Source organism: Salinivibrio costicola subsp. alcaliphilus, from assembly GCF_001996185.1.
In the GTDB taxonomy this organism is placed as follows: domain Bacteria; phylum Pseudomonadota; class Gammaproteobacteria; order Enterobacterales; family Vibrionaceae; genus Salinivibrio; species Salinivibrio costicola.
In genome coordinates this window covers 1-57,671 of sequence record NZ_MUFR01000008.1, presented here as the reverse complement: position 1 = coordinate 57,671, position 57,671 = coordinate 1, and the positions used below count along the sequence as shown (strand labels likewise).

Annotated in this window: 50 protein-coding genes and 1 pseudogene (1 of these 51 running past the window's edge); 17 read left to right on the top strand and 34 right to left on the bottom strand. The window is 48.9% G+C overall.

Features of this window, described 5'->3' with window-relative positions; genetic code table 11:
• From BZJ21_RS04240 to BZJ21_RS04195, 10 genes are all read right to left on the bottom strand, one after another.
• Positions 1 to 667, bottom strand: partial view of an SAM-dependent methyltransferase gene (locus BZJ21_RS04240; protein WP_025744576.1) — the 5' portion only. 575 nt of this gene lie to the left of the window's left edge; the window shows 667 of its 1,242 coding nt (coding positions 1-667); its start codon is at positions 665 to 667; its stop codon lies beyond the left edge, outside the window.
• A gap of 2 nt (positions 668 to 669) precedes the next feature.
• The gene (locus BZJ21_RS04235; protein ID WP_198532308.1) at positions 670 to 1,416 is read right to left on the bottom strand and encodes a DUF1365 domain-containing protein; all 747 of its coding nucleotides are present in this window, start codon (positions 1,414 to 1,416) and stop codon (positions 670 to 672) included.
• On the bottom strand, positions 1,413 to 2,672 hold the full coding sequence (locus tag BZJ21_RS04230; protein ID WP_077669192.1) for an NAD(P)/FAD-dependent oxidoreductase: 1,260 nt from the start codon (positions 2,670 to 2,672) through the stop codon (positions 1,413 to 1,415). The genes BZJ21_RS04235 and BZJ21_RS04230 overlap by 4 nt, the downstream gene beginning before the upstream one ends.
• Before the next feature lie 3 nt (positions 2,673 to 2,675).
• Complete coding sequence (locus tag BZJ21_RS04225; RefSeq protein WP_077669191.1) at positions 2,676 to 3,401, bottom strand: SDR family NAD(P)-dependent oxidoreductase; 726 nt, start codon at positions 3,399 to 3,401, stop codon at positions 2,676 to 2,678.
• Positions 3,398 to 3,838, bottom strand: coding sequence for a nuclear transport factor 2 family protein (locus BZJ21_RS04220; protein ID WP_077661527.1), 441 nt, complete (start codon positions 3,836 to 3,838; stop codon positions 3,398 to 3,400). The genes BZJ21_RS04225 and BZJ21_RS04220 overlap by 4 nt, the downstream gene beginning before the upstream one ends.
• Positions 3,838 to 5,277 (bottom strand): deoxyribodipyrimidine photo-lyase, encoded by a 1,440-nt coding sequence (gene phrB / locus BZJ21_RS04215; protein ID WP_077669190.1) that lies wholly within the window; start codon positions 5,275 to 5,277, stop codon positions 3,838 to 3,840. Before phrB ends, BZJ21_RS04220 begins: the two co-directional genes overlap by 1 nt.
• Positions 5,268 to 6,098 carry a MerR family transcriptional regulator gene (locus tag BZJ21_RS04210; protein ID WP_077669189.1) on the bottom strand — a complete coding sequence of 277 codons (831 nt, stop codon included), beginning with the start codon at positions 6,096 to 6,098 and terminating at the stop codon, positions 5,268 to 5,270. The genes phrB and BZJ21_RS04210 overlap by 10 nt, the downstream gene beginning before the upstream one ends.
• The gene (locus tag BZJ21_RS04205) at positions 6,088 to 7,041 is read right to left on the bottom strand and encodes a YbgA family protein (RefSeq protein WP_025744572.1); all 954 of its coding nucleotides are present in this window, start codon (positions 7,039 to 7,041) and stop codon (positions 6,088 to 6,090) included. The genes BZJ21_RS04210 and BZJ21_RS04205 overlap by 11 nt, the downstream gene beginning before the upstream one ends.
• Before the next feature lie 137 nt (positions 7,042 to 7,178).
• The gene (locus BZJ21_RS04200; protein ID WP_077645893.1) at positions 7,179 to 7,430 is read right to left on the bottom strand and encodes a GIY-YIG nuclease family protein; all 252 of its coding nucleotides are present in this window, start codon (positions 7,428 to 7,430) and stop codon (positions 7,179 to 7,181) included.
• A 6-nt stretch (positions 7,431 to 7,436) separates the two neighbouring features.
• The gene (locus BZJ21_RS04195) at positions 7,437 to 8,081 is read right to left on the bottom strand and encodes a YceH family protein (RefSeq protein ID WP_025744571.1); all 645 of its coding nucleotides are present in this window, start codon (positions 8,079 to 8,081) and stop codon (positions 7,437 to 7,439) included.
• 234 nt (positions 8,082 to 8,315) lie between these two features.
• Between BZJ21_RS04195 and BZJ21_RS04190 the strand changes: the two genes are divergently transcribed.
• Together BZJ21_RS04190 and BZJ21_RS04185 are read left to right on the top strand one after the other, a co-directional pair.
• Complete coding sequence (locus BZJ21_RS04190) at positions 8,316 to 8,771, top strand: bactofilin family protein (protein WP_077661612.1); 456 nt, start codon at positions 8,316 to 8,318, stop codon at positions 8,769 to 8,771.
• A gap of 13 nt (positions 8,772 to 8,784) precedes the next feature.
• Positions 8,785 to 9,216: a DUF3069 domain-containing protein gene (locus tag BZJ21_RS04185; RefSeq protein WP_025744569.1), complete on the top strand. Its 432-nt coding sequence runs from the start codon at positions 8,785 to 8,787 to the stop codon at positions 9,214 to 9,216.
• A gap of 110 nt (positions 9,217 to 9,326) precedes the next feature.
• On the opposite strand, the gene aroG is transcribed toward BZJ21_RS04185, so the two are convergent.
• Positions 9,327 to 10,409 carry a 3-deoxy-7-phosphoheptulonate synthase AroG gene (aroG, locus tag BZJ21_RS04180; RefSeq protein ID WP_077460733.1) on the bottom strand — a complete coding sequence of 361 codons (1,083 nt, stop codon included), beginning with the start codon at positions 10,407 to 10,409 and terminating at the stop codon, positions 9,327 to 9,329.
• Positions 10,410 to 10,696: 287 nt separating this feature from the next.
• Between aroG and BZJ21_RS04175 the strand changes: the two genes are divergently transcribed.
• Both BZJ21_RS04175 and BZJ21_RS04170 read left to right on the top strand, forming a co-directional pair.
• Positions 10,697 to 11,236, top strand: coding sequence for a hypothetical protein (locus BZJ21_RS04175; protein ID WP_077669188.1), 540 nt, complete (start codon positions 10,697 to 10,699; stop codon positions 11,234 to 11,236).
• A gap of 207 nt (positions 11,237 to 11,443) precedes the next feature.
• Complete coding sequence (locus BZJ21_RS04170) at positions 11,444 to 11,641, top strand: hypothetical protein (RefSeq protein ID WP_128080777.1); 198 nt, start codon at positions 11,444 to 11,446, stop codon at positions 11,639 to 11,641.
• 587 nt (positions 11,642 to 12,228) lie between these two features.
• Here the strand turns inward: BZJ21_RS04170 and BZJ21_RS04165 are convergent.
• Positions 12,229 to 13,548 (bottom strand): DEAD/DEAH box helicase, encoded by a 1,320-nt coding sequence (locus tag BZJ21_RS04165; protein ID WP_028569685.1) that lies wholly within the window; start codon positions 13,546 to 13,548, stop codon positions 12,229 to 12,231.
• Positions 13,549 to 13,805: 257 nt separating this feature from the next.
• On the opposite strand from BZJ21_RS04165, the gene BZJ21_RS04160 reads away from it, so the two are divergent.
• Positions 13,806 to 14,288 carry a PaaI family thioesterase gene (locus BZJ21_RS04160; protein ID WP_021023545.1) on the top strand — a complete coding sequence of 161 codons (483 nt, stop codon included), beginning with the start codon at positions 13,806 to 13,808 and terminating at the stop codon, positions 14,286 to 14,288.
• A 321-nt stretch (positions 14,289 to 14,609) separates the two neighbouring features.
• Here BZJ21_RS04160 and BZJ21_RS04155 read toward each other — a convergent pair whose 3' ends face one another.
• The 5 genes from BZJ21_RS04155 to BZJ21_RS04135 all read right to left on the bottom strand — a co-directional run bounded on the left by BZJ21_RS04155 (position 14,610) and on the right by BZJ21_RS04135 (position 24,461).
• Positions 14,610 to 17,675 (bottom strand): efflux RND transporter permease subunit, encoded by a 3,066-nt coding sequence (locus BZJ21_RS04155; RefSeq protein ID WP_077669187.1) that lies wholly within the window; start codon positions 17,673 to 17,675, stop codon positions 14,610 to 14,612.
• On the bottom strand, positions 17,672 to 18,781 hold the full coding sequence (locus BZJ21_RS04150) for an efflux RND transporter periplasmic adaptor subunit (protein WP_021023547.1): 1,110 nt from the start codon (positions 18,779 to 18,781) through the stop codon (positions 17,672 to 17,674). Before BZJ21_RS04150 ends, BZJ21_RS04155 begins: the two co-directional genes overlap by 4 nt.
• Positions 18,778 to 19,815, bottom strand: coding sequence for an efflux RND transporter periplasmic adaptor subunit (locus tag BZJ21_RS04145; protein ID WP_077460729.1), 1,038 nt, complete (start codon positions 19,813 to 19,815; stop codon positions 18,778 to 18,780). Before BZJ21_RS04145 ends, BZJ21_RS04150 begins: the two co-directional genes overlap by 4 nt.
• A 125-nt stretch (positions 19,816 to 19,940) precedes the next feature.
• Positions 19,941 to 23,252 carry a response regulator gene (locus BZJ21_RS04140; protein ID WP_236719514.1) on the bottom strand — a complete coding sequence of 1,104 codons (3,312 nt, stop codon included), beginning with the start codon at positions 23,250 to 23,252 and terminating at the stop codon, positions 19,941 to 19,943.
• The gene (locus BZJ21_RS04135; RefSeq protein WP_077669186.1) at positions 23,253 to 24,461 is read right to left on the bottom strand and encodes an EAL and HDOD domain-containing protein; all 1,209 of its coding nucleotides are present in this window, start codon (positions 24,459 to 24,461) and stop codon (positions 23,253 to 23,255) included. It lies immediately after the preceding gene.
• A 179-nt stretch (positions 24,462 to 24,640) separates the two neighbouring features.
• Here BZJ21_RS04135 and BZJ21_RS04130 point away from each other — a divergent pair, with 179 nt between their 5' ends.
• Positions 24,641 to 24,829: a restriction endonuclease subunit S domain-containing protein gene (locus tag BZJ21_RS04130; RefSeq protein WP_077460727.1), complete on the top strand. Its 189-nt coding sequence runs from the start codon at positions 24,641 to 24,643 to the stop codon at positions 24,827 to 24,829.
• A gap of 169 nt (positions 24,830 to 24,998) precedes the next feature.
• Here BZJ21_RS04130 and BZJ21_RS04125 read toward each other — a convergent pair whose 3' ends face one another.
• Positions 24,999 to 25,340, bottom strand: a complete 342-nt coding sequence (locus BZJ21_RS04125; RefSeq protein WP_069586485.1) for a 4a-hydroxytetrahydrobiopterin dehydratase — start codon at positions 25,338 to 25,340, stop codon at positions 24,999 to 25,001.
• Positions 25,333 to 26,187 (bottom strand): annotated as a pseudogene (gene phhA / locus BZJ21_RS04120) (phenylalanine 4-monooxygenase); the annotation flags it as partial. The gene BZJ21_RS04125 and the pseudogene phhA, both read right to left, overlap by 8 nt.
• 239 nt (positions 26,188 to 26,426) lie before the next feature.
• Here phhA and BZJ21_RS04115 point away from each other — a divergent pair.
• On the top strand, positions 26,427 to 26,732 hold the full coding sequence (locus BZJ21_RS04115) for a DUF6482 family protein (protein WP_077669184.1): 306 nt from the start codon (positions 26,427 to 26,429) through the stop codon (positions 26,730 to 26,732).
• Positions 26,733 to 26,749: 17 nt separating this feature from the next.
• Here BZJ21_RS04115 and BZJ21_RS04110 read toward each other — a convergent pair whose 3' ends face one another.
• The 4 genes from BZJ21_RS04110 to BZJ21_RS04095 form a co-directional block, all read right to left on the bottom strand.
• Positions 26,750 to 27,484, bottom strand: coding sequence for an SDR family NAD(P)-dependent oxidoreductase (locus BZJ21_RS04110; RefSeq protein WP_077669183.1), 735 nt, complete (start codon positions 27,482 to 27,484; stop codon positions 26,750 to 26,752).
• An 87-nt stretch (positions 27,485 to 27,571) separates the two neighbouring features.
• On the bottom strand, positions 27,572 to 29,539 hold the full coding sequence (fhuB, locus tag BZJ21_RS04105; RefSeq protein WP_077669182.1) for a Fe(3+)-hydroxamate ABC transporter permease FhuB: 1,968 nt from the start codon (positions 29,537 to 29,539) through the stop codon (positions 27,572 to 27,574).
• The gene (locus tag BZJ21_RS04100; protein ID WP_077669181.1) at positions 29,536 to 30,405 is read right to left on the bottom strand and encodes an iron-siderophore ABC transporter substrate-binding protein; all 870 of its coding nucleotides are present in this window, start codon (positions 30,403 to 30,405) and stop codon (positions 29,536 to 29,538) included. The genes fhuB and BZJ21_RS04100 overlap by 4 nt, the downstream gene beginning before the upstream one ends.
• Positions 30,402 to 31,181, bottom strand: coding sequence for an ABC transporter ATP-binding protein (locus tag BZJ21_RS04095; RefSeq protein ID WP_077577159.1), 780 nt, complete (start codon positions 31,179 to 31,181; stop codon positions 30,402 to 30,404). Before BZJ21_RS04095 ends, BZJ21_RS04100 begins: the two co-directional genes overlap by 4 nt.
• A gap of 240 nt (positions 31,182 to 31,421) precedes the next feature.
• Here BZJ21_RS04095 and BZJ21_RS04090 point away from each other — a divergent pair, with 240 nt between their 5' ends.
• Both BZJ21_RS04090 and BZJ21_RS04085 read left to right on the top strand, forming a co-directional pair.
• The gene (locus BZJ21_RS04090; protein ID WP_077669180.1) at positions 31,422 to 33,014 is read left to right on the top strand and encodes an FAD-binding domain-containing protein; all 1,593 of its coding nucleotides are present in this window, start codon (positions 31,422 to 31,424) and stop codon (positions 33,012 to 33,014) included.
• A complete protein-coding gene (locus tag BZJ21_RS04085) occupies positions 33,004 to 33,165 on the top strand; it encodes a DUF2256 domain-containing protein (RefSeq protein ID WP_077458369.1) in 162 nt (53 codons plus the stop codon). Before BZJ21_RS04090 ends, BZJ21_RS04085 begins: the two co-directional genes overlap by 11 nt.
• On the opposite strand, the gene BZJ21_RS04080 is transcribed toward BZJ21_RS04085, so the two are convergent.
• Complete coding sequence (locus BZJ21_RS04080; protein ID WP_077577156.1) at positions 33,101 to 34,033, bottom strand: LysR family transcriptional regulator; 933 nt, start codon at positions 34,031 to 34,033, stop codon at positions 33,101 to 33,103. The two genes, BZJ21_RS04085 and BZJ21_RS04080, sit on opposite strands and share 65 nt — an antisense overlap.
• A 99-nt stretch (positions 34,034 to 34,132) precedes the next feature.
• Between BZJ21_RS04080 and BZJ21_RS04075 the strand changes: the two genes are divergently transcribed.
• Genes BZJ21_RS04075 through BZJ21_RS04065 form a run of 3 tightly spaced genes read left to right on the top strand, consistent with a single transcriptional unit; the run spans position 34,133 to position 38,927 of the window.
• On the top strand, positions 34,133 to 35,500 hold the full coding sequence (locus tag BZJ21_RS04075; RefSeq protein WP_077669179.1) for an NADH-quinone oxidoreductase subunit L: 1,368 nt from the start codon (positions 34,133 to 34,135) through the stop codon (positions 35,498 to 35,500).
• Positions 35,500 to 37,947 (top strand): DUF2309 domain-containing protein, encoded by a 2,448-nt coding sequence (locus BZJ21_RS04070; protein ID WP_077669178.1) that lies wholly within the window; start codon positions 35,500 to 35,502, stop codon positions 37,945 to 37,947. The genes BZJ21_RS04075 and BZJ21_RS04070 overlap by 1 nt, the downstream gene beginning before the upstream one ends.
• An 8-nt stretch (positions 37,948 to 37,955) precedes the next feature.
• Positions 37,956 to 38,927 (top strand): L-threonylcarbamoyladenylate synthase, encoded by a 972-nt coding sequence (locus BZJ21_RS04065; protein ID WP_101494547.1) that lies wholly within the window; start codon positions 37,956 to 37,958, stop codon positions 38,925 to 38,927.
• Positions 38,928 to 38,937: 10 nt separating this feature from the next.
• Here the strand turns inward: BZJ21_RS04065 and BZJ21_RS04060 are convergent, their stop codons facing one another.
• From BZJ21_RS04060 to BZJ21_RS04030, 7 genes are all read right to left on the bottom strand, one after another.
• Positions 38,938 to 39,348, bottom strand: a complete 411-nt coding sequence (locus BZJ21_RS04060; RefSeq protein WP_236719512.1) for a PaaI family thioesterase — start codon at positions 39,346 to 39,348, stop codon at positions 38,938 to 38,940.
• On the bottom strand, positions 39,341 to 39,862 hold the full coding sequence (locus BZJ21_RS04055; protein WP_077669176.1) for a NifB/NifX family molybdenum-iron cluster-binding protein: 522 nt from the start codon (positions 39,860 to 39,862) through the stop codon (positions 39,341 to 39,343). Before BZJ21_RS04055 ends, BZJ21_RS04060 begins: the two co-directional genes overlap by 8 nt.
• A 338-nt stretch (positions 39,863 to 40,200) precedes the next feature.
• On the bottom strand, positions 40,201 to 40,482 hold the full coding sequence (locus BZJ21_RS04050; RefSeq protein ID WP_021023566.1) for a DUF134 domain-containing protein: 282 nt from the start codon (positions 40,480 to 40,482) through the stop codon (positions 40,201 to 40,203).
• Positions 40,483 to 40,623: 141 nt separating this feature from the next.
• Complete coding sequence (gene gnd, locus BZJ21_RS04045; protein WP_077669175.1) at positions 40,624 to 42,072, bottom strand: decarboxylating NADP(+)-dependent phosphogluconate dehydrogenase; 1,449 nt, start codon at positions 42,070 to 42,072, stop codon at positions 40,624 to 40,626.
• 11 nt (positions 42,073 to 42,083) lie between these two features.
• Positions 42,084 to 42,809: a 6-phosphogluconolactonase gene (gene pgl / locus BZJ21_RS04040; RefSeq protein ID WP_021023568.1), complete on the bottom strand. Its 726-nt coding sequence runs from the start codon at positions 42,807 to 42,809 to the stop codon at positions 42,084 to 42,086.
• Complete coding sequence (zwf, locus tag BZJ21_RS04035; protein WP_077460712.1) at positions 42,806 to 44,308, bottom strand: glucose-6-phosphate dehydrogenase; 1,503 nt, start codon at positions 44,306 to 44,308, stop codon at positions 42,806 to 42,808. Before zwf ends, pgl begins: the two co-directional genes overlap by 4 nt.
• Positions 44,309 to 44,544: 236 nt before the next feature.
• Positions 44,545 to 45,471 carry a LysR family transcriptional regulator gene (locus BZJ21_RS04030; protein ID WP_077576735.1) on the bottom strand — a complete coding sequence of 309 codons (927 nt, stop codon included), beginning with the start codon at positions 45,469 to 45,471 and terminating at the stop codon, positions 44,545 to 44,547.
• Between the two features lie 218 nt (positions 45,472 to 45,689).
• Between BZJ21_RS04030 and BZJ21_RS04025 the strand changes: the two genes are divergently transcribed.
• A complete protein-coding gene (locus BZJ21_RS04025; RefSeq protein ID WP_077669209.1) occupies positions 45,690 to 47,321 on the top strand; it encodes a glycoside hydrolase family 13 protein in 1,632 nt (543 codons plus the stop codon).
• Positions 47,322 to 47,421: 100 nt separating this feature from the next.
• Here BZJ21_RS04025 and BZJ21_RS04020 read toward each other — a convergent pair whose 3' ends face one another.
• Together BZJ21_RS04020 and BZJ21_RS04015 are read right to left on the bottom strand one after the other, a co-directional pair.
• Positions 47,422 to 48,729: an ATP-grasp domain-containing protein gene (locus BZJ21_RS04020; protein WP_077460709.1), complete on the bottom strand. Its 1,308-nt coding sequence runs from the start codon at positions 48,727 to 48,729 to the stop codon at positions 47,422 to 47,424.
• A gap of 138 nt (positions 48,730 to 48,867) precedes the next feature.
• Positions 48,868 to 49,638, bottom strand: coding sequence for a putative zinc-binding metallopeptidase (locus BZJ21_RS04015; protein WP_199878876.1), 771 nt, complete (start codon positions 49,636 to 49,638; stop codon positions 48,868 to 48,870).
• Between the two features lie 474 nt (positions 49,639 to 50,112).
• Here BZJ21_RS04015 and BZJ21_RS04010 point away from each other — a divergent pair, with 474 nt between their 5' ends.
• From BZJ21_RS04010 to BZJ21_RS03995, 4 genes are all read left to right on the top strand, one after another.
• A complete protein-coding gene (locus tag BZJ21_RS04010) occupies positions 50,113 to 52,116 on the top strand; it encodes a hypothetical protein (RefSeq protein WP_077669174.1) in 2,004 nt (667 codons plus the stop codon).
• A 365-nt stretch (positions 52,117 to 52,481) separates the two neighbouring features.
• The gene (locus tag BZJ21_RS04005; protein ID WP_077669173.1) at positions 52,482 to 54,311 is read left to right on the top strand and encodes a M4 family metallopeptidase; all 1,830 of its coding nucleotides are present in this window, start codon (positions 52,482 to 52,484) and stop codon (positions 54,309 to 54,311) included.
• Between the two features lie 264 nt (positions 54,312 to 54,575).
• A complete protein-coding gene (locus BZJ21_RS04000; RefSeq protein ID WP_077669172.1) occupies positions 54,576 to 55,313 on the top strand; it encodes a substrate-binding periplasmic protein in 738 nt (245 codons plus the stop codon).
• A 65-nt stretch (positions 55,314 to 55,378) separates the two neighbouring features.
• A complete protein-coding gene (locus tag BZJ21_RS03995) occupies positions 55,379 to 56,932 on the top strand; it encodes a methyl-accepting chemotaxis protein (RefSeq protein ID WP_077669171.1) in 1,554 nt (517 codons plus the stop codon).
• A gap of 105 nt (positions 56,933 to 57,037) precedes the next feature.
• On the opposite strand, the gene BZJ21_RS03990 is transcribed toward BZJ21_RS03995, so the two are convergent.
• Positions 57,038 to 57,586 carry a substrate-binding periplasmic protein gene (locus BZJ21_RS03990; protein ID WP_269087432.1) on the bottom strand — a complete coding sequence of 183 codons (549 nt, stop codon included), beginning with the start codon at positions 57,584 to 57,586 and terminating at the stop codon, positions 57,038 to 57,040.
• Positions 57,587 to 57,671: the final 85 nt, after the last annotated feature.

Below are 57,671 nucleotides of genomic sequence, written 5' to 3'. Positions count from 1 at the left end.
AGATGGTGGTGGTAGTAACGCGACAGCCGTAATGCTTTGCGGCATAGATCGCCATGCCACCCCAACCTGTGCCAATTTCGATCAGGTGATCATCAGGCGTTAGCGACAGTTGTCGGCAGAGACGATCCATTTTTTCGATTTGCGCGGCTTCTAGTGAGGCTTCCTTTTCCGGATAAATCCCACTGGAATACAGCATTTGATCATCGAGAAAGTGACGATACAGATCGTTGCCAAGATCATAATGCGCGGCAATATTGCGGCGTGCTGTGTCTTTCTCGTTACGATTGCGCCAATGTGCCAGTTTATGACCGAGGCTCACCAACCAACCCGTGTGCTTTTCTATCCGATCAATCGCCGGCAAATTACGAGCAAAGACCCGAATCACGTCGGTTAGACTGGGCGATTCCCACCAGCCTTCAATATAAGCTTCGGCGGCTGCAATACTGCCACCGGTCAAAATCCGAGTATAAAAACGTGGATCATGGACTAAGACTGATGCATGTAATTGTGCCTGAGGATCTCCGCACTGCAAGGTCTGACCCTGCTCATCAACGAGCGAAATGGAAGCATCTTTGACGTGTGCCATTAACGTATAAACCAACTGCTTCGCGTAATGCTCTTTACGCGTCAATGTGCGTTGACTTTGAGGTACGTCCGTTACAGACATAATTACTCCTTCTTCGCACCCGGGTGCGGATAAAACGGTGCGCCCTTTATCCAAAGTTTGAGCGCTTGCCAATAAATACCAATGAGAACTTTTACTGTCTCTATCGGTGTCCGGATCAATAACTTACCCAATGTTTTTGAGGTAAAAGGCCGTCGTTGTAGGCCAAGTGTCGCGTCAAACTCCTTGGCTTCGCGGTGCGCTTCAAGATGCAAGTGCACGCGCTCGCGGGGCGGACGAAGACGCCAATGATAGCGTTGTTCTATTGGATTGAACGGCGACACATGAAACGCTTTATCATTTTCCCAACGCGTACCGGCCGGAACCGCGTAATAGTGGCGTTCGCCCCAAGGGGTGTTACTGACTTCTGCAAGCACGTAGCGCCAGTTATTGTCGTGATCATAGACGTAGTAAAAATTCGCCGGACTAAAATACACGCCGAGATAACGCAGCTGACACAGCGCATAAACTTTTCCTTCTATGCGCTCGCCCGTGAGTGTGTATACCTTGTCAAGACACGCCGCTTTGGTATCTTCTCGCCCATCTAAATAGTCTCGATAATCAAAGGCCGCCCAGCCCCATTTACCCAGCCGGAACCCCGTAACCTGTGACGACAGTAATGCCAGTTCGTCTAGGTCGATCAACGGCATAAAAACAGGATACGTGAACGTATGTTTGATCGGTGTATAGCGCCGATGCCGGACCTGGCCGACATACAAACCGCTATTCAAAGTTACAACCGACTCAGTCACGAATTGATGCCCTCCACCACGTCAAGTGCACTTTTAACGCCATCTTCATGAAAACCGTTATACCAATACGCGCCACAAAACCAGCTTTGCTGTTGGCCATTAATCTGATGACGCTTTTGCTGTGCTACGACGCTCTCGGTATTAAACACTGGGTGTGCATACACAAAACGACGTAAAATCTTACTGGGTTCTATTCTGTGTGTTTGATTGAGCGTGACACAAAACGTCTCAGGCGACTGAATTGATTGCAATATATTCATATTGTAGGTCAAAGCTGCCGGATCCGTGTCTATTTCTTCTGACAAGGGCAAATGATAATTCCAGCTCGCCCATGCACCTTGTCGCTTAGGTAACAGAGAGGTGTCCGTATGTAGCACCACTTCATTATCTTGATAAGGGATGGCGCCGAGAACGTCACGCTCTGCATCACTGGGATCGGCTAACATAGCAAGCGCTTGATCGCTATGACACGCGAATACCACCTGATCAAACACCTGCTCGCCCTTATCCGTGGTGACATAGACCGCGCCTTGATCACGTCGGACCTGTTTTACAGGCGTATTGAGATGAATTTTATCGGCAAAAGCCGGTGTCAGTTTTTTCACGTATTCGCGTGAGCCACCTGGTATCACATACCACTGCGGTCGATTCGTTACATCTAACAAACCATGATTTTGGAAAAACCGTAGGAAAAAGGCTAATGGAAATCCACGCATATCCGACAGCGTTGACGACCAAATGGCCGCCCCCATCGGTAAGATATAGTTTTGACAAAAATAATCACTGAACCCATGTTGGTTAAGGAAATCCCCTAAGGTATTCAATGATGAAGACGAGGCGCTATCTTTCGCTGCGTAAGCGTCACGTGCGAGACGATTAAAGCGCATGATTTCGGCCAGAAAGCGATAAAAACGTACATTAACGATATTGCGTTTTTGCGCAAACAACGACGACAAGCTGTGGCCGTTATATTCTAAGCCGTTTGCATCGTTGCGCACACTAAAACTCATTTGTGAAGGCTGACGTCCAACCCCGATGTCATTGAGCAAGCGCTCATAATTTGGATAAGTTCTGTCATTAAAGACGATAAAGCCGGTATCAATCGCGTATTGACCACTTTCGACCTCAATATCAACGGTCGCCGTGTGACCACCGAGGTAGTCATTCGCTTCAAATAACTGAATATCATGTTGTTTGTTAAGGTAATGGGCGCACGTTAACCCGGCAATGCCCGAACCAATAATGGCAATTTTCATGGTTTAGTTCCTTGTCATACGTCGAGCAAGGGCTATCTGCCAAGACATAGGCAGTAGCGCTAAAAATTTAAGAATAAATGTGAATTTTCGTGGGAAATGCACTTCTGTCTTGCCTTTGGCTAATCCAGACTGGATCGCCGCTGAGGCTTGTTTAACACTGACTCGCATCGGCATAGCAAAGTCATTTTTGTCCGTGAGCGGGGTTTCCACGAAACCAGGAGAAACAAGTGACACTGTCACTCCTTGCTGAGCAAGATCGGCGGATAACGTATTGGCGATATAGCTAATCGCCGCTTTGGAGGCGCCATAAGCTTCTGCTCGGGGTAGCGGCATGTAACTGGCAGAGGAACCCACGATCGCAAGATGGGTCGCATCACTAAAACCCGCTTGTAATGCTTCAATACAATTGAGCACTCCAAAGACATTGATATCAAACACGCGCTTAAACAACGGCACATCGATCCGACCTTGATCGATATATTCGCAGGTTCCCGCGTTTAAAATGATCAAATCTGGCACCACACTAAGGCGACCCAATGCTTGATATGTTTGTTCACTATCGGTCGCGTCAAACGCCAAGGGGGTGAGAGATGCATGATCATTTGCCATTGCAGACAGTTTGTCTTGATTGCGCCCACACGCGGTGACTTGCCAGCCTTGTCGCGCATAATCTCGAGCCAACTGTTCGCCAATGCCTGAGGTGGCGCCTGTGATCACTACGTGTTTCATTGTCCTAACCTCGTTTTAATCTGTTTCAGTAAGCGCCCGAGAACAGGCAATGCTTCATATAGCATTTCACCCATGTCAAAGTAGTCACGATGACGGATAATTTTGCCCTCGCTAAAGCGCAAGTGAGAGCAACCTTGAACCTGACGCGCTTTGCCTTTTTCTAACTTTGGATGCGAGAGTGTCATGGTCCAGGTGACAAATGCGTCATCGTCTTCGACCGTGGTGTGATGAATAACAAATTGACAGTCAGTAACATTCTCATAAAGCACAGTAAAATACTGAATGAAGGCTGCCAGTCCGACAATCTCATGTGCCGGGTCACGAAACACGATCTCTGGATGATAAAGAGTTTCTAATGACGTTAAGTTACGTTTGTTTAATGCCTTATAAATAGACACAAACTGCTTCACTCCGGCTTGTGTATCATTATGTGCCATTAAAACGACTCCTGAGGCTGGTTTTTAGCCGCTTCAAATAAGGCTAACGCTTTCTTTCTTTGTTTCGCGTGATCAACCACAGGTCGTGGATAATCTATTGATTGAGCGTACTTTTCTGCCCATTGCCAAGGTTGATGAACATGCTTGCCAGGCACCGATTTTAAAGCCGGAATCCAGCGGCGGATAAAACGGCCATCACTATCAAACCGCTCTCCTTGTGTTGTTGGGTTAAAAATCCGGAAGTAAGGCTGCGCATCGGTGCCGACAGATGCCGACCACTGCCAACCGCCATTGTTTGATGCAAAATCGCCATCAATCAGTTTGGACATAAAATAGTCTTCGCCCCAGCGCCAGTCGATCAGCAAATCTTTGGTTAAAAAGCTCGCCACGATCATTCGTAAGCGGTTATGCATCCAGCCGGTTTGATTCAGTTGCTGCATGGCGGCATCGACAATCGGATAACCCGTTTTTCCGTTTTTCCACGCCTCAAACAAGGTTGAGTCGTTTTCCCAAACCACCGACTCTCCCCAGCTTAAAAAACACTGCCGCTTGCTAATTGCAGGGTTCTGCGCGCTGACTTCTTGATAAAAATCTCGCCAAATAAGCTCAGACAACCAGGTAGCAGCGCCGGTATCAGGCTCACGCCAATCGCCGTTTTCCGCCTGAAGTCGGGCTAAGCATTGTCGTGGTGACAAGGCGCCGATGGCGAGATAAGGGGAAAGCTGACTGGTGCCATCCATCGCAGGAAAGTCACGGTGCTTTTTGTAATCTGCCGCTCGCTCGCGACAGTATTCGCGCAAACAATCAAGGATCCCTTTTTCGTCACTCACCCACGCAGAGACATCTACGGTTGGGTAGACAAACTCAATCGGGGCGAGTTGAGAAAAGATGTCTCTCACCACAGATGTTTCTTCTCGCACAGACGGCGCTCTACGGGGCGATAAGTCCAAGTTATCAAGCGCGCGCAAGCACGCTTTTTTAAACGGGGTAAACACTTTGTATGCTTCTCCCTTGCCTGACTTTATCGTTCCAGGGGCAAATAAATTGCGATCGGCATAGGTATGCCAAGCAATCCCTCGGGCGGCTAAATCAGCCTGCACGCGTTCATCTCGTTTGACTTCATTGAGCTCGTACTCATGATTGGCGAATACCGCTTGTGCATCTGTTTGTGTGGCATACTCTGCCACTGTACGCGCCGCCTCAGTAAAATCATTCGCCCGTTCAACCACTAATGGGATGTTGAGTGCTTTTAGCTCCTCACGCAGCGCTTCGAGCCGTGCTTGAATAAGTCCGGCTTGTGTGGGTGCAAGCTGGTGCTCAGCCCACTGCTGTGGTGTTTCGATAAAAATCCCGACAACAGGGCTAGATGACGCACTCGCGGCACTCAACGCCAAGTTGTCTAACACACGTAAATCGCGCCGAAACCAAACTAGATGCATAACGTCTTGTTCTCCCTCAAATCCTCGAGCTCGTCACCGTGTACGGAGTAAATGAATGCCTGGCTCACCACCTCAATCTCATTTTGCGACAGACAAAGACGTAGTTGGTTAAGCTGCGTACGATCAAGTCGATGGTTTGCCATCACCGCCAGTGTTTTAATTTGCTGCTCGCGCATGACCTCTAAAATCAAACTTAACTGGCTGTGTGCCTGTGAAAGTATAGTGACGTTGTAACCTTTTTCGTGAAGAGCTACCGCCATTAACAAACGTTGATACTCACTGGTTGGGTTGAGCGATACCAACCAACAAGTTGCTCGCGTGTTTCTCTTGGCATTCGCGGCGATCACCGACCGGCACTGTTCAATCACAGTGGTTTGCCAAAGATCACGCTGTAGCATACTGACCGCTCCATCGTGATGACTGAGCCATTGATCGACGGGTGTCATGACATGCTCGACCAACCAGTAAAAGGGATACTCTTTGAAGAGTTGGTCCAAACTTTGGCTAAGGCGCCTCACCGAGAACGTATGAATACAATCGATCAAATCTCGAGCGACACCGTTGTCTTGGATATCGATAGATGCGGACGTTTGCACCAACAAGGGTTTCACCTTGCTAATTGGCACACCTTTGTCTAACCACTGAAGAATGCTCGCAATCGTGCTGACGTCATCGTCACTGTATAAACGGTGGCCTTTTGCGGTTCTTGCTGGTGACAATAAGCCATAACGACGCTGCCAAGCGCGTAAGGTCACAGGATTAACGCCCGTTTGCTCTGCGACCTGACTTATAGTGAGTGTGTGGGATCCCTCACAAGCCATAACGTAACCTCAGTGCGTCGGGATATGGCTTGAGATAGACTTGATTGGCCAGATAATCGTCGGGATGATTATGTAAATGATGTGAAATTAAGGTCAAAGGCGCCAGTAATGGCATGGTGCCTTGACGATAGGCGTGGATAAGGTTCGCCAATTCTGCTTTTTGGCCTTTATCGAGATTATTTTTAAAATAACCTTGTAGGTGCATTAGCACATTGGTGTGCTTTTTACGGGTAGCGCGAATGGCAATCGCCTGCATAAAAGCGGTCCGATACTGTTCAAAGAATGTATCGATATCGTAATGCCCAATGTTCGCCATAAAGCGCCCTAACTCGCGATAACGTTCGGGCGAGTGTGCCATCAACACCAATTTATATCGGGAATGAAAATCAACTAGAGCTTTTTTAGTGACGCCACCTTCAACACTTTTATAGAGATCATCGAGCGCGAACAAACGGAACACGAAATTCTCTTTTAAGATAGGATCATTAAGGCGACCATCTTCTTCTATCGGTAGCCAAGGCATCTGCGCCATCAGTGCTTGCGTGTACAAGCCAACCCCTGAAATATCAGAGGCGTAGCCATTTTCGCGATACACTTTGACCCGCTCCATGCCACACGTTGGTGACTTTGCGCAGACAATGTATCCGCGGAGTGCTTTGTGTTCTAGCTCTTCCGCTTTACGCTCACTAAACGCGATCATTTTATCCGTGTAGTCTTTTTGTTGATCCTTGGTTTCAACAAGCTTTACAGAGAGATCGCCTTTATCGACCAGCCTAATCGCCGGACGGGGAACAGGAAGACCAATCCCCACTTCAGGGCACACGGGCACGAAATCCACATAAGGACCTAACTCTTTCGTGACGAATGTGCTGCGCTTATGGCCACTGTCAAAGCGGACTTTTTCACCGATCACACAGGCGCTTACACCAACTGGAAACGACATGCCTTACCTCTACACTCACTGTGCGACGGGTGCCGCACTTGTACATTTATATTATTTTGTACAAGTAAAGGTAGAGGAAAGATCAAAATTGTACAATTTTTTTTATTTGTACAATTTAAGAGAATCAAAGCGACGTGCTATTGCTGAAGGCATAACGCTTCTTTACGTTCCTTAGGCCACTGTTTAATTTCCCATTCGCGTTGCATCGCAGCCCGTTTTTCCATGGGCTCTGAATACCACGCCAATAATAGTGGACCTTTACCTCGCAATGCTCGGGCGCCTTTTCCGGCTGAATGCTGTGCGAAACGACGAGAAACGTTAGTGGTAACACCGCAATACAAGTGGCCTTGACGCGTTCGAATCAAATACACAAACCAAGGCGTGTCCATGCTCAATTACTGCCCCAACAGTGTACCTAGCAGTTGACGTAGCTCTGATACCTCTTGCTCGAGTGCCGTGACACGTTGAGAAAGGGAGACGTTATCAGACGCGCCAACCGCTTCTGATTCATCCTCTGAATGCATCAACGAATCAATCGACGCATCGGTAAACAAATGCCTGTACCGTGATTCTCGCTTACCCGCTTCACGGGGTAATTTTTGCACCCACTGTTGCTCAACCATGCTTGTCAGTGTTGCTTCGACGTCCGCCATGTCATCAAAGGCGCACAAACGTTGCGTTCGAGTTCTTAGTTCTCCGGGTGTTTGCGCGCCACGCAGTAACAGTACACAAATAATGGCTTTTTGCTGTTCACTAAACGTCAAGTCACCAAATGTCGTGTTACAAAACCGATGCTGGTATTTTGTCACACGACTTCCGCTCCCCTCTTGCGGGCTGACAAGCCTTGCTTCTTCCAACTGATGGATAACATCCAGCACGTCTGAGTCCGACATATCGTAAACAGGATCGCGATTGCTTTTCTGATTCACTGCGGTGGTCAGCGCATTTAAAGTCAGCGGATAGTGATCTGGCGTCGTGACTTCTTTTTCAAGCAAGCAGCCAATAACACGCTGTTGGTATGGGGAAAGCTGTATTGACATAGTAGAGATGGACATAGTTGATGTCTCTATTCGGCTAAATGATTGGCTTTATATCAATTGACGGTGATGCAAGCAATCGCTGTTCACTGCCTTAGGGAACACACGATCCACTCAGCAACCCCGAATACTGGTAGCGGGATCACACCTTTATCACGCGCTTATCCGCCGATCATCCTCCATCAAAGCGTGGCTAATGGTATACTTTGACGAAATGAAGTATGTGGAGAGCACGACATGGGCCTGTTTAGTTCAAAATCTCATCCAAATCATGGGTTATCTATCATTGCCAAAAACTGCAAAGTGGTGGGTGATATCGATCTTGAAGGTGACATTCAAATTGATGGGTTTGGAGAGGGAAATATTACTCAAGCCAATGCTGTTGTTATTTCTGCTTCTGGCCATTTTCGCGGTACCATTCACGCTAAACATATCACTATCAATGGGTTAATCGAAGGTCAGTGTGATGCCGATGCCATCGATATCCTTTCACAAGGAAAAATGAAAGGCGTACTTAACACCGAACAATTAACCATTGAAAAAGGCGGCCTACTCGCCGGCGAAAACCGAGCTACCTTGTTAACGGATACCGTTGTCCCACTGCCTGAACAGAATCGTGCTGAGACCAAACAGGATCCGGACGCGCACCACACCGATCATAAAACACGCTCTTCCTCATCTAAAAAATCATAAGGAGAATCGGTGTATGTCTGATACCGATGCAAACCCAACACAAGTCAGTTTTGAAAGCTTCTCCCCAGAGCTGCAGTGCGTGATTCGCTATGAGCAAGCGCCTGAGGCCATGTACGCAATGATCGCATCTGTCCATGATGCTTCTAGTTCAAGTGTCAAAGAAGCGTGGGAAATACTGCCTGCCAGCGCACAAAATATTCTCGATAACTATGACCAATTTCATGCGCTTGTTGCGATTAGCCAAAGTTATGCAGGTATCGATGCGCTGAGCGAACTCGAGAAAGTCGACTTAAGTGATATGTCTGACGAAGCGAAAGAAAACTACAAAGCCCAAGTACTCGACGATGTACTTAGCTCTTGTGTCAAAGATTTAGCTAAACAGCTTAAACAAGCACGCTTAAAGCCGGGCTTGAAACGCGAATTCCAAGCGATTTTTCAAAAATAAAGAGATAGAGACGGCTAGCGCTAGCCGCTAACCTTGGTCGTTAAGAGTAAGCCCCCAAACGCTGGGGGCTTTTTTTATCGACGAACATTTTTCCTCGGCGAACAAACCAATTAGGCAGACTCACTAAGACGAGCCGCTTTTTCTCGACGCGCTCGAACAGCTGCTGCCAACTGGTGTAGTGCCTTCTCGGTATCATCCCAACCAATGCAGCCGTCTGTGATGCTTTGACCATAGGTAAGCGACTGACCATCCGTTAAATCTTGTCGACCTTCGACCAGGTGGCTTTCAATCATCACACCGAAAATTGCCTGATTTCCAGCGGCGATTTGGCCCGCGATATCTTCACAGACGTCTTTTTGTTTTTGATACTGTTTGCTGCTGTTTGCATGACTTAAATCTATCATTACTTTTTGACGCAGTCCCGCGCCCGTCAACGCGCTGCAAATCTGATCCACGTCTCCGGCACTGTAATTTGGCACTTTGCCCCCGCGTAAAATCAAATGGCAGTCCTCATTACCGGCCGTCGCGACAATGGCTGAATGGCCATACTTGGTCACAGACAGAAATTGATGAGGGGCACTGGCAGAGCGAATCGCATCCGTGGCAATTTTTATATTGCCATCCGTTCCATTTTTAAACCCCACCGGACAAGACAGGCCTGACGCTAGCTCACGATGCACCTGAGATTCTGTCGTTCGCGCCCCGATTGCTCCCCAGCTAATCAAATCCGCCATATATTGTGGGGTAATCATATCGAGAAACTCACCCGCTGCAGGTAAGCCAGTATCGGCGATATCGAGGAGCAGTTTGCGCCCTAAGCGTAAGCCATCATTGATTTTAAAACTATTGTCCAAATAAGGGTCATTAATCAGACCTTTCCATCCAACGGTAGTGCGTGGTTTTTCAAAATAAACCCGCATGACAACTTCGAGATCCTCACTTAAGGTTTCACGTAATTGCTTAAGTTGACGTGCGTAGTCTCGCGCGGCATCTGGATCGTGAATCGAGCAAGGGCCAACCACAACCACCAAGCGATCATCATCGTCGTTTAACACTCGGTGAATCGCCTGACGGGCGTTTACGACGGTCTGCTCTGCCGCCTCTGTTGCGGGGAACTTTTCCAATACAGCAATCGGCGGAAGAAGTTCTTTTATTTGCTGGATTCTTACGTCATCCGTTGGGTGTACACTCATGGGCTTGTCCTGTGTTTGCTTTTATCGTTTACGCGCTAATGCGGCCACTAATGGGCTTACGTTCTTGTGGTTACACGTCTACGCTAACCTGACATCTCTGCGTGTGCAAATATTTTTTTACAGAGAAAATAGTCATCAGTGTTTTAAAAAAATTGACAGGGAGAAATAGGCAGTATTTACGTTGCGGTGCACGACAAGAGAATTCCCACTGCAAACACGACCTCGTTATTGCACTTGTCATACAGAAGCTATTACACTGATCATTAAATATAAAAGGAGTAAATGACGTGATCACACGCCTAACCACTAGCGCACTCTTGGGGATATGCCTTTGGGCTCCAACCGCCCAAGCGACCAATTTTGACTATAACCATATTCAAGTCAATGCATTAGGCAATCCTAGTGGGCTGGGTGGTTTAGCACGTTTTGCGTTTACCGAAGGGGCGCATTTTGTCGTCAAAGGGAATACGCAATTTGAAGGGGACTGGTATACCTCTGGCGGGGTTGGTTTTCATGCTCCTATTAACGAATTTGTTGATTTATACGGCGAACTTGAAGGTGCGTGGTTTAGACGCCCAGAGGATGACAGGCATGATGCCGGCGATTTGGCGACGGTCATCGGTGGTGGTATGCGAGCCTGGATCGCACCGCCCTTTGAGACGAATCTTTATGTCGGTTCGATTATTTTTGACCAAGACGATAGCACCAGCCTTGTCGAAATTGGTGGTCGTTTTCACTCAACAGAAGCGTTATCTCTCGGCGCAACCTGGCGTGCTAATGGTTTAGAGCAAAACCGCTTGATTTTCTCAGTCAGATACCTGTATTAATAGCCTGTGATTCATTGCTCTTCTTCTACAGCGTGATCATACCAGTGTGATCTTCTCTCGCTGGTGAAAATTTTAATCTAAGCTAAATTAAACGTAGAGACGTACCACTCTGGTAAAAAGTGGGCGTCTTTAGTGCGTGGTGTAACACTCACGTCTGACGCTTGTCGTCATTGTACGTGAGAACTGTCGGAGGGTATAACGATGGTGATGACTCAGCGTATTGGTGAATTTGAGAGAAAAATACAAGAGGCCTATCAAGAAGGTAACATTGAAACGGCTCACCGCTTAGAGGAGCAGGTCGCGTTATTGCGGCGGCGTAAGCTAAAACCTGCTGCTGATTTTAAAGCAGCCAGTCAGGTAGAAGACTTTCACGATGTTTCTGACGGGGATTACTACGATAGCTAACACATCACCATAGAAGCGTCCAGAAATCACATTCTCATAAAAATGTATTTTATGTAAAAAGCCTTCTCCAAAGGAGAAGGCTTTTTTATTTGCTGCCTAAAAACATGTGTTTAAAAAGGACGACTACAGCAAATTATTGTGCGGCACGCTCACGACGAACGATCCATGCCGCGGCAGTAATAAAGGCAACGACCAGTGCAGTTTCCACAGCAACACTCCAGTTTCATTGATGATTAAAAGACAAAAACCCAAGTTGCCAGCCACTCAAATCGTCTGAAGAATGAGCGACTACCAACAGATGCGCCTAGTTTACGACTCAATGAGCTAAAAATCAGCTATAGAATCGATCTAACGCAAAGAAAAGCGCTTTTTTTGGCAAAATCGACACTTCGATAGATAAAGTTTCATCAACTCACAAAGTTAAACGTGACAGTGCGCAGTTTTAGCTAGGTGTTTATTGTAAAAATCGCTGAGCTAACTGATTGAGAAAAGCAGAAATGGTAATAAAAGATTATTAGGCTCGTCGACTCCGCTGCACCAGGGGGATACAGCGGATAGTCACGACAAAAGATAGACGTATTGTGGCGTTAGGATTCAGGTTTTGTTTTCTTTTTTGCTAACGGCACATCGCCGACAGGCACATTGTTGTAAAAGCTCTTATCTCGTTTTTTCGGGGCTTTAGGCTGCTTTTTAACCGGTGTTTTCTGGCGTTTTGCCGGTCCAGGCGATTTTTTATTAGGGACTTTTTTCTCTTTAAAGCCTTTAAATTTACCCTCTAGGCCTTCTATTGCCGTAAATTCAAGCTTTTGTTGCAAGAAGCCTTCAATATTTTTAAAGCTTCGCCAGTCTTTCGGCCCAACCAGTGAGTAAGACAGGCCTTGGTGCCCTGCCCGACCAGTCCGTCCCACGCGATGCACATATTCCTCAGCGTGTTTTGGCATATCAAAATTAATGACCAAAGACACATTCAACAAATCTAAACCGCGTGACGCAACATCGGTAGTGACCAACACCTCATGAAAGCCGCGCTCAAACTCATTCATAATACGACTACGTGATGCTTGGTTTAGCTCACCACTCAACGCAATCGCTTTATACCCTGCCTGTGTAAATCGCTCAGCCAATCGTTCCGTGTCTGCGCGAGTGGCAGTAAAGATCATGACTTGCTTGTGCACGTTGGCTTTCATCAAGTGCTCAAGCAAAGCCTGCTTATGATCCAAGTGATCACACAGTACAAAATGCTGCTCAATATCACTGTGCAGTCTTTCCGCTTCACCAACCGCGACTCGCTTAGGAGACTTTAGCATACCGGCAGCAATTTCAGTCACTTGCTGATGATCTAACGTTGCAGAGAACATCAGTGTCTGGCGCAACCTATGCTCAGCATGCGCATTCACGCTATCCAATTGTTCTTTAAAGCCAAGATCGAGCATGCGATCCGCTTCGTCTAAGATCAGCATCTCTAAACCAGATAAAGACACGTTGCGCTGTTTCAAATGATCGGCGAGTCGACCAGGAGTGGCCACCACAAAAGTTGGCGACTGACGAAAAACCTTTGCTTGCTCATTGAAGTTTTCGCCACCCAGAACGAGGGCCGCTTTATGAGTCGTGCCACTGGTCAGCATCCGCAACTGGCCATAAACTTGTTTGGCCAATTCGCGAGTCGGTGCCAATATTAACACGCGTGGATCACGACGACTGAGAGGTTTAGAACGCAAAACACGCTGCATCGCAGGCAGCAAAAACGCCAGTGTTTTTCCCGAGCCCGTTTTCGATGACGCCAGCAAATCTTTCCCTGCCATCACAACAGGAATTGCCTGACGTTGAATATCAGTTGGCTGTTCAAATCCACGGTGGGCAATGAGCGACAGTAAGCGTCTATCGAGTCCCAAATCGTCAAATTGCAAGGTATCACTCCAAAGGTAAATCAAAAGCAAAAGGCGCACACGCGCCATTTAAGGCGGCGAATGCTATCATACTTTACGCAAAAACACCGCACCAAAAATTTCGACACTCCAATATCCAGACGCTGTGATTACATGTATGTCTGTCTACGTTATCTGCGAAAAAAAGGCATCAGCCCGCAAGTTTGTTAACAAAATGTTGACGCACAAATAAACATCAATGTAGCGTTACAGGTAAGACCAGATAACAAGGAGTGTCTATGTTCTCGTCTCCACTCGCCCGTGCGAATCAGCATCTATCACTATTCGGTTTCCTAAAAGTCCCAATGATTGGCTGGTGCCGACCCAAGATCCTTTCGATCGACGATAAACATGTCACGATGAAAATTCCGCTAGGTCGACGCACCAAAAACCATTTGAACAGTATGTATTTTGGTGCTTTAGCCGTAGGGGCTGATGTAGCGGGCGGCTTTCTAGCGATGGCGATGGCAGAGCAGCGCGGTGTGAAGATTAGCCTTGCGTTTAAATCGGTACAAGCCGATTTCCACAAACGTCCCGAAGGGGATGTCATTTTCACCTGCCAAGATGGCGAAAAAATCAGTGCCATGATTGGCAATGCCATAGAGACAGGTGAACGCATCAACCAGCCGGTGACTATTGTCGCAACGTGTCCAAGCTTACATGGTGATGAACCAATGGCAACCTTTGAGCTTACGTTATCAGTGAAACACATCACTGATTAGCGCGTCGGCTTAACCGTAACAGCCTCGGCAACGCAGAAAAAAACCAGATTATCGGTCAGCAGATAATCTGGCTTTTTATCAGTAATCGTTAGCGATAACGACAATACAAAAAGCTCAGCGCACTCATTCTGACATCCGTGATACGGGTGCAAGAATCACTGAAAAATCATTGACTTTATACAAGCACAATAAAGCTGCGGATTTCATCGGTAATACACCGAGTTATCAACCGTTTCTGTGGATGACTTTAAAGTTATACACAGCTGGCGTTTTTCTTACTTTGAAAAACACAGCACCGCGCTAAGCGATGCCGGTTGATCGTTATTCAGGGTGATAACGAATTTGATAGAAAATGCGATACAACACCGGCACCACAATCAAGGTCAGCACGGTAGCAAACCCAAGACCAAACATGATGGTCACTGCCATAGGCCGGAAAAATACATCAGGTAGTAGGGGTAGCATCCCCAAAATGGTTGTAATTGCCGTCATACAAACGGGTCTCACACGACTAACCGCAGCATCAACCACGGCCTGGTATCGCTGTTTTCCACTCTCAACCTCTATATTTATCTGGTCGATTAGCACAATTCCGTTTTTAATCAACATCCCACTTAAACTTAAAAATCCCAGTAAAGCCATAAAGCCAAACGGTGTATCAAGTAACAATAAGCCAGTGGTCACCCCGATGACGGCCAGCGGTACCGTTAGCCAAATAATGACCGACTCTTTCACTGAGTTAAATAGCAAAATAGTGACCAAGAACATGAACAAATAGCCAAGCGGCATAATACTAAACAGCCCTTCTTTCGCCTCCTTGGAAGACTCATGCTCACCGCCCCATTCAATGCTGTAACCATCCGGCATCGGTATCGATTCAATATCGGCACGTACACGGCTCAATACGGTCGCGGCAGTCGTTTCTCGCAATGGATCAGGGTCGGCCAAAACAGTTAGCATACGTTTACGATTCTTCCGCATAATGATCGGATCTTCCCAACGCATGTCATAATCCAGGATGACCTGCTGTAAGGGAATATAATCTTGCAATGCTGGACTCCAGATTTTCATTCCTTCAAGCGTATTGATATTGACGCGCTCTTCATCCGGCAGTCGCGCAACAATGGGCATTAAATTGGTACCATCACGATAAACACCAATCCGCTTGCCACTAAATGTCATCGCCAGTAGCTCGTCGACATCCTTTTTGGTGATCCCATAACGACGTGCTTGGCTTTCATTAAATTCAGGTTCCAGCACCTTGGTACGGTTGCGCCAATCGTGGCGAATATTGACGGCATCGGGATCATCATGCAGCCGCGCTTCCACTTTTTTCGCTATCGCACGAAGTTCAGTGGGGTCGGAGCCAATAATACGTGCCTCGATTTTAGATCCCGTCGATGGTCCCAAAGAAATCGGTTTCAGTTTTAACTGTGCATTGGGGTGTTGGCGACGTACATACTCGCGCACCAATCCCATCGTTGATTTCACATGCTCATATTGGTCTACTCTTACTATCAGCTCACCGTAGGCGGCATAGCTTTTCTCAGGTGAGTAGGTCAGCATAAAACGTTGCGATCCCTGCCCAGCACTGGTAGACACATAGTTCACCCCTTTTTGCTCGCTGAGCCAGCTTGACACTTCGTCAAGCGTATCTTGTGTGGCGCGAATATCAGTTCCTTCCGGTAACCACACATCAACCATGAACATAGGCGTGGTTGAGTCAGGGAAAAAGGACTGCTTAAGATGACCAAAACCATACACGCTCGCACCTAGCGCTAAGACCATCACCAGCAAAGTGAGGTAAGCATGGTGCATGCACGCAGTTAAAAAGCGCTTATACACCACAAAAAGAATACCATTATAGGGATCGCTTCCCTCGTCGCCCTCTTCTAAAGGCGTTTCTTTAAAAAAGAGGCTCGCAAAGAAAGGGGTCAATGTGATCGCGGTAAACCAGCTCAATAGCAAAGAAATTAGCAATACGGTAAATAGCGTTCCACAGTATTCCCCTGTCGCGTCTTCGGACAAACCAATCGGGGCAAACGCGGTGACCGCAATAACCGTCGCCCCCAACAACGGCCATTTCGTTTGTGTAACAATGTCATGCGCCGCTTGTAATCGTGTTCGCCCGCGTTTTAGTCCGACAAGGATCCCCTCCACCACCACAATGGCATTATCGACTAACATCCCAAGGGCTATCACTAAGGCACCAAGAGAGACGCGTTGCAGGTTGATCTCGAAATAGTACATGAACACAAAAGTGCCAAGCACAGTGAGCAAGAGCACTAGCCCAATCAATAGGCCCGAGCGCAAACCCATAAAGAACAACAGCACCACAATTACGATCGCCACCGCTTGTCCCAAGCTCGAGACAAAACCGGTGACTGAGTTATCTACTTCGTCAGGTTGGTTATAAACATGATGAACGTGAATACCTACCGGCTGATCGCTATTCAGCTTGGCTAATCGTTTATCTACTTTTTCACCCACTTCAACCACGTTGACGCCATCAGCAAACGAGATCCCAACCTGGAGTGCCTGCTTACCATTGTAAGCAATAATTTGACGCGGGACTTCTTGGTATCCACGTTTAATATCCGCCACATCACGTAGGTAAATTAATCCCTCGGAACCTGCTTCTGTTAAAATCAAACTGCCCAATTCTTCAACAGAAGAAAACTCGCCAGTTGGGTGAATACGGATATATTCATCACCGACCCGCAACGCCCCTGCGTTACTGACCAGATTTTGGGTCGCTAACAGGTTAAACAGAGTATCTGGCGAGATCCCCAGGCTACTCAATCGTTGAATTGAGACCTCGACAAAGACTTGTTCTTGCTGAGCCCCACTAACTTGTACCTTGCCCACGCCATCAACAAGCTCCAGCTCACGACGCAAAAAATCAACATAATCTTTTAGCTCGCTGTAACTGTAACCCTCTCCAGTTACTCCAAGTAAGATGCCGAATACATCGCCAAAATCGTCTTTGACTGAAGGTGGATTAACGCCAGGCGGTAACTCGCCTCGGGCATCATGGACCTTTCGTCGCAATTCATCCCAAATTTGCGGCAAATCATCTGAACGATATTTGGGTTTCATTTTAACTGTAATTTGCGAGAGGCCTCGGCTAGAAATCGATCTCACCTCGTCAACATAAGTCAGCTGTTGTACCGCTTTCTCCAGTGGATAGGTGACTTCTTCCTCCACTTGTTGCGGTGTCGCCCCCGGGTAACTGGTGACGATCATCGCATCTTTGATCGTAAAAGCAGGATCTTCGAGGCGCCCTAATCCTAGGAATGCAAGGGTGCCGCCGATAAGAAAAATCAGGGTGATCATCCAACTGATCACCTTGTTTTGAATAAAATAACCCGCCACACCTTGCTTCATGATGCTTGTTCCTCTTTTGACGCCAATTCTACTTTTTGTCCTTCAGACAGATGGTTGGCACCGCCGACGACGATACGCTCACCCATAGAAACTCCCGTTACGACTTCAATCTGTTTCCCATGAATGCGGCCCATTTCGACTTGTCGTTTGCTTACCGTTTGGGAGGCCTCATCGTAGACCCAAACATAACTATGATCGCGATCGAGTGGATCGCCATCTTGATTGAAAATCGCTTCGATAGGGACTGAAAGGCCTGTACGCGTCATTTTTAATCCATCACGAGCAATACTGACTTGTACCGGCATGCCATCCAATATGAATTGGTCATCAGGCATTGGCATTGTCAACGTCACCACGAATGCCCCACTGTTGGGATCTGGCTCTGCGGTGAATTCATCGACGGTGGCTTTGTATGACTGCCCTTGCTCAGTAACGACCTTAGGTTGCAAGCGTGTTTGCACAGATGCTGCATCCCCACCGGCATTGTGACTAAAAAGAACATCTGGGACCTGAACGCGAATATCAGCGCGTGACGCATCATGAATATTCATAATCCCTTGTCCCGGAGCAATCGTCTCGAAAGGTTCTGCGTTCACTTTCGATATCACTCCATCAGCGGGGGCTTTCAATGCGACATAAGATAAACGGAGATTAGCCAAGGCTAATTCTGCTTGTGCAATTTGTCGCTGCGCTTTTAGTTCATCAAACTGAGACTGGGCTAGCATTCCTTTTTCAACAAGCGGTGCCGAACGCTGATACTGTGAGTTAGCAACGTCGAATTTTGCGTTCGCATTTTCAACCGCTAAGCGATAGTCCGTCGGTTCGAGACGGGCGAGGACCTGTCCTTTTGACACACGATCCCCGGCTTGCACATTAATGGCTTGAATTTCGCCCGGCACCCTAAACGCTAACTTGGCTTTATCGGCGGCAGCGGCAACCGCGGGGAAAGCAATCCGCTCATCCAACTGTTGTTGTGCGACTGTATGAGTTGAAACAACAGGCAAAGGTGCTGAATGAGACGCCGGATCAGGTTGACAGCCACTGATAACGCTTAGCCCGAGTACCACGCTAAGCCAAAGCAGCACCTTGATTAATTTTATTCTCATAATCCTCGCTCCTTCACCCAAGCTCTCACTCGATCACCGGCTTCAAGTGCGCCCGCACCCGTCACGACAATGACATCGCCATTGTCAAGCCCAGAGGTAATCTTGCCGTTTTTGAGCACGACAGGAACCAAGGTGATCTCTCCGTCTTCATTCACCCGCCAAACCGCACTTCCTGAGTCTGATTGCACCACTGCCGTATCAGGGATTTGGGGCTGTGATTGCGCCGGTATGGTGACATGGACTTTCGCAGCCATCCCTGGTAATACATTGACCGCATCGGGTCGACTCAGACTGACCGTGACATGATAAGACGCGGTTTTTGGATCCGCTTCAGTATCGATCTCTTTAAACTGAGCCGAAAATTGGCGATGCTCATACGTGTCAAAAGAAACACTCGGCGTTAAGGTATCAAGATGCTGGGCGAAATAGTGAAAGTAGCGCTCCGGTAACTGGAAACTCACGTTAATAACATCTTTAGATTGAATATGCAGCACCGGAGATTGTGCTTGAGTAAACTCGTTGCGCTCTTTCATTCTTAATGACACGGTGCCTGCATACGGCGCTTTGAGCTCGGTGTAATTTAGGTTGGTTTGTGCCTGTTCAAGACCAGCCGCAGCTTCGCTTAGTGCCGAACGCGCTTCATCAAACCGCTGCTCCGAAATAACTTTATCATTGTGTAACCGATCAGCACGGTTAAATTGAACCTGAGCAAGCTGGTATTGTGCACGCGCTTTGTCTAACTGCAGTGAGTACTGTTGATTATCAAGCGCCGCGAGCATCTGCCCTTTCTTGACATCCATTCCTGCTTTTATCGGCATAGATTCAATAACGCCTGAGACTCGAAATGACAGTAACGCTTTGTTATCTGCTTCAACCTGAGCGGGGAACTCCCGGGTTAATCCTTCTTCATTCGTTACCACAGTCAATAACTTAGCAGGACGCGTTGGCGTCTCTGAGGGAGAAGATATCGCTGGCTCACCACACCCAAAAAGGATGAGAGCAGCGCAACTGGCTAATACAAAACGCTTTATCATCAGCTTATCCTTAACAATAAAACCTAGAGTCCGACAGCAACTGTCAGACCCTAGGTCTTTGATGGGTCTTTATTTTTCATTCTAACCGACACTGAGTGTTATGCTAACCAGCGCCAGAGCATGTATCAAGATGTTTCCGATAAACTGGCTGTTTGTTCGACAATTAATGCTGTTTGTTTCTCAATAGGAAGAATGTAGGGCTGCAACGATTCCAGATCTTCATGCGGTGACTTTTCCAACTCTAGACACGTTTTCGACAGTTCGTTCGCTCCGATCATGGCTGCTGCACCTTTCATTTTGTGTGCGAGTTTTTTAACTTTACCCACATCTTGCTGTTCAAATGCTTGCTTCAGCGCGGTTAAATCTTGGGTTTGATTATTAACATATTTATTAAGTAGCATGGTCACTAGCTCCATACTATCACCTACTTGATCTTTGACATGCTGAACGTCAATGGGGTATGAGTCACTCATGGCAGGTTCTCCATCATCTTGGGGCTGAGCTTCAACGCCGCTATCATCGCCATAACGGACCGAGTCTGGGTTAGCGTAAAGTAGTAACAATTCAATTAATTGATCTTTACTAAACGGTTTAGCTAAATGCCCATTCATTCCCGCGTCCACACATCGCTCAGCGTCCCCAGACAACGCATTGGCTGTTACCGCTAAAATTGGCGTGTGTTTATCGAATTCACGGATCTGCCGAGTCGCTTCAAAGCCATCCATTTCCGGCATTTGGCAATCCATCAAAATGATATCGAAAGGGGTCTTTTTGTGCAGTTCAAGCGCTTCTTTTCCGTTCACGGCTAGCGCTCGTTGGCAGCCGAGTTGTGCCAAAATAATATCAATAAGTTCTTGGTTAACAAGATGATCCTCTGCCACCAATACATTGAGATCAAAATTGATACTGTCGTATTGCCCCGCATCCGGACTTGGATCAACTAACGTATGTTCATCTTCGTTCAATACTCTATAAAGCTCAGCATGGTAAATGGGACAAGTCAGCGTGGCCATTCCTGTATCATGATGCCCATCATGACTGATTGCGATACACTTATGCACGCTGCCGACAAATGCCTGGCAGCCTTGCATTTTGTCTTGATCGACCATTAGGACCGTCTGTTCAGGTTCGCCCAGTTCAAGGTTTCGTCCATCAGAGCATGGCGTTAGCGCGAGATTAAAACCTTGTAAATAAGCAGTCAGCGTCTTAGTCAATATTCTATCGCCAGAGACTAAAAATATATGATAACCCTCAAGAGCGTTGCTCAAGTCGTAACTTGATAAGAGCGTACAATCAGGATTAGGGACACTAATCGACACTTCCGCGACAAAAGTAGTCCCTTGGTTTTCTTGACTGCGTATATAAATATCCCCATCCATTAAACGCAAAAGCTTGCGACAGACGGGCAAGCCCAGGCCGGTTCCTTGATAAGAGCGAGAATACGAATTATCAACTTGCGTAAAATTCTCGAAAATAGCATCATGACGATCTTCCGGAATACCAATTCCGGTATCCTCGACTTCCATGACAAGCTTGGTGATGCCACTGTCATCATGCGTTTGAAATAGATTAACACAGATATGACCGCGCTTAGTGAACTTCACTGCATTACCAACAAGGTTAATAATCACTTGTTTATAACGCATCGCATCTAATTCAATGTCACATGACATGTTGGGGTCGATATAGCAATGGAGACGTAATTGTTTTTCAGCCGCTTTCGCCGTAAATATACTTAGAGATTCATGTACGATCTCAGCCAAATCTACCGACTGCTTGCTAAGCGTCATTTTACCTGCTTCTATTTTGGTGAGATCGAGCACATCATTAATAATATTTAATAATGCCGTCGATGAATTCTGTAGGGTGTCAACAAAATAGCGTTGCTGTTGCGTAAGCGACGTTTCCATCAATAGATTAGACATCCCCACAATCCCATTCATGGGTGTGCGAATCTCGTGACTCATCATTGCTAAGAAGTTAGTTTTTGATTCATTTGCGCGCTCAGCTTGTTCCTTCGCTCGCGCCATTTCTCGTGAAATCATATCGTTCAGTGCTTTCTGTTGCACAAAGTGCACCATCGAACTCAAACTTGATAAAATCGGCTCTATCCAGCTTTGTAACTCTTCATTGTATGTCGTAGACTCATCAAAAAGGCAAACCACACCAACCATTTGATTTGACATGTAGAGCGGCGTGCCAAACACATTAACAATCATTTTCTGGTTATTACCGGCAACACCTGCCATCTGCAGACTACGCTTGCTCTGTTTCGTCTCAATAATATCTTCGATTAAGCCACGAACAAATTCCTCACCAATAAAGTTATTTTTAACCAGGCGCGTTTGTGCCAAAATACGGTAAGGGAGGTTGTAATCTATATCATCATCGTCATGATGGCCGACTTCAACAATAATACCATGATTGCTCTCACCAATACGCAGTAGAATGTCTAACACATCTTTAAAGCTCTTTTTAAAGTCCTCACGTATCAAAAATTTATCTTGTAAACTCTTCATCGCCGAGAAAAGCTCAGCACCTTTGGACACTTTTTGCTTGTCCAGATGTTGCTCAGTGATATCACGTATAATGGCGACATTAAGTGCGCGAGGATCTTCGTCTTTAATGGGGGTCGATTTCACTTGTACAACGCGAACGCCCCCGTCAGTCTCTATTTCATAGGAGCGTTCAACACGTCCATTCAAGCCGTAAAGAGCTTGAGAAAAATATCCACGAGAATTAGGCGTAACACGAGAAATTATCGTGGATAAACTGATTGCTTCGTCGGGAACCGACTCAAGTTCGAAAAGCTTTTTTGCCGACTCATTGATTGTAATAATGCGGTGTTTTTCGCCCAGCACTAACAAAGCATCCGTATAACTATGAATAACGGTATCCAAATATGCGCGACTTCTCTCTGCACGATTTATTTGCTTGGCATATTTCCAAATAAAAAAAACCACTAATAGATTCAAAAGTACGATTTGTGTCGCTGTACGGAGCACTTCTGTATTTAACTCTCTATTAATATAACGACTATCTTGATAAATGATTAGTTTACCCACCTGGACAGACTGGCTGGTTTCATTGTAAACCATTGGAACGATGACTTTATTTAACTCGTCACTGGAGCGCATACCTTTGGAGTCAGTCACATAACGAAACTGATCATTAGAGTCAGTTAACTCTAAACGGTGTACATAGCGTGATCCCATTTCACTATCTAGATCATTTTGTACATTATTAAAGTCATAGTTCCACATTAACGTTGGTAACCGCTGCTTTAAACGTTGGGTAATCGAATTAATGTCTTGATTCATGTCTGATTCAAGGCGTTCTTTCGCAACGTGATAATTATAGTATCCGAAAACGCCCAGTAATAAGGTCGCCAATACCATTAAAACGACGGCTAGCCGCATCCCTACTTGATTCATCATTTACACCTGCATCGTTGCAGCCAAGGTCTGAGTTTGAAAACGTGCTTTATCGAAAGCTTTGAGTACAGCACGTTCTTTTAACGTCATTTTCTCACATACTGAGCCGACCCACTCCCAATTGGCATGCTCAATGTGCTTACATAACATTAACAATTCACCATAACGTCCTGATTGAGACAAGAGTGCATTTTTCGCTTCTTGGTCGAGATCAAGTTTCCCAACTAAATCTTCCATTGGCGCTGCCAACATAGCATCAAGCAGTGAAAAGGCACCAACTAAAAAGGCCTCATCAGGATCCATACCTTTTATCATTGGCGCCGCCTGTTGCATAAAAATCGCACGGAGTATCGCGGATGTCTGCAAATGAGAGCATTCTTGATGATTCATATTCGACATAATGAGTAAGGATATTAACCGACGCAACGACTCGAGCCCTAGATAGACAACCGCTTGCTTCGGGTTTGTGATCGGCTTTTTTTTCGATTTAGCCAGGATGTTCGCACTGGTTACAACTTTATAGAGTAACGAGACATCACGAGAAATCACGTCAGTGATTTCATCAATATCATGAGGACTACGATTAATCACGATGCAAGCATCTAATAAGCTGATCACGGATGGCGCCACATCATTATGACTTTTTACTTGCGGTTGTTCAAAAAAATAGCCCTGAAACAGGCTAAACCCAAGTTGCTTGGCCAGCATAAACTCTTCTTTCTTTTCAACTTTCTTAGCAAGAAACCGGATGTCTGGATAATCCGACATTGTGCTAACCCAGTTCATCGGCTCCTCTTTTGCCATACTGACAGTAATGACATCAAACAGATGCAAATGCCGCTGCCAGCGGTTAGTAAACACAGTGCTGTCACCCTGTATCGTAAACCCTGCTTTTCGGTAGGCCTCTAGCTGTTTAATCAGTACAGGCGTTGCTTTGCACGTCTCCGTAATATAGAGAACCAAACGCGCGACAGGAATAGAAAAGGGTATCTCATCTAATAAGGCCGTTTCTGAGAAACTCACGACATAGCGCAAATCATCATCAAGCTCCTTCCCCGAGAGAAAGTTAGCACTTAGAATCCGTGATGTTGCAGTATCTTCATCAATCGAGGGAAATTTGTTTTGTAACCCTTCACGAAATAATAAATCGCTACCCCACTGATTTTGCTTGTCGTCAAAGATCGGCTGGCACGAAAAAAAAATCTCACTCACAATGTACTCCCCCCAAAACGATCCCTTAGTACAAACTTAGACCAAAGGAAGGACTTTTGATCGTTTTTTTGATTAAAGTGAGTATGTTAAGTCCATTTCCCTACCAAGATAGTGCCTTTTACTTGGGAGAAATCATGAATTTTGCTACGCTTCCCGCAAAGACACTAAGAGGATAAATCATGGATATCTTAAACCAACTCGCTGATGATGCCCCCGAGCACGAGCCGGATTCGTTACCGTCACTCGACGAACAAAAAGCGATTGTGGCAAAACTCAAAGCGCTTGAGGAAAAAGGCGAGCTCACCGACGACGTATTGGCGCAGTATTTTGCCGCCAAACAAAAAGACACAAGCGACGAAGAAGAGTAAGAACAACACGAAAAAGTGACCGCGTCACTTTTGAAGTTTATCTTGCTCTATTTAGAGTTATGCCAATGAAAAGCATTGGCGGCGCAGGATTGATACTTGCGTGACAGGGATAGATAGCAAGTGAGCGAAAAAGATACGCCCCGAGATCACTCTCGGGGCTTTTTTTGGTTTACTCAGGCGCAATGCCGTCGGTTTTCGCCGCACAAATAAAATCATTTTTGTGCAAGCCTTTAATCTTATGCGACCACCAAGTCACGGTCACTTTACCCCACTCCAGCAAGATAGCAGGATGGTGGCCTTCTTGCTCAGCCAACTCAGCCACTTGGTTGGCAAACGCCCACGCCAACTTGAAGTTGCGGAAGGTGAACTCACGTTCGAGCTGATCAATCCCATCTCGTGTTACTTTGCGCCATTGCGGAATGTCTTTGAGCAGCGCCGGCATTTCCTCAGCGCTGACCAAAGGGGCATCAATATTACAGGCTTCACATTTCAACTCAGTTAATTCAGACATGTTGCGTTTCCTTTTGCTGTTCTGTCTTTTTCGGTTTAGGCGGGAACAAAGGCGCATGAAGGCCCAGTTCCATGGCTTGATGCACATCAGCAATCAAATCACGTTGGCTGATGGCAAATAAATCGTCAATCGACTCAATGGTAAAGTAAATGGGTTGCATAATGTCAATCCTATATGGCGTGCGCATGACATCTATCACTTCTAAAGGCTTACGCACCGCTTTGTCGCTATTAAAGGCGTACTCGGTCTCCGCCGGTGAAGACAAAATCCCGCCGCCATAAATACTGCGATTGCCTTGCGAGTCACTGAGTAAACCAAATTCGACCGTAAACCAATACAAGCGTGCAAGATAGACGCGCTCTTTGGGCGTGGCCTTCTTGCCCAGTTGACCATACATATGGGTAAATTCAGCGAACGCTGGGTGGGTAAGCATCGCACAGTGACCGAAGATCTCATGAAAATAATCCGGCTCTTGCAAGTAATCAAAGTCTTCTTTGGTGCGCAAAAAGGTCGCCGCGGGGAATTTTTTATCCGCCAATAAGGCGAAGAAATGGTCGAAATCAATCAATGCAGGCACGGGGGCCACTTGCCAGCCCGTCTCTCGCATTAACACTGCATTGACATCTGGGATCTGTGGCACCGTGTCATGCGGCAAGTCGAGCAGTCGTAAACCGTCGAGATATTCCTGACACGCTTTGTCCTTGATACACGCAAGCTGCCGTGTGACTAACTGTAGCCATACATCGTTTTCTTGTGCCGACCAGGCTACACGACCTAGCTCATCAAGTGGTTTGGATTCGTATTTACTCTGTTTCACGTTCACCGCCTTGTGTCGTTGTCTGGCGTAAAAATCGCGCGTAAAAAGCGGCCCTTAGCCTTACGCAATGTTTCCGTTACTCACAGATTACGTCGACTTTGCAGAGAAAATCATCTCCTCACCTCGGTTTTAATTTTACTTTTGCGTAACATTTATTTTACATTGTGCGTTCAAAAGGCTGTCGCTACGGGTAATGCCTCACCCTCGAGGGATCCGCGTGCTTGCATGGCTCGTAGTGGTTGAGAAAGGCCTAACTGCAGGGACGAGTGATGAATTTACAACTGAGCGAACTGATAAATTACGACAACATTGACAAGATTCAGATCCGCGGCATTGATGGCATGTTATATCAAGCAATAGCCTTTTTGCGTCACGGCGATACGGTGGAGCAGAAGCTAATTTATCAAGGCGATAAACCTTATTTATCTCGCAGCTTGCTGGCGGTAAAAGATGATTTTGAATGGGTTATTGCCGCGCAATATGTATTGGTCACTGACACGGCATATGATGAAATGATAGGGCTTGGCACGGAAAAGCCTTTGTCGACTTTGGAGCAGCCATTGCATTGGAAATAACGCAACAATGCCCCAACCTATGGGGCAATTTCTTCCCCGTCCCACGCAAACAGACGCCCAGTATGACGACTGTCTAGGCCATCCAATACCGACAATAAGTAGCCAGCCGATTGAGCCGGGCTGAATAATTTACCGGGCTTAACATTGGCTTGGAATGGCGCGGATAAACGACTATCGACGGTCCCCGGATGCAGACCAACCACGGTCAATGATTTGTCCTGGCGGCCAAGTTCAATGCTCATGCATTTGATCAGCATGTTCACCGCCGCTTTACTTGCACGATAGGCGTACCAACCGCCCGCACGGTTGTCACTAATACTGCCCACGCGCGCCGACAAGATAGCGAGCTTCGCCTCAGCGTTACGTTTCAGTTTGGCCGCTAGATGTTTGCTCAACAGCAGCGGCGCAACGGCATTCACATCAAACAGCTGGTGCATGGCCTCACTGCTGCACGCCGCGAGGCGTTTTTCTGGGCTGACCGCATCATCATGAAGCATCCCCGAGGCAATGATCACCGCGTCTAGACTGTTGTCGTCGATGTGCTCGGCCGCCGCTTGTATCGATGCGTCATCGCGAATGTTCACTGTCACCGGGGTGACCTTTTCACTTATTTCGGCAAGTAGCGCGGGGTGACGCCCCAAGGCAAAGACTTGCTGAATGGATGGCTTGTCGAGCAATGCGCGGCAAAAAGCTTCACCAATCGCGCCACCTGCGCCGACAACCGCCACACGCTGCATGGAATCACTGTTCATTCTCTTGGCTCCTCAAACAAAAAGAGATGCAAACTGCATCTCTTTAGTTAGGGATGAGGCGATCTTGTCGATCACCGTACGTTAAAACTATAGCTTACGTAACACAACCATGAGGTAAAGCCCGCCTATCAAGGAAGCAATGATCCCAGCTGGCATTTCTTGCGGATACAGCCATTGTCGTCCTAGCCAATCGGCAAACAGCATCAATCCCATGCCAATCAATCCGGCGGTGATCATGTGCGCGCGGGCATTTTTCGCACCCCAACTGCGCGCAATATGCGGAGCCATCAAGCCGACAAAACTAAGCGGCCCTACCACCAAGGTGGCACTGACGGTCATGACCGCGACGAGGGCCAGCAACAGCATGCGGGCACGCCCTACCTTTACCCCTAGCGATTGAGCAGTTTCGCCACCGAGCGGCAAAATATCGAGCCACCGCTGACACATCAATCCCAGTGCCACCAGCACCGCCGCAACCAAGGCCAATGTAGTCACTGTGCTGTCGGTCACATAATAGGTTGAGCCTGAAATCCAAGCGAGGACTTGATACGCGCGAGGATCACCGCCCGCCATCAAGAAGCTTTGTACCGCTTGCATCAGTGCGGCAATGGCTACGCCAGTGAGCAACACCTTTTCTGGCTGGAAGCCGGTTTTGTGATTGAGTAGCACAATCAACGCCAAGGTCGCGCCCGCACCGATTAATCCGCCGACATACAAACTCAGCATAGACGCGCCCATGCCCGCAAAAATAGTGACAATCAGCCCCAGCGCCGTGCCGGCACTGATCCCCATCACCTCAGGGCTCGCCATCGGGTTGGCACTTAAACGCTGAAGCACGGCACCCGCAACAGCAAGCACACCGCCCGCCAATGCCGCCGCCAGTAAGCGTGGCAAGCGCCATTCCAACAAAGACCAATCGCCGCTGAGCGCCAGCCACTGCCAGCCCTCACTTTGACGCGATACGGTGGCAAAAATCACCACACCTAACACCAGTAACATCAACGTTCGGCCTAACGGCCAATCCTGACGCGGTGCGGGCGATCCCGATTGCATCTGTTGGCGTTGACGATTCCCCAGTGACACCCGTGGCAACAACCACAAAAGAAGAGGCGCCCCTAACGCTGCCGTCGCCGCCCCAGTGGGCACCATCATGGCCCGGCGGCCAGGTAACAGTTGGACAGCCAAATCGGTGGCTGCCAACATCAATGCGCCTAAAATCATCGCCAGGCTCAATCGGGTGATGAGCTTACGTGCGCCACATAAGCGCGCAATCGCGGGCGCGGCGAGACCGACAAAGCCAATCACGCCAATCAAGCTAACCACCCACGCGGTCAGAAGCACCGATAGCCCCAGAGCAATTACGCGGATTTTCGCCAGTGATACGCCCAAGCTTTTCGCTCCTTCATCCGAAAGACTCAAGACGTTGAGCGGTTTTAATAAAGCAAGTATCAACAATACCGCCAATCCAACACGTGGCAGTAAGGCTTGCACACTGTGCCAGTCGGTTTGCACCATCGAGCCCGCGCCCCACACCATCATGCCGTGTAGCGCTTCTTGATTCATCAACAGCAGTACAGTGCTGAGCGCACCGCAGTATAGGTTTAGAATCAAACCCGCGATCACCACCACGGTGGGCGATAGGCCGCGTCGCCATGCCAGCGCAAACACCACCAGCATAGTCAGCACCCCGCCAGACATCGCCACCATCGCGCTCGACCAAGTCAATAGCCAAGGGGCATAAAGCGTCGCAAGCATCAGCGCCAAACTGGCCCCGTTTGCAACCCCAAGTGTCGACGGTGAGGCCAGTGGGTTACGCAACACCTGTTGCATTAAAGTACCGGCCAGCCCCAAACACGCCCCAGCCAGTAACGCAGTGACCAAGCGCGGCCACCAGGTTAAATGCATCACCACCCCAATCGACGCACTGTCATCCAGCGACCACAACGACTGCCAAAGCATGGAAACATTCACATCCCACTGCCCCAATTGAGTGGAGGCGAGGCTTAACAGTGCCGTCAGTAACGCCAAGGGTACCCATAATAGTTTCAGTTTCATGACTGCTCCCCTTGTTCAGGGTCGGTCAATGCCACGGTCACAAGGCGCGCAAAGCGTAACGCCGATGGAATCGCACCAAAACTCCATACGGGGTCAATCATCAATGGCGTACGTCCCGTACGTTTAACCAAATATTGCCAAAACATATTGGTCTTAAGGGTTTGCTCCACACCCGCGGGGAGCGGGCGCACAATCACCAGCTGCGCATCAAGGTCTAGCAGCTCGCGGGTGGAAACCATGCTAAACCCCCAACTGTTGGTGGTGTTTTGCCACGCATTGCTGAGCCCCAATTCACTGATGGCGGCGTGATACAAGCTGTTGGTCCCAAACACCCGCACATGGTTGGGGTCTAGGAACTGGATCATCAGCAGCGGGGGCTGTTCACCGGGGATCGTATCGCGCAAGCTCGCCAATTGCTGTTTCGCATTGGCAATCAGGGTTTCACCGACCTCCGGACGGTTGGCCTCATGTGCAATTTGCCGCGTCACGGTTTTGAGCGATGCCCAGCTTAGCCCACTTTCATAGAGAGGAATTGAGCTCACCGGGGCAATAGTGCTCAGCTTGGGCTTCATCGCCTTAAAAATGGGTGAAATTAGAATTTTATCGGGATGAAGCTCGGCCAAACGCTCCATGTTCGGCTGGGTGCGAAGCCCAATATCAACGGTTTTTTCTGGAATGGGCGGGGCTTTCACCCACGAATTGTAATCCGCCTTTTGCGCGACCGCGACGGGCGTCACCCCCAAGGCCAATAAGGTTTCAGTTTGGGTCCAATCCAGCGAGAGAATACGAGGCGACGCGCTGACGCTCGCTGACATTATGGCCGCGGTCAGCCAAACCACAAGCGTCAGAAAAGAGGACTTGATCATACCGGCGATAACTCCCCCGGCATAGCGACCGCATAGCCGGCGGCATGATCGGCAATCGGCATTTCAATACCATAAATCGATTTGAGGGCCGACTCTTGAAACACATCACTAACCGCACCTTGAGTCAGGACTTGCCCGCTGTGCAAGGCGACAATCTCATCACAAAAACGCGCCGCCATATTAATGTCGTGCACCACGATAATGATGGATTTATCCAGCTCTCGGCTGAGTTTACGCACTAAGGTCATCACTTCTACTTGGTGGGCCACATCCAGCGCAGACAGCGGCTCATCGAGTAACAAGTAACGCGTTTGCTGTGCCAGCAGCATCGCAATCCATAGCCGTTGGCGCTCACCGCCCGATAACGTATCAACCAAGCGCTCGGTATAATCTTGGGTGCCAGTCAGCGCCATTGCCTCGTTGATCGCTTGGTGATCGGCTTTGGTCAACCGCCCCAGCAAGCCATGCCAAGGATAGCGACCAAAACTGACCAACTCATACCCAGTTAAGTTATCTGTTGCCGGTAAATGCTGTGGCAAATACGCCACCTCGCGCGCAAACGCTTTTTCTGACCATTTCGACAAGGGCTTTTGGTCTAATGCGATCTGTCCGCTGCTGGTTGCCTGTTGCTGCGCTAACAGCTTTATCAACGTCGATTTGCCCGAACCATTGTGGCCGACCAACGCACAGATTTTTCCTGGCGTAAACGACAAGCTCACCTTATCAAGCAACACTTTTCCGTTGACGGCAAACGCAACGTCCTTTGCCTCTAACATATCCCGATCCTACTGCTTAAGTACAAGCGCGGGATGCGCCTGTCAGTTAATTCTACAGTTGGTAATTTTCCGATGCCTAAAAAGCAAATGCAAACTATTTTGATTTCGCTTTGTGCGCTTAGCGCTTGTTAATCAGAGAAATTAGACCTCAACCACGTCACCATCAGGGATCCAAACACCATTCAGCCTCGTATCACCAAAGGTGAATAGAAGATTGTTGTTACTACTGTCGAGAGCCCTATGTCCCCGCCCATCAGCCTTGTGTGGTTAAAACGCGATTTACGCCTGCGGGATCATGCCCCTTTACAAGCTGCCATTGCCGCTGGGCGTCCCTTGGTGATCCTGTACCTGTTTGAGCCACTGCTGCTCAACGATCCGCACCACTGCGAGCGCCATTGGCGATTTGTCTGGCAATCCCTGTGCGATCTTAATCAACAGCTGGCACCGCTTGGCGGTCATGTCACCATAAGCCAAGGCGGCGCGGTGTCGGTGCTTCAGGCCATCCACCAGCAACAAGCGATTGGCGCGGTGTATAGCCATCAAGAAATTGGCGTCGACGCGACGTTTTCTCGCGATAAAGCGGTGGCGAAATGGCTGGCAAGCCATCAGATCCCATGGCATGAATATCCTACCGGGTCGGTGATCCGCGGCGCTAAAAGCCGAGTCGATTGGGATGCAGAATGGCAAAAGGTGATGCGTGCCCCTCTTGCTGATCCCGATTGGCAACAAGCGCACTGGCTAGATACATCACTCACGCTACCCGCGCTCGAACACCACAAGTGGGATTCTCCCGCGCCACGCTTTCAACCCGGCGGCCCGAGTTGGGCGTATAAAACCTTGCAGTCTTTTTTCCGCGAGCGCGGGCAACGCTATCAACGCCACATCTCTAAACCGCTCGCCAGCCGCAAAAGCTGTACGCGACTGTCACCCTATCTTGCTTGGGGTAACATCAGCGTGCGCGAGATGTATCAAATCACCCTCCTCCATTGGCAGAAAAAGGGTTGGCGGCGTGCGCTGGTAGCCATGGTGTCGCGTTTGCATTGGCACTGTCATTTTATGCAGAAATTTGAAAGCGAGCATCACATGGAGCATCGGCCCGTCAATCGAGGTTACTTACATTTTGAGTACGCAAACGGTCCGCAGAGCGATGCGCATCTGCTCGCATGGCAACAAGGTCATACCGGTTATCCGCTCGTCGATGCCTGTATGCGTTGCCTACACGCCACCGGCTATATCAACTTTCGTATGCGGGCGATGCTGGTCAGTTTTTTAACCCACCACCTACTGATTGACTGGCGGCGTGGTGTGCATCATTTGGCGCAGCTATTTCTCGATTTTGAGCCCGGCATTCACTACCCCCAGTTTCAAATGCAGGCTGGCGTGACAGGCGCCAATACCCTGCGCATTTATAACCCAGTGAAACAATCGCAGGAGCAAGATCCGGAAGGGGCATTTATTCGTGAATGGTTACCCGAGCTTTCTCCCTTGCCCGACAGTTTGATCCACACCCCGTGGCAAATGACCGACATGGAAGCGATGATGTACGGAGTGGTAATTGGCGAAGATTACCCGAAAGCCATTGTCGATATAGAACAAACCGGCAAACGTGCGCGTGATATTTTATGGTCGTTTCGTCAACAAGACGCGGTTCGTATCGAAAAAGCACGGATCCTTGCCACCCATGTGCGTCCAAACAGCCCTGAGCCAACAAATGGCCCTGAGCAACGAATAAGCGATAAGCGGATCAAAAGCCTTGATCACGCGGATAAGCACACAATGAAACAACGGTCACGTGCCACGCAGTCTCCTGGAGGTAACCACGATGGCGCATAAAAAGCCGCATCTGCCCAGTAAGGTATGCCTAACCTGCGAACGCCCGTTTACGTGGCGTAAAAAGTGGGCACGCTGTTGGGACGAAGTTAGGTATTGCTCTGACCGTTGCCGCCGGGAAGGTCGTCGCCATGCGCGAGCGGCGACGCACTGAACGCATCTAAAAGCGAATTCAATTTCGGATGTACCCATTGACGTTTAATCGATACCGCATAGAACGGCTCATACACACTCGGCAGTAAAGCGTAGCGGGTAAGCATACCACTATCTAGCTCATCGCGGACCACCACTTCGGGCATCACCGCTAACGCATCATTGTCTCGGGTTAAAAGGCGCAGCATCGCCATATCATTGGCTTCTGCCATGATGTAAGGCTTGAGTTGATATTGCGCAGAGATGGCATCAAACCCCGAGCGAATTGGGTTATCGCCATAAGGCAACACCCACGCTTGGTGTTGATAGCTGGCGTCTAAGGTGGGCGACAAAGCTTTACCCGGCCAACCTATCACCGCCACTGGCTGGCGCGCTAGTTGCTGATACTGCCAAATCTGTTTATTGGTGCCACGCACCGCAATATTGGTCAGTGCTAAATCCAGCTGGTGATCAGACAGCGCATGAAGCAAGCCGGTTTGATCCATCGACTGCAACACATAGCGGCACTCTCGTTGATTGACCAATGGCTGAATAAACTGCTCGATAAAGTTCCGCGACATGGTGGATAAGGTGCCAATGCGAATCGTGGCACTGGACAGCGCCCCGCCACTGGATAGCAACTGCTCTAACTCTTCCCCTTGGCGAAAAATCTCTTCGGCATAGTTCATCGCTTGATAGCCACTTTCGGTCAACGTCAATGTACGACCTTGCCGCTCAAACAATTGCACCTGCATCGCCTGCTCAAGCTGCTTGATTTGTGACGACAGCGCCGACTGCGAAATATGCAGGTTACGGGCGGTCTGGGTCAGGTTGCCATGGCGTGCCACCTGCCAAAAATAATACAAATGATGGTAGTTAAGTCGGCTCATCGTTCTCTAAAAAAGAATGAAAAGTAATTTATTATGTATTTTACTTAACTGTAGTAAGTTTTCACAATGGTTCGCATAACTATTGCTGTGAGGTAAGTCATGTTATCCCTATTTCTCGTCACTCCGCTCAAACTGGTGCTGCTCGCACTGGTTGCTCTTCTTGGCGGTGTTATATGGCGATACAGTGCCACTGCGTTTGCGGGCGAAGCCGACAAACACCGTTTTCTTTTATCCTTACTGCTCACCTTGTCGGCAGTCTTGTTGGTTTTAGTCAGCAATCACCTGTTGCTGTTTTGGCTCGCTTGGGTGGCAGTTAGCCTCTCATTGGGTCGCTTAATTCTTTTCTATCCGCATCGGCCTCGCGCCCAACTCGCGGCACACAAAAAAATGCTGCTCGCCCGCTTGAGCGAATTGCTACTCGGTAGCGCATTTTTACTGTTGTTTTTCCACTACCAAACCGCACAGATTGACCAATTGATGTTTCAAGTCAGCCAGCAGCCTCACACGCTGTCTGTAAGCATCGCCGCCTTTATGTTGGTGGGCGTGGCGATTATCAAGTGCGCTCAACTGCCCTTGCACGGTTGGCTCATTCAAGTGGTGGAAGCACCAACGCCTGTCTCTGCCTTATTGCATGCAGGCATTGTGAATCTTGGCGGGATCTTATTGATGCTATTCGCGCCAGTGCTCGCGGCAAGCCCCAGTGCCAGCCTTGCCCTGCTGGTTATCGCAGGCATCAGTACGCTGGTGGCGGGACTGGTGAGCCTGACACGCGTGAGCATTAAGGTAAAACTGGCGTGGTCGACCGTCGCACAAATGGGTCTGATGTTAGTCGAAATCGCCCTAGGTCTTTACGAGTTGGCATTGCTTCACTTGCTGGCGCACTCTTTCTACAAAGCGTTTTCTTTCCTCAACAGCGGCAATGGCGTGAATCATTGGCTCGCCACCCAACTGGCTGACGCCTCAGTTCCGCGTCGCTGCCATTGGCTTGCCGCGATGGCCACCGCCGCCGGTTTGATTGTCGCCGTGCATCTAAGTGTTGGTATTTTAAATAGTTTGGCAGCCGGTTGGTTGCTGTGGATGGCGATGACCATGCTGCTATTACCGGCCTTTACCCGCCCAGGCGCTGCTCGCCCGACACGCGTGCTGCTCAGTAGCATGTTTGCCCTTGGCCTGCTTGGGCTCTACGCCGCCGTTAAACATAGCTTGATTGTGTTTGTCGCGGGCGGAAATGCCACCTATTTATTTGCCGATGCCTTTGCGCTAGCGCTGTTTATCGCGCTGTTTGCTCTATCACTGGCGGTCCAGTACTGGCCTCACAAAGCGTGGGTCAACCGCCTGTTTATTTGGCTGAACGCCGGGGCTTACCTTGATGAGTGGGCGACGCGCCTAACACTCAAATGGTGGCCGAGTGCTTCTTTAATCCAACTACAAACGACCCAATGGCAACCGCATAAGGAGACGCGTTAATGATTGCGAAAACGCCCAACGTATCTGCACACCCTGAGTCCCTCGATGTGAGCGATTTTCGCGATGCCACCCAGCAAGCGGTCGTAGCGATTGCGCCAAGCTGGCCGTTGGATCAAATGATTGCGGTGAACCCATGGTGGCCGCAACGCTTTACCCCCATTGAGCAAGTCTTTGCTGAGCAAGCGGTGTTAAGTGGCCACTGTCCGCTAATGCCGTCGGCGTACTATCTGTCGCATTGGCAATCGCCCATTAGTGAGGCACACCTTGCCGAGGCCATTTCAACCTCTGGCAGCGCATTAACAGTGAGTGATTGTCTGCGTGCACTGCGCATTCATAGCAGTAACCTCCCGCGTTGGAAGCCATTGGCTGAGTTGTGTGACCGCACTCGGGAAACACAAGAAGGCTTATCGTGGCAGCAAGAAATCCAGCAGCAAGTGAGCCAGTTTCTCGCGCTTTATCACCAATACCCACAGCGCTTTGATGCCCAAGGCCAAGGCGGTGAACACCTTTATCAATGCTGGTTGAGTGTGGTGAGCCAAGATAAAGGCATTAAAACCCTCACTGGCGTGGATTTGCTCGCCGATTTCGCCGCTCTACCCACCCAAATGGATGCACTGATCGCTGAAGCGGCCGCCTTTTGGCAACCGATTCTTCATGACCCAAACGGTAACTTGGCCTATTGCCACGCGCTGATGCATGGTTTATCAGGTTGGGCAAGCTGGCAGGCTTGGTTAGATTGGCAGCAACAGCTCAGTGACAGTGAACAACAAGATCATGGCATGGGCCTATTCGCGATTTTACTCGCTTGGGATACAGTGCTGGCACGCTGGCTTGCTAAACACCGTGAAGCGGCGTGGGCAAGCATTCGTCAGTCCATGCACCACCAAGCGGTGAATGTGCGCCATTGGTATCACCAAGCACAACAACAGCTCGCGCCACTGTGGATTTGGCAGCAAGCGCTGGAAATCAGTCAGCAGCGCCCTTGGGCACACGCCTTGTCCGCGCAGGCCAGTGTCGACACTCTCGCCACCTCGCCTACGCTGCAAGCTGTGTTTTGTATCGATGTGCGCTCTGAACCGATGCGTCGCGCGTTAGAAGCACAATCTGATCGGATTCAAACCCTTGGCTTTGCTGGCTTTTTTGGCTTGCCGATCGCCTATCAACCCACTGATAGCCAGATTCAACGCCCGCAACTGCCCGGCTTATTGGCACCGGCGATCACCGCCTCACAAACCCATGCTACCCCCGAGCGCTGGTTACGAATGACCAAGCTCGGCTGGCAACGTAGCCTTGATGCGCCCGCCGCCAATTTAGGGATGGTCGAAGCCGGTGGCATGCTGAAGCTCGTAAGCCTATTAAAACGCGCATTACGCATTTCTGGCACCGAAAACCCGCTAAATCGGCTCAGCCATACTGACAGTGATTGGGCGCTCACCCGTGACAATACGCCGTTAACCCCAGCAGAAAAAGCAGAGCTAGGCACTGGTATCTTGCGCGCCATGGGCATTGCTGACCATTTAGCCGATGCCGTCTTGTTGGTGGGTCATGGCAGTGAAACCTGTAACAACCCTCATGCAGCAGGGCTTGACTGTGGTGCTTGCGGTGGACAAACCGGTGAGGTGAATGTCCGCGTACTCGCACAGCTTCTTAACGATGCCGACGTGCGTGATGCCATGGCACAGCAAGGCGTAACGATTCCCGCCAGCACCCGTTTTTATGCCGCCATGCACAACACCACCACCGACGCACTGGATGTCTTTCACGCTCCAGAGCATGCCCAATGGCAAACTTGGCTGGCCGCTGCGAGCGAGCAAGCACGTGCAACCCGCGCCAACCAGTTTGATCAAACGCCTACCCAGCCATCCAAGCTCAAACGCTTCTTTGCTACACGGGCCAAAGATTGGGCACAAATGCGCCCTGAATGGGGACTGTGTGACAACGCCGCGTTAATCGTGGGCCCGCGCACCCTGTCTCGACAGATTAATTTGCAAGGTCGCAGCTTTTTACACGACTACGACTGGCATAGAGACAGTGACTTTAGCCAGCTTACGGCAATCCTCACCGCGCCCATGGTGGTGACCAATTGGATCAACTTGCAGTACTTTGCTTCTGTTACCGCACCGGAAAAATTTGGCAGCGGAAACAAATTGCTGCACAACATCGTGGGTGGGCACATTGGGGTGTTTGAAGGGAATGGTGGTGACTTGCGAATTGGCTTATCGCATCAATCCGTGCACGATGGCCGTCGATATCGCCACCAGCCAGTGCGATTAAGCGTATTTATCGCTGCCCCTCGGGAGGCAATTGATAGTATACTTGCACGCCATAACGATATAGCCGCGCTGGCGAATCACGGCTGGCTGTACTTGATGCAAATTGATGCGCAAGGTGCAGTATGGCAACGCGATCGCTCGGGTCAGTGGTATCACCTGAACGTAGCAACATAAAACGGAGCATGTCGTTGAAAACGCAACTTCTCTCAGCGCAGTGTTCAACGGACCTAACACAAGCCGCCGAGCTGCTAAAAGCCGGCGAACAAGTCGCGGTGCCTACAGAAACCGTGTACGGTCTGGCAGCGGATGCCAGCAATCCAGACGCCGTCGCGGGCATTTTTACCGCCAAAGGGCGACCCGCCAATCATCCTTTGATTGTTCATCTCGGTGACGTCGCATCGATCACCGAGTGGGCAACGCCGATCCCGGATGAAGCATATAAGCTGGCGAATGCCTTCTGGCCAGGGCCGATGACGCTGCTGCTGCCACGTGCCGAGCATGTTTCACCGGTCGTCACGGGTGGATTAGATACCATTGGACTTCGCGTTCCCGCGCAACCTGTGTTATTGGACCTGCTCGCCACCCATCAGCTTGCCGTTGCCGCCCCGTCAGCGAACCCGTATAAAAAGCTCAGCCCCACCACGGCAGAGCAAGTGATGCATGGTTTAGGCGGAAAAATCGCCGCGGTGATTGATGGCGGCCCTTGCCAGCATGGGCTGGAATCGACCATTGTCGATCTTACCAAGCGTCCATTCCGTGTACTTCGCGCCGGTCCCATCACCGTCAGCGAGTTGAGCGCCGTGCTGGGTGAAACAGTCGACGCCCCCGAGCAGCACGATAGCGTAGTACCCGGCAATGTCGGTAGCCATTACCAACCCAACACCCGGTTGCAGATGGTGGCTGCGGACTTGTCTGATCTCCCTGCGCCCCATCCGGAAAAACGCGCGGCCTTGCTTCACTTTGGCGAAGCCCCGACACGGGATGATCTGGTCTGCATTGCCATGCCGGATGACGCCGCGCGCTACGGGCAAGCGTTATATCACCAACTCGCCCAAGCCGACCAACTGGGCGTCGATGAAATCTGGCTCGCCCAGCCCCCTCATGGCGAAGCGTGGCTTGCCGTGCATGATCGCCTACGCCGCGCCGTCAGCTAGTTTTTGACGCTTACGACGCGCGTGTTTGCATAAAGCTTGCCGTTGCACTGGCACACACAGTGTCTGCAACGGTCAGCGTTGCCTCTAACCGACTCATACCGTGTTTCGCTTTCACACACCAGGCACGCACCTCACCATAAACAGCGATAGGCACCGGATGGTGATAGCGAATATTAAGTGACGCTGTCACACTTTGCGGGGCAAACAAGAAAGTACAATAGGTCAACCCCGCATCCAAAAGCGTGGCAATGACCCCACCGTGCAGCTGATCTTGATACCCCTGCCAAGTGCTTTCTAACCATACGCTTGCGGTCACGGCGTTGTTATCGTCTTGATAAAATTTAAGATTAAACAGCCCGTTGTCACTGCAAGCCACACACTGATGATGGGAATCCGGCGGGATAACAGGTTGCTTATTCATGGCAACCGCAACCGTGGCCACTGTTTCGACCTCGTTGACCTTGTCCATGTCCACACCCCCGATGTTGACCACCTATACCACTATCTTGCGCGCCACACCCTCGCCCACGTCCTGAATGACACGCTGCTTTCCGTTGTTGTGGTTGCTGTTGTTGCTGTTGCTTCATTCGCTGCAACGCCGGCCGCCCTTGACTCGCATCCGTAAGCGGTTGCCAGTACGCAGGCGACAACCACTGGGTAGGATTTAAACGACCATTGGTTAACTGATACACGTGTAAGCCAGCATCAAATAATCCCGCTAACGCATGCTCGCCAATATGACGGGTCACCACACGTGTTACTTGGTTAGCTTTCAGCATCGCTATCAAGGCGTTTTTGGCACCGCAACCTTCTGTTACACGTGGGTTGGCGAACTGAGCGAGTGCTTGGCCATCGTCGTCAAACAGCGCAAAGTGCTCGGCCTTCATAAAATGTCCCGCAGGACGGTCTTGGTTCATCGCAATAGCAATTGTCATCTTCCGTTCTCTCTTTATATAAATGGCATATGCTAAAAATACGCCTGATTTATGGCATATGCAAACTATTCTGTGAGAGAAAAATGAAGAAAGTCACGTCAAGACGTGGAGAGTGTTCGAATCAAGCTGCAACGTCGTGCGACAAAATACTTTTTCGAACACGCGCTCATCCTTGCTAAGTCGCATGATGAATGACAATAACTAAGTGGAAGCATTAGTTTAAAAATACCTATTTTCACGGCAATCATTGACGTGAAAATACAGTTTAGTAAACCATAAAAGCACCTTGGTTAGTCACATACAGCACAGACCTTTTTTTGTAAATGATTAACCCAACACTACTCTTCTGACTCAAACACCAGTGCTTTGCCTTCTACGAGGCAGGCGGTGGTTTTGGCGCGGGCGCGTTTAACCAGGTTGGCTAACGTTTGACGAGATACGCCCATGACTTCCGCGGCTTGCAGTTGCTGCATCCCTTGATGGTCAACAAGGCGCATGGCTTCGAACTCATCCAAACCTATGGTCACCGTCTCTAGCTCACTGAGTGGAATGGCGTTGGGTTTAAAACAGTTGGTATGCGGTTTCCCGCAGATACGGCGGGGCATTTTAGGACGCGGCATAGGTTCTCCTTTTTCGCCTATGCTAAGCGAGTTTATTGCTTATGCCAACAAAAAGGGATGCCAATGCATCCCTTTTCTATTTATTGCTACGAGCAGTGACTTAGTCTGCCACGTTACACGTCGTACGTTACACGTCGTACGTTACACGTCGTACGTCGTCGAGGCAGTGTTACCACCGGTGCCCGTCCAGTTGGTGTGGAAGAACTCACCACGTGGCTTATCGAGACGCTCATAAGTGTGCGCGCCAAAGTAGTCACGCTGGGCTTGCAGCAGGTTGGCTGGCAAACGAGCGGTGGTGTAGCCATCCAAGAAGGTCAGCGCCGATGTAGTACACGGCATTGGGATACCGGTTTCCATCGATTTCGCCGCTACTTTACGCCATGCCGCTAAACAGTTATCCAAGATCCCTTTAAAGTACGCATCTGAGCCCAAGAAGGCCAAGTCAGGATCCTTAGCAAAGGCATCACGGATGTTACCCAAGAAGGCCGAACGGATAATACAGCCGCCACGCCACATCAGCGCGACGTTGCCGTAGTTGAGATCCCAGCCGTTCTCGTTTGACGCTTCACGCATCAGCATAAAGCCTTGCGCGTAAGAGATAATTTTTGACGCCAGCAGCGCTTGACGCAGCGCATCAACCCACTCGGCTTTGTCACCATCAACCGGCTGGATGTGTTTTTCAAATAGCTTCTCTGCCGCAACACGCTGATCTTTCAATGCTGACAAGCAACGCGAAAATACCGATTCAGAGATCAGGGTCAGCGGAATGCCAAGATCCAGCGCGTTGATACCAGTCCATTTACCGGTGCCTTTTTGACCCGCGGTGTCGAGAATTTTCTCAACCAATGGCTCACCGTCTTGGTCTTTATAACCCAAGATATCCGACGTGATCTCGACCAGATAGCTATCCAACTCGGTTTTGTTCCAGTCGGTAAACACCTGCTGCATTTCATCATGGCTCATACCAAGGCCGTCTTTCATGAACTGGTACGCCTCGGTGATCAGCTGCATGTCGCCATATTCGATACCGTTATGCACCATTTTCACAAAGTGACCGGCGCCATCACGTCCAACCCAATCACAACATGGCTCGCCGGTATCGGTTTTTGCTGCGATACCTTGGAAGATAGGTTTCACCGCTGGCCACGCTTCTTCAGAGCCACCCGGCATAATTGATGGCCCAAAACGCGCGCCTTCTTCACCGCCAGACACACCGGCACCGATAAAGTGAATGCCTTTTTCTCGCAGCGCTGCCACACGACGGTTGGTATCTGGATAGTTGGTGTTACCGCCATCAATAATGATGTCGCCTTTCTCAAGCAATGGCGTCAGTTTGTCGATAAAGGTATCGACCACATCACCGGCACGAACCATCAGCATCACTTTACGTGGCGTTTCTAGCTTCTCAACCAGCTCTTCCAGCGAATAAGCGCCAACGATGTTAGTGCCCTTGGCTGGGCCTTCAAGAAACTCATCGACTTTGGCCGCGGTACGGTTATGTGCCACGACTTTAAAGCCGTTGTCGTTCATGTTGAGGATAAGGTTTTGGCCCATGACCGCCAAACCAATTACGCCAATATCACCTTTCATCGTGCTCTCCATTAATTCTGTTCTGGTAATTTTTTTGCTGCCGCGGCATCGAGTACCCATTCCGTCGTGCCTTTGGCACTGCGGATATTGGCGGCAGGGTATGGCAGTTGGGTAGGCTCGTGTGTGGCGATCTCATGCACGATCGCTTGTTTGCCTTCACCCAACACCAGATAACTGATTTTCTTCGCCGCGCGCAGAACACGGGCGGTTTTTGATACACGCTTTTGCCCCGATTCAGGATGCGAGGCCACCAGCGCCAGGGCGGTATTGTCATACTGAGGATCGTGCGGGAACAGCGAGGCCGTATGGCCATCGCCACCGACGCCCAGCAAGATCCAATCAAACACAGGTGTGCCGTTTTCGCTTGGGATCAGCGCTTGCATTTCCGCACTAAAGCGCGCGGCTTCCACGTCCGGATCGTCTTCACCACGAATGCGATGAATGTTCTCTTCTGGAATGCGAATCTGGCTAAACAGCAGTTTGTCGGCTTCGCCAAAGTTGCTCTCGGCATCATCCGGTGCCACACAGCGCTCATCGCCCCACCAAAAATGCAAGTTTTGCCACTGAATCGCCGTGGCGTAGTCATCACTAGCTAAACGCTTAAACAGCATTTTGGGCGTGCTGCCACCCGATAGCGAGATGTGTACGGCACGATCTTGCTCGCTGAACGCTTGCATCGCGTCAGCTAAGTGATTGACCACCGCGTCGGCGTCATCAAAAATACGGGCATTGATCATAGTTCGCAGTATTCCGTGTCTGTGAGGTTTTTGCAGGGGAAACGCCACGCATGGTCGTCTCGCGCCAGCAAGTGATCGGCTTCTTTCGGCCCCCAAGTGCCACAGGCATAACCATATAGCGCTTTGCCATTATCCTTGTATTGGAGAATTGGCTCAACAAACTGCCAGCAGGCTTCCACCGCGTCACTGCGGGCAAACAAGGTTGCATCGCCTTTTAAGGCATCAAGCAATAAACGCTCGTAAGCCGTCAGCATCTGGGTTTCTTCCAGCGACGTATAATGAAAATCCATGTTTACCGCTTTGGCGTTAAAGCCAGCACCCGGCTCTTTCAGGCCGAAACTCATTTGAATGCCTTCGTCGGGCTGAATACGGATCACCAAGCGGTTTTCGGGCGCATTTTTGCCGAATACGGGATGCGGGGTCTGTTTAAAGTGGATCACCACTTCGGTCACGCGCGTCGGTAAGCGTTTACCGGTGCGCACGTAAAATGGCACCCCATTCCAACGCCAGTTGTTGATAAACATCTTAAGACCAACGTAGGTTTCTGTGCGCGAGTCTTCCGCCACACCTGGCTCATCACGATAGCTGGGTAATGCTTTGCCGCCAACTTGCGATTCAGTGTACTGGCCCAGCACCAAGTTATTGTGCAAGTCGTCTTCAGAGAGCGGCTCAAGCGATTGCAGCGCTTTAAACACCTCATCACGCATTGCATCAGCATTGATCTGTGCAGGCGGCTCCATCGCCACGAGCGACAACACTTGCAATAGGTGGTTTTGGAACATATCCCGAACCGCGCCCGACTGGTCGTAATAACCACCGCGACCTTCTACGCCAAGATGCTCCGCACCGGTAATTTCAACATAGTCAATGAAGTTGCGATTCCAAAGCGGCTCGAACATCGCATTGGAGAAACGGAAAACCAACAGATTCTGTACCGTTTCTTTGCCTAAGTAATGGTCAATACGGTAAATCTGATGCTCTGCAAAGTAGGCGTGAATGTCTTTGTCTAACTGACGAGCGGAGGCTAAGTCGTAACCAAACGGCTTTTCGACCACCAAGCGTTTCCAACCGTTACTTTCATCATTCAGGCCATGTGCGGCTAGACAGGCAGGAATAAAGTTGTACAGCTTCGGCGGCGTAGCAAGATAAAACAGCGTATTACGCTGGGTGAAACCATATTGTTCGGACAATTCGTCTAAACGCCCTGTTAGCGCGCCATATTCGTGGGTGTCAGAGATATTGAACGATTGATAATGCACGTGCGCCATAAAGGCGTCGAGCGTGGCAGGATCGGTTTCTTCAAGCTCTTGCATCGAGCGACGGAGCTTGTCACGGAACGACTCGTCACTATAGAAGGTGCGGCTTGCGCCAAGAATTGCGAAAGACGCAGGCAGCTGTTTGTTCGCATACAAATGATACAGGGCTGGGATCAGCTTGCGGAAGGTGAGATCGCCAGATGCACCAAAAATAACAATACTGCTGTTTTCTGGAATTACCATCATCTTTCCTTTGATAATAAAGGTACTGCATGTGATTTGCGCCACAAATTAGCAGCGCAGTGGCCAAATTGGTAATTGGCCCTACCTATTGATGCCATTGATGTCGCCACTGAAATATGGAGCCGGCTAACTCATCCCTACATTTGCAGCCAGCACGACCAATTCAATGTGCGACAAAAGCACTCTAGTCTAGCACTTTATTCGTCAATAAGCTGCCCCACACTGGTAAGAGGTGCTCAATCGACATCGCTCGCCATCCAGTCAGTCCCGCTTTCCAGCAGACACGTAACGAACTGCGAGACTTTATCGCTTGTCGCCCCGTACGCGGTATAAACACCCACGTTGCCCCGTTTTTCTGCATTAACCCAAAGCATGTTAATTCCCTTAGCGCCGAGAAATGACGCGGCTTTATCGGTGTAAGGCATGAGAGCATGCGTACGTTGCAACAACGAGATGCTGGCTGAGAGTGAGTCGAGATCAAAGGCATGCGGGTGAAGGTTTAGCAACGGTGGTAAAGGACGAGAAAGTAAATGGGCATGGCGAGGATGATCGGGTGTCACTCGCAATAATGGCCAGTCAAAAAGATGCGCTGACAACACCGGCTGATGGTGGCGCTTCAATTGGTCAAACAAGGGATGATCCTGATGTGCAAACCAAGCTTCTGTATCTTGGAACAAAGGGGTAAAACGCACCTGACTGGTGGCAATTAGTTCACTGATTTCATGGCCAATAAAAACATCAATATCGCCATTTAAAAGCGATGACATTAATGCCAACCGATTACCAAACTCAATATGCACCGAACACTGATGCTCGGCTTGATACGCCACCACCGCCGATTCGACAAACAAAGGCCACCAGGCTTCTCCCGTCCCTAGCTTAACCTGTCCGGCCTCTCTGGCTTGTAGCACATGCAACTGTGCTTGTAATCGTTGGCGCGCAGCGTGTTGGGCCGTTGCGTGCTGATAATAAAGCTCGCCAGCAGCCGTCATACTGACACCACGCGGATGCCTTATTAATAATTGGCTTGATAGACGCTGTTCTAACTTTTGGATTTGCGCGGTCAATGTAGGCTGACTGATCCCTAGCTTTAACGCTGCGGCTTTGATGCTGCCACTCTCAGCCACAGCCAAAAAATAACTTGCCGCTTTTTCTACGTCCATTGCATCACCGTTCACATTTTTGCTTTAACCGTTATAGTTTAAAACACTTACTCGCATCAATCATAGCCGTTAAATAGGTTTATTTTCACTCTTTGGTATAGCCATATAGCTATAACAAAGAGAGAGTTATCTATTTTTAATCCCCGTCTTGGGCAGGTACATTCATATCCATTATCGAACGCGTGTTCAAACTGATAAAAAACAAAGAGGTAATGGGTATGCAGTACGCTTGGTGGCATGATGCCGTTGTTTATCAAATCTACCCACGTAGTTTTTACGACACCAATGATGATGGCATTGGCGATCTGAACGGAATTATCGAGAAACTCGATTACTTACATTGGCTCGGCGTCAATGTGTTATGGCTATCACCGGTGTACCAATCGCCGATGGATGACAATGGCTACGACATTTCCGATTACTGCGCGATCGCGCCTGAATTTGGCACCATGGAAGACATGACGCGCTTGATTGATAAAGCCGGCTCGCTCGGCATCAAAATCGTAATGGATTTGGTAGTCAATCACACCTCCGACGAACACCCTTGGTTCCAAGCTGCGCTTCAAGACAAAAACAGTCCCTATCGCGACTTTTACATTTGGCGTGATGCCAAACCCGATGGCAGTGCGCCGGATGATCAAGGCTCAATTTTTGGTGGCAGCGCATGGCAATGGGAGCCAAACACCGAGCAGTACTACTTTCACTTGTTCTCCAAACGTCAGCCCGATCTGAATTGGGAAAACCCCGCCGTCCATGACGCCGTGTATAAGATGATGAACTGGTGGATTGACAAAGGCATTGGGGGATTCCGCCTTGATGTAATAGATTTAATTGGTAAAGAGATCGACAAAGGCATCACTGGCAACGGCCCGCGCCTTCACCCTCTGCTGCAGGCGATGAACCAAGCAACATTTGGCGGCAAAGACTTGCTCACCGTCGGCGAAACATGGGGCGCAACGCCGGAGATTGCCAAGCTTTATAGCGCACCGAACCGCGATGAACTCTCCATGGTGTTCCAATTTGAACACATTACCGTCACCTGGAAAGACGGGGACAAATGGCAGCCTGTGCCGCTGGATGTCGCCGCCCTTAAACAGGTACTGTTCAAATGGCAGCAAGAGTTAGCTGATACTGGCTGGAACTCGCTGTTTTGGAACAACCACGACTTGCCCCGCGCCGTATCCAAGTTTGGTCACGACGGTGAGTACCGGACACGCTCAGCAAAAATGCTCGCCACAACCTTGCACTTAATGAAAGGCACGCCCTATATCTACCAAGGGGAAGAGATTGCGATGACCAATGTCGCCTTCCCGTCTATCGACGATTATCACGACATCGAAACCCGCAATTTTTACGACTTGCGTGTTGCAGAAGGCGTTGATCCCGACACCATGATGGAGGCGGTATACCAAAACAGTCGCGATAACGCCCGTACCCCGATGCAATGGGATAACGCACCGCAGGCAGGCTTTACCCAAGGAACACCGTGGTTACCGGTTAATCCTAACTACACCACCATCAATGTGGCACGAGCGACTGAAAACAGTGGCTCGGTGCTCTATCACTACCGTGAGCTGATTAAGCTGCGCAAGCAATACCCAGTGATTGCATATGGCCAGTTTGCGCCTGTGGAAGAAGCCCACCCTGACGTGATCGCCTACGAGCGCTTCGACGACACCCATCGTATTCTCGTGGTCAGCAACTTTAGTGAGGAAAAGCAAACCATCACCCTCCCCGCACACTGGCACGATAAGGCCTTAACCTGCCTTAGCTACAACATGGATCCGGTCAAACAGTTAAGTACTACCTACAAACTGGCCCCTTATGAGTCGTTTGCGGTGATGATTTAACCCTTCACGGTATCGCATGGGTAACACCCACAAAAAAGCCTGGGTTAGAGACGCCTCTAACCCAGGCTGCGGAGGATAAGCAAGGTTTTATCAAGACGTACTAGACGTAAAAATCCAAGTCTTCTTGCGCTTTTAATAAATCCCGCATTTTGATCGGATCATCCCCGAAGAAGAACACCAGCCCCCAGTGGGTACCAAACGCATCTCGCTCTGGAACCGTCTCTTCAGCAGGCGCTTGAAGCTCATGGAAATCAAAATAGGGATGTTCTATACACTCTTTTGGCATCTCTAACTGACTGACGACACGCCGTTTGGGATATACGCCAAAGCAGCCAGCATAGCCTTTTGCATCAACAACTTCACGCGGGAAGAAAGCGTCAACTTCTTCTTTTGTGCTCTTAGGATCAAACACCAAAAATGAAGCCTGATAAGCATTAAAGCCATAAGCTCGCTCAATCAACTCAAACGCTTTAAATCCCGGTGGGCGGTAGGCGACCTCACCAAAGTACATAGTGCCGTCACTGGTCACAAAGTATTCTGGGTGGATCTGACCGAACTGGATATCAAAGGTTTTAATCAATAACTCAATTTGCTTAGTAATCGCGTCTCGCCAACTCTCGAGCTCTTTTGTCGCAGGCACAAACACCGAGTAGCCGAGTGTGACGTATTCAGAAATATTTAAGAACATGATCTTGCCATCGTGAATCCAGGCTTCAACGGCAAACTCCCATCCATCGAGATGACTTTCCATAAGCAGCGGGTATTCTTCAGCCGGGATAGCATCGATTTCGTCAACGGTTCGCAGCATGCGATGTCCTAAACAACCCGCTTTATCAAACGCTTTGACATGAATTGGATCGTCTGGATCGCCGTCAAGTTTGAGTAATGTTTGATTAACTCGCTTCATAAATCGCACGATATCTTCTTTTTCATGCGCCTCTTCAAAAATGCCGACACGAATACCGCCAAGCTGAGCTCGACGTTTCATTAGCGCTTTATCACGGAATAAAATCGATTGCCCGTACATCCGAGGATTATCAAGCAGTACAGAGTTGATCGCGCCGGACCATTCAACCGTTTCTTCAAACAGTGGCACAGCGACATCGACGCCCTCAGCCTTGAGTTTTCTAGCAAGCTCGATAGAAGTGTCATCAAGTCGAAGGAAATCCCATGACATAAACGGGATATTGTTCGCAGTACAAAAATCTCGCGCCCACTCAGGTGCAACCACGATATAGCGACGATCAAATTTCTGGGCCGCTTTAATTGCGTTGACACTCCACCCTAATAGCGCAATGTAACCTTTGTTTGGATCTTTGGGGGTTTCAGTTCCTTGGACAGAGTCCATAGAGGGATCTCGCCAGGACAAAACTTCTGGTGACATGTCTGATTTAGGCGTAATCGCCATATTTATAACTCCTTTTATTTGATACTGAGGCATCGGAAACGGACCAACGTTGATGCGATGCATCCTATTCCCATCCATCGTCTTTTAAAGACACCATTCCAAGTAGATGTTCGTTAAGGCCTTTGACCTATATAAAACTCATCGCCCCTGCGCGCCACGACGAAGCCAGTCATGTACAAACGCAAGCTTTCGATGGGCAGTCTCAGACAATACATAGGGATAAACGTCAGACAAGCCCATGGATCGATTAATATGATTTACTCGCATCACAATGGCAGAGGCCACATGAACCAGCAGCTCCGTGTCAGGCTCGGCATAGGGATCCCAGCCGTGGCTAGGCATCTCCGGCGACACAAGCCCCGAGGCCACAAAGCTATCAGTGATATCAGTAAGATGTAATAGGCTTGCTGCCGTTTCCGCCCAATCTTCATGGGGGTGAGCCGATGCATAAGAAGTGATGTACGCCTGCTCCCACCCTACCGGTGGCCCTTGATGATAATGATTTTCCAGCGACGTGGTGTAATCGATACGTTCGTCCCCGAACATCTCACGAAATGCATTAAGAAAATCTTCTCGAAGGCTTAAGCGCCACCAAAGCATATGCGCAATTTCATGGCGCATATGGCCTATCAGCGTTCGATACGGTTCATCCAAGGCTTCCCTGCGGGAGATACGCACCACAGGATCGGCCTCAGAAACGCTCATTGTTACCACGCCATCCCCATGCCCCATTGCCGCCAACGTATTACCATCAGCGAGCATATGAAAGGTAGGCCGTGTACCAGGATCTTCTGGTCGGAACCAATGCCACCGCCCTAAGTTATCGATGACCCAGCGTTTAGCCGCTTCCGTTTCTGCCCAGTAATCAATGGCGTTAGGTATGTCAGGATCTGGTGCGAGTGCTGTCATTGCGCAAGCCCGGCAAAAAGCACCTTCTTCAGGCGCTATCCAATTACATCCTATAATGACACGGTTGGCACAAAATGGTGGCATAGGCAGAAAAGCACGCGCCTGAGGATCATAAGCTACCGGTGTTCCCTCTGCAGTGGCCAAGTTGTGAAACCATAACGTGCCGGAACCTACCGGATTCGTGAAACTCATCATATTCGGCAAAACTCCAGAAAAGGCAAACGATGCCGCGGAAAAGTACTTTCCGAGCCACCCACCGTAGGCTTTGGCTGTGCTCACAACCAGCGATATTTCCCTAAAACTGCGACTGGGTCACAACAAACGGCTTTCGATTTGCTTAGCAATCCAGCGCCATGCGTGGAACACCTTGGGGAGTAGCCTAAATGTGATCTAAGCGCGCTTTCGCTTCCCCCTGCTTTCTCGCTCTTGTAGACTACGCGAGCGTTGACTATCTACTGATAAGAAAATTGATTTATGCCTGCGATTACACCGGCCTTTAAAGTGATAGACGGTTTCTCTCTCTGTGCCAATGACACGGAGCGCCTTGATGTATTCTTTACCTACCTTCGTGAAGGAGAGCCAAAGCTGGCAGAATTGCGTCTTGAGCAGCTTGTCTTAGCGTTAGCCAACTCCCCCTCTCAAGCCGCGCTCTTTGCCAACAGCGTGTGCAATGAAGCCAAAAAAATAAAGCTGTCACCGGCGTTTGTGCAGTTGGGGATTTTCTCTAAAAACGGTCTTGTTACCGATATTTTTCGTCGTCTTTATAACAAAGTCAATCCGCCGCCTAAGCGCTGTAACGATATTAACGACCTATTAAGTTACTTTGTAGGAGGGGAAGATAAAGCGTGGGTCAAAGCCATCTCTCATAAGTGCTGGTTTAAGCTATACCGCCTCTTAGTAAAAAGTGCCGCCCCAGAAGCAATTCGCTCAACCGGGGCTTATATGAAAAGCGAGTTGTGTTATTCGCTAGAAATGCTCTCTATCTGGATTGCCGCGGAGGAATTGGATCCAGAGTTATTGCGCATTGATCGACGTCTCAGCGAGGTTGATTCGCCATTCATTGCATTGCAGCGTGAAACCCACCAACTTGTGAACGCGATTAAAAACGACACGTTGGATCCCAAAGACAGGGCACATTTTTGGGTGATAATTGAGCAATGTCAGCAGCAGGTTAAGCGGATCCGAGCTCGTGGTATTAACCAAATGGGCTTCTCTGCGCACGCCTCACGTATGCTTGAGCGCTTGGATCAAACGTTAAACCGAATGGTGCTACTGATCCAAATCCTAGACTTTCGGCATCCACACCAAAAAGCACGCTGCGTATTAAACCTCTGGCGGCAATTGCTTATTTCAGTGACTGAACGCAACAGTGTGCGCGCGATTTATCGCAAAAGTACCCGCACATTCGCACAAAGCGTGACACAAAATAAGAGCAACCACGGCGAGCATTATATCGCCAAAACCAAAAACGATTACTTTAAAATTCTGCGCGGCGCCTGCGGCGCAGGGGTGATTATTGCCCTGTTAGCATGGGTAAAAATGTATATCGAGACCCTGCAATTATCACCACTCAATAATGCATTACTGGTCAGTTTAAACTACGGCGTCGGCTTTATGCTGGTGCACATTTTACACTTTACCATTGCCACCAAGCAGCCGGCGATGACCGCGGCAAACTTTGCTGCACATGTGGAAAAGAACAAACAAGGGCGCACGCGTAGTAAAAAGCTGGCACGGTTACTGATCAATGTGAATCGTTCTCAGTGGTTTGCAGTCTGGGGCAATATCACCGCGGCAATTATCGTAAGTGTGTTGGTTAGTCTGCTTTTTAGCCATTTATATGGCAATCCGGTACTAAACAGCGAACAAGTGGCCTATCAAACCGCTGCGATTCATCCGATCCATGGTTTAGCCTGGCTTTACGCCGCTATCGCTGGGGTCTGGCTATTTTTGTCAGGTATTATTACCGGCATACTCGATAATCGGGCGGACTACATTGAGTTGAAAGATCGGTTAATCGGCCATCCGTTATTCCGCGCAATCTCGCTTCAACGACGAGAGCGGATAGCGCTGTATATTCATCAAAACTATGGCGCATTGGGGGGTAACTTTATTTTTGGTGTGCTTTTAGGCATGACCAGTTACTTAGGCTATCTTATTGACGTTCCGCTTGATATTCGCCATGTTGCCTTCTCTTCTTCCCATGCGGCCTATGCGCATATTAGCGATTACCAGTCGTGGTTGACTGTTTTATCCAGTCTATTTTTTGTATTGATGATTGGCTTTATCAATCTGTGGGTCAGCTTTGGCCTCGCATTATTCGTCGCGCTGCGCTCGCGTAACTGCGAGCTAGACATCGCATCGGTCCGATCCGCCGTTATCAACCAAATAAAACAACGCCCAACCTCTCTGTTTTGGCCAAATGATCACCAGCCCCTGACTAAATCACAATCGTCTAGTCAGCGTCGTACGCCATAGATAACAGGCATGACATCGACGAGGGTCACGCTCAAGTGACCCTCGCTTATCTCGTCGACCATGCTATACATTAAATTTGCGGCCAGTCTCTCATAACTAAATAGTCATTTATTCTGTAAATAATTCTGGTCATTGATGAATCAATAACCATAACCTCTTTTAGATAAACGGTTCACAGCAAGGTTGAACACGCTATTGCATTTAAAACGGTCCGACCATGTCAGTGTTTGTTTACACAACTAATTGTAACAAGCTTGTAAAGAGAGCTGTTGATAGGTCACGTTAGAGAAGTGGACTAAAACGTTCGCCTTCCTATTGTGCGGTTGGGAAGAAAGGAATCTTTCAACAACAATTAGGGCAATAACATGAAATTATCTAAATTAGCATGGCTTATCGCTTCTGGCATGGCCATTAGCACTCCCGCTGTGAGTGCCGATCTCATTAACGTTACTGACGAAACAATACTCAACCAAGTTTTGAATCAACCGACTGGCGTTTATGCACCGTCAGGATCGCAAACGAATCCTTTAGGATTTAAAGAGGTCAAGCGTGTCACCTTGCCAAATGGCAAAATCAAAGTCCGCTACCAACAAACCTTTCAAGGTGTGCCGGTTATTGACACGGCTGTTGTTGCGACAGAAAAGCAGGGCCAACGGAGCGACGTTTACGGCACCATGGCCCAAGGCGTAGCGAATGACATTGTTAATGTGTCACCCGCGCTCAACAGCCAGTCTGCGTTAGAAGCGGCCAAAGCCGATTTTACGCAAAGCCAGAAGACACTTACTTCCGCACCTTTCGAAAACGAAAACACCCGCTTGGTGGTGAGGCTCGATGATCAACAAAATGCACAACTCGTCTACCTCGTTGATTTCTTTGTAGCTGGTAATGATCCAACCCGACCATTTTATATAATTGACGCTAATACAGGCGAGATCTTAAAACAATGGGACGGCATCAACCATGCCTCGGCAGTCGGCACCGGGCCGGGCGGCAATGAAAAGACTGGTCAGTATACTTATGGCACCGACTATGATGGCCTGCCTATCGATAAAGTCGGCAGTACTTGTACACTTGAAAACGACAAAGTCAAAACGGTCGATTTAGACAATGGTACCTCCGGTAGCACTGCCTTTTCCTACCCTTGCACGGACACCGGTAATTACAACGATAAAAAATATGTTAATGGTGCCTATTCGCCGCTCAATGACGCGCACTACTTTGGAAATGTTGTCTTTGACATGTACAAGGACTGGATGAATACCGCGCCACTTAGCTTCCAACTCACCATGCGAGTGCACTATGGCAACAATTACGAAAATGCATTCTGGAATGGTCGTTCAATGACGTTTGGCGATGGCCAAAACACTTTTTACCCCTTGGTCGATATCAACGTCAGTGCTCACGAGGTTAGTCACGGCTTTACGGAGCAAAACTCGGGGCTAATTTACGCTGACATGTCAGGCGGGATAAATGAAGCTTTCTCTGATATCGCTGGCGAAGCCGCTGAATTTTATATGCATGGTGATGTCGATTGGCTGGTTGGTGCCGATATCTTTAAAAGCTCCGGTGGGCTCCGTTACTTTGAGCAGCCTTCTCGCGATGGCAACTCGATTGATGACGCCGGCCAATATCGTGATGGCATGAATGTTCACCACTCAAGCGGTGTATACAACCGTGCCTTTTATCTACTAGCCAACAAAACGAATTGGGATGTTCGTAAAGGCTTCGAAATATTTACTACGGCTAACCAACTATATTGGACCGCAAATAGTACATTTGATCAGGGTGCATGTGGCGTAGCAAAAGCCGCCAAAGACCTGGCTTATAACGAGCAAGATGTCATTGACGCCTTTAACGCGGTAGGTGTTAGCGCAAGTTGTGACGATAACACTAACAATGTACTTCTACCAAACCAGCCTATTACAGGCTTAGCCGGTGGCAGTGGAAGCGAGACTTTTTTTACATTTACCGTGGATAGTAGCCGCAGTGTCAACGTCAGCATGAGTGGTGGATCTGGTGATGCAGACCTTTATGTCAAGGAAGGAAGCAAACCGACCACCAGCAATTGGGATTGCCGCCCCTACAACAACGGCAATAATGAAAACTGCACACTAAATGCGCAGCAAAACGTGACATACCACGTCATGCTACGTGGCTATCAAAACTATTCAAACGTCAGTTTAGTCCGCGATTAACCGCTATCATGCCGCTGTAATCACAGCGGCATTTTTGTCTAGTCGACATAGGGTATTTACTGAAAAGATAGACAATTTAAGGTCTATCCTTTTTCTCTTTGATGATTTAGCTATCAATGTAAACGCTGAGCGTGCATATAAATTTATAGCTTTCATCACGTTATAGACATTAATCACACGATTATCACAGGTAAAAAAAGATCACGACGCTCATATTTTTTATCTCGTCTACGCTTATAAGAAGATAAAAAAATTGGAGGCACCATGCTCAAACACCTGTTCACACTCGCTTTCTCAGCATTACTACTGATCACGACACCCGCTCGTGCCGATGTGCTGACTATGCCATCTCTTGAATGGCCCCCTTATTCTGGTAAAAACTTACCGGATCAAGGCGCCTCTGTCGCTGTTGTGCGCGCAGCGGTTCAGGCCATGGGTCATGAGCTAAATGTCGAGTTTTATCCTTGGTCGCGCACCGTGTACCTGGTAAAAAACGATGCCAAATATGCAGGGTACTTCCCAGAGTATCACTATGGGACAGATGATCTCATTTTCTCTGATCCTATAGGAACCGGGCCACTGGGTTTTGTTGAAAACGTTAACCGCCCTATCGAATGGTCAACGCTTGATGATCTTGCACCTCACACGATTGGTGTCGTCCGTGGTTACGTCAACACACCGGAATTAGATGCCCGTATTGCGAATGGCTCATTAAAATCCTCCGACGTCACCAGCGATACCCAAAACCTACAAAAAGTGGGCCGAGAGCGTATCCCTCTCGCGGTGGTTGATGCCAACGTTCTGGATTACCTCAAAGAGAATGATCCTGCCCTTAGTGCAGTAAAAGCCAATCTACAAATGAACAAAAAGCTTCTCGTCGACAAACAACTCCATATCGCATTTGCTAACAATGAGGCGGGAAAAAAGTGGCGCGATATCGTTAATCAAGGGCTCAAGAAAATCGATATCGAACAGATAATGAAAGAACGTTTGGGCGAATAATCTCCCTGACCAATAAAAGCGATCGAAATGGATCGTGCGGCAAAGACAAATGGAAGAGTAGCGCTATGTTTAAGAGTCTTAAAGCAATATTTGTCACTCAAGTGGTTATTGCTGTTTCTATCGTGTTAGGCATATCAAGTTATATTGATTACCAGAGCACGAAAAAGGAACTGAGTAGCGCGCTTGAAACCACCGTGGCTAACGCCACCAACCGAATGAACCTCAGTCTCCCAAAAGCGATTTGGGATTTTGATTTGGAAGCGGCGAAGTTATCCATTTCTGCCGAGCTCAAAGCGCCAGATATAAAAGCGGTAAGAGTGCTTGATAAACAAGGCGAAGCCATTGTGTTTTTGCGTCTTGGCCAAGACAATGGCGAAGACGGTGAAAGGCAGGCAAAAGAGATTGGTGATGGTGAAAAATCGATGTACGAGTCGATGATGCTGAAAGAGAATGAGCTGTCATTCACCGAATATGGCGAAACCAATCAAGTCGGTACATTGCAAGTTTTCTACAACACTGAGCGATTAGAAGCCGCACTAACAGACACACTGACACGAAGCGTTATCGAACTCGTCGTGCTCGATCTTGTCATTATTGTGTTCTTAATTCTGGCACTCACTGCAACGGTGGTGAAACCACTCAATGATCTCACTGCTAGAGTCCGTGAATTGGCCAGTGGCGATGGCGATCTTTCTAAAGTTATCCCCGCGCCAAAGTATAAAGAATTTGCTCAGATAACCGAACATATTAATCATTTCACCGCCTCTCTTCGTGAGATCGTCAATGAAGTGACACAGGCATCGATTAATCTCGCCAGCGTCTCAGCAGAAAGTGGACAAATGGCACGAACCAACGCCGAGCGTTTAGAACAGCAAAAACAGAGCCTGTCTACCGTCGCTGCGGCCGCAACACAAATGAATCAGTCGATAGCAACGGTTGCGGATACAGCGAATGATGCAGCGACACATGCTGCCAATGCAACCGACCTTGTCAATCAAGTCTACGGCACTATTGAAAGTTCAGCGTCTGAAATTATTAACATGCGTACTGAGATGGAAAATGTGAATACTGAAATGCACAAGCTGTTAGAAGAGGGTGAGAAAATTTCAGATGTCGTCAACGTGATCAACGATATTTCAGAACAAACAAACTTATTAGCATTGAATGCCGCGATTGAGGCGGCACGAGCGGGCGAACAAGGGCGAGGGTTTGCGGTTGTCGCCGATGAAGTGCGTAGCTTATCAGTGAAAACCAGCGAATCGACTGAGAAAATCCAATCCAACATTAAGTCACTGAGTGACGCAACGGAATCGGTTGAAAAAGAAATCAATCGTATTAGTAGCATCCTAGAAAGCACCGCAGGACGCGTATCAGAATCACAAGAATCCGTTAGCCAAGTGCGCGAAACCATTACGGATATTTCTGAGCGCAGCGGCCAGATTTCGCAAGCAACCGATGAGCAGCGTCAGGCCATCGATGAAGTCAGCCAAGCGATTAACGAGGCCTCAGAAGCGACTAATCAGGTTACAGAAGGGGCGCAAGATAATGCCACGCGCACTGATAAAGTGCTGACGCTCAGTGAGGATATCAAAGGGCAAATGGAGAAGTTTAAAACCTAGCGATTTCATCAACTGCGGCAAAAAGAGAAAAGAAAGAGGTGCGATTGCACCTTTTTTATTACGATTTACGTGCGTTAAGTTCGCACGTTTAATTTAAATAACCATTTAGTCTAAATAACCATCAAGTATTGATTTTAATTGACCGGACTGGCGCATGGATTCAAAGTTTTGGTCGAGCAATGCTTTTATCTCATTAGCCTCTGGGTGTTCACGCGAAATCATCATATGGAACTTATCACCCATATTGCCGGGAATCGGCTCGACTTGCATCCCGCCAGCGAGGTAATCAATGCCTTGTGCTGCTTTGAACCCTGCGAGTATCTCGTAGCGTGCTAAAAATACATCACAGCGCCCTGCTTGCGTCTGTTTTACCAGTTGCTTAAAGTCTTTTGCTGACTTTCTCACCTGGCTATCATCGACACTGAACCCTGTGTAGTTATAGCCCAAAAGGCCACACATCCGCAGCTGGTTAATATCATCCGCTGTCTCGATGTTCAGGCCATTCGGATGTTGTTGAGTTGAGTAAATATAGCTAGGCTGCAGAGTGTAATAATAGTCAGTTAAAAGAAAATCACGATCGCGTTCTTCGTTGTAAGATGCGCTGAGCGCAATATCGTAATTGCCTGATTTTGTCTCAAAAACGTAAGCGGGTATTTCTACCCGCCTGGTGATTGAATGGGCGCTTTGTTATAGGGCAATAAATCGCTGACATCACAGCTCTCTTCTCGCTGAGGTAGCT

Bases quoted from the DNA above. Each gene is read 5' to 3' on its own strand.
- BZJ21_RS04145 (WP_077460729.1), bottom strand. From the start codon at position 19,815: ATGATAAAGCGTTTTGTATTAGCCAGTTGCGCTGCTCTCATCCTTTTT.
- BZJ21_RS04110 (WP_077669183.1), bottom strand. From the start codon at position 27,484: ATGAACAGTGATTCCATGCAGCGTGTGGCGGTTGTCGGCGCAGGTGGC.
- BZJ21_RS04190 (WP_077661612.1), top strand. From the start codon at position 8,316: ATGGGCCTGTTTAGTTCAAAATCTCATCCAAATCATGGGTTATCTATC.
- phrB (WP_077669190.1), bottom strand. From the start codon at position 5,277: ATGCATCTAGTTTGGTTTCGGCGCGATTTACGTGTGTTAGACAACTTG.
- BZJ21_RS04000 (WP_077669172.1), top strand. From the start codon at position 54,576: ATGCTCAAACACCTGTTCACACTCGCTTTCTCAGCATTACTACTGATC.
- BZJ21_RS04170 (WP_128080777.1), top strand. From the start codon at position 11,444: ATGACTCAGCGTATTGGTGAATTTGAGAGAAAAATACAAGAGGCCTAT.
- BZJ21_RS04160 (WP_021023545.1), top strand. From the start codon at position 13,806: ATGTTCTCGTCTCCACTCGCCCGTGCGAATCAGCATCTATCACTATTC.
- BZJ21_RS04030 (WP_077576735.1), bottom strand. From the start codon at position 45,471: ATGGACGTAGAAAAAGCGGCAAGTTATTTTTTGGCTGTGGCTGAGAGT.
- zwf (WP_077460712.1), bottom strand. From the start codon at position 44,308: ATGGTAATTCCAGAAAACAGCAGTATTGTTATTTTTGGTGCATCTGGC.
- BZJ21_RS04095 (WP_077577159.1), bottom strand. From the start codon at position 31,181: ATGTTAGAGGCAAAGGACGTTGCGTTTGCCGTCAACGGAAAAGTGTTG.
- BZJ21_RS04225 (WP_077669191.1), bottom strand. From the start codon at position 3,401: ATGAAACACGTAGTGATCACAGGCGCCACCTCAGGCATTGGCGAACAG.
- BZJ21_RS04060 (WP_236719512.1), bottom strand. From the start codon at position 39,348: ATGAATAAGCAACCTGTTATCCCGCCGGATTCCCATCATCAGTGTGTG.
- BZJ21_RS04015 (WP_199878876.1), bottom strand. From the start codon at position 49,638: ATGACAGCACTCGCACCAGATCCTGACATACCTAACGCCATTGATTAC.
- BZJ21_RS04075 (WP_077669179.1), top strand. From the start codon at position 34,133: ATGTTATCCCTATTTCTCGTCACTCCGCTCAAACTGGTGCTGCTCGCA.
- fhuB (WP_077669182.1), bottom strand. From the start codon at position 29,539: ATGAAACTGAAACTATTATGGGTACCCTTGGCGTTACTGACGGCACTG.
- BZJ21_RS03995 (WP_077669171.1), top strand. From the start codon at position 55,379: ATGTTTAAGAGTCTTAAAGCAATATTTGTCACTCAAGTGGTTATTGCT.
- pgl (WP_021023568.1), bottom strand. From the start codon at position 42,809: ATGATCAATGCCCGTATTTTTGATGACGCCGACGCGGTGGTCAATCAC.
- BZJ21_RS04185 (WP_025744569.1), top strand. From the start codon at position 8,785: ATGTCTGATACCGATGCAAACCCAACACAAGTCAGTTTTGAAAGCTTC.
- BZJ21_RS04140 (WP_236719514.1), bottom strand. From the start codon at position 23,252: ATGATGAATCAAGTAGGGATGCGGCTAGCCGTCGTTTTAATGGTATTG.
- BZJ21_RS04205 (WP_025744572.1), bottom strand. From the start codon at position 7,041: ATGTCGTTTCCAGTTGGTGTAAGCGCCTGTGTGATCGGTGAAAAAGTC.
- BZJ21_RS04210 (WP_077669189.1), bottom strand. From the start codon at position 6,098: ATGGCTTGTGAGGGATCCCACACACTCACTATAAGTCAGGTCGCAGAG.
- BZJ21_RS04230 (WP_077669192.1), bottom strand. From the start codon at position 2,672: ATGAAAATTGCCATTATTGGTTCGGGCATTGCCGGGTTAACGTGCGCC.
- BZJ21_RS04050 (WP_021023566.1), bottom strand. From the start codon at position 40,482: ATGCCGCGTCCTAAAATGCCCCGCCGTATCTGCGGGAAACCGCATACC.
- BZJ21_RS04005 (WP_077669173.1), top strand. From the start codon at position 52,482: ATGAAATTATCTAAATTAGCATGGCTTATCGCTTCTGGCATGGCCATT.
- BZJ21_RS04115 (WP_077669184.1), top strand. From the start codon at position 26,427: ATGAATTTACAACTGAGCGAACTGATAAATTACGACAACATTGACAAG.
- BZJ21_RS04130 (WP_077460727.1), top strand. From the start codon at position 24,641: ATGGATATCTTAAACCAACTCGCTGATGATGCCCCCGAGCACGAGCCG.
- BZJ21_RS04020 (WP_077460709.1), bottom strand. From the start codon at position 48,729: ATGGCGATTACGCCTAAATCAGACATGTCACCAGAAGTTTTGTCCTGG.
- gnd (WP_077669175.1), bottom strand. From the start codon at position 42,072: ATGAAAGGTGATATTGGCGTAATTGGTTTGGCGGTCATGGGCCAAAAC.
- BZJ21_RS04090 (WP_077669180.1), top strand. From the start codon at position 31,422: ATGTCCCCGCCCATCAGCCTTGTGTGGTTAAAACGCGATTTACGCCTG.
- BZJ21_RS04055 (WP_077669176.1), bottom strand. From the start codon at position 39,862: ATGACAATTGCTATTGCGATGAACCAAGACCGTCCTGCGGGACATTTT.
- BZJ21_RS04100 (WP_077669181.1), bottom strand. From the start codon at position 30,405: ATGATCAAGTCCTCTTTTCTGACGCTTGTGGTTTGGCTGACCGCGGCC.
- BZJ21_RS04070 (WP_077669178.1), top strand. From the start codon at position 35,500: ATGATTGCGAAAACGCCCAACGTATCTGCACACCCTGAGTCCCTCGAT.
- BZJ21_RS04220 (WP_077661527.1), bottom strand. From the start codon at position 3,838: ATGGCACATAATGATACACAAGCCGGAGTGAAGCAGTTTGTGTCTATT.
- BZJ21_RS04155 (WP_077669187.1), bottom strand. From the start codon at position 17,675: ATGAAGCAAGGTGTGGCGGGTTATTTTATTCAAAACAAGGTGATCAGT.
- BZJ21_RS04065 (WP_101494547.1), top strand. From the start codon at position 37,956: ATGTCGTTGAAAACGCAACTTCTCTCAGCGCAGTGTTCAACGGACCTA.
- BZJ21_RS04025 (WP_077669209.1), top strand. From the start codon at position 45,690: ATGCAGTACGCTTGGTGGCATGATGCCGTTGTTTATCAAATCTACCCA.
- BZJ21_RS04085 (WP_077458369.1), top strand. From the start codon at position 33,004: ATGGCGCATAAAAAGCCGCATCTGCCCAGTAAGGTATGCCTAACCTGC.
- BZJ21_RS04125 (WP_069586485.1), bottom strand. From the start codon at position 25,340: ATGTCTGAATTAACTGAGTTGAAATGTGAAGCCTGTAATATTGATGCC.
- aroG (WP_077460733.1), bottom strand. From the start codon at position 10,409: ATGAGTGTACACCCAACGGATGACGTAAGAATCCAGCAAATAAAAGAA.
- BZJ21_RS04200 (WP_077645893.1), bottom strand. From the start codon at position 7,430: ATGGACACGCCTTGGTTTGTGTATTTGATTCGAACGCGTCAAGGCCAC.
- BZJ21_RS04010 (WP_077669174.1), top strand. From the start codon at position 50,113: ATGCCTGCGATTACACCGGCCTTTAAAGTGATAGACGGTTTCTCTCTC.
- BZJ21_RS04150 (WP_021023547.1), bottom strand. From the start codon at position 18,781: ATGAGAATAAAATTAATCAAGGTGCTGCTTTGGCTTAGCGTGGTACTC.
- BZJ21_RS04195 (WP_025744571.1), bottom strand. From the start codon at position 8,081: ATGTCAATACAGCTTTCCCCATACCAACAGCGTGTTATTGGCTGCTTG.
- BZJ21_RS04080 (WP_077577156.1), bottom strand. From the start codon at position 34,033: ATGAGCCGACTTAACTACCATCATTTGTATTATTTTTGGCAGGTGGCA.